The sequence below is a fragment of the Streptosporangium sp. NPDC001559 genome, assembly GCF_042893955.1.
In the GTDB taxonomy this organism is placed as follows: Bacteria; Actinomycetota; Actinomycetes; order Streptosporangiales; family Streptosporangiaceae; genus Streptosporangium.
Genome location: NZ_JBIAVG010000017.1, coordinates 167,560 through 219,484 on the forward strand (window position 1 = coordinate 167,560; position 51,925 = coordinate 219,484).

Consider the following 51,925-nt stretch of genomic DNA (forward strand, 5'->3'; position numbering starts at 1 on the left):
GCCGAGGCCAGGGCGGCCGCGGCCAGGCTGACCACGGCGCTGCGGCAGGCGGGGGTCGCCGCCGAGGACCTGCGCACGAACGAGTTGTCCCTGGGGCCCGAGTACGAGACCTACCCCAAGGTCTCCGCCTACCGGGCGGCCCAGGGCGTCGAGGCCGTGGTGCGTGACCTGGAGAGCGCGGACAGGGTCATCGAGGCCGCGGTGGCCGTGGGCGAGGAGGTGCGCCTGAACGGCCTTTCCTTCGAGGTCTCCGACAGCCGTGGCGCGCTCGGGGCGGCACGCGACCTGGCCTTCGCCGACGCCAGGGCCCGGGCCGAGCAGTACGCGAGGCTGGCCGGCCGAGAGCTGGGCCGGGTCGTGACGATCTCCGAGGAGAACGTCACCCCGCCCAGGCCGGTGTCCTACGGGGCGGGGTTCGCCGCGGAGAAGGCCTCCGTCAGCCCCGGCCAGCAGACCGTCTCCGTCAGCGTCAGGGTGGTCTACGGGCTCGGCTGAGCCCCGCCGGGGCCCCTGGCGGGGGCCCCGGCGAAAGAGGGTCAGGGCAGGGCGAGCATGCGGTCCAGGGCGACCTTGGCCCAGCGGGTGGTCTCCGGGTCCACGGTGATCTGGTTGACCGTCTGGCCGGCCGCCAGTGACTCCAGCGCCCACACCAGGTGCGGCAGGTCGATCCGGTTCATCGTCGAGCAGTAGCAGACGGTCTTGTCGAGGAACGTCACGTTCTTGTCGGGGAACATCTGTCCCAGCCGCTTGACCAGGTTCAGCTCGGTGCCGATCGCCCAGGACGACCCGGCGGGGGCCTCCTTCAGCCTGTTGATGATGTACTCGGTCGATCCGACGTAGTCGGCCTTGGTGACGACCTCGTGCCTGCACTCGGGGTGGACCAGCACGTTGACGCCGGGGATGCGCTCACGCACCTCGTCGACGCACTCGGCGGTGAAACGGCCGTGGACCGAGCAGTGACCCTTCCACAGGATCATCTTGGCGTTCCGGAGCTGCTCGGCGGTCAGGCCGCCGTTGGGCCGGTGCGGGTTGTAGACGACGCAGTCGTCGAGGGACAGGCCCATCTCCAGCACCGCGGTGTTGCGCCCCAGGTGCTGGTCGGGCAGGAACAGCACCTTCTCCCCGCGGGAGAAGGCCCATTCGAGGGCGCGTCTGGCGTTGGAGGAGGTGCACACGGCGCCGCCGTTGCGCCCGCAGAAGGCCTTGATGTCGGCGCTTGAGTTCATGTAGGTGACCGGGACGGTCGTCTCGGCGATCCCGGCGTCCTGCAACGCCTCCCAGCACTCCTCGACCTGGTCGAAGGTGGCCATGTCCGCCATCGAGCACCCGGCGGCCATGTCGGGCAGCACGACCTTCTGGTCGTCGTTGGTGAGGATGTCGGCGGACTCGGCCATGAAGTGCACGCCGCAGAAGACGATGTACTCGGCCTGCGGCCTGGCCGCGGCGTCGCGGGCCAGCTTGAAGGAGTCGCCGGTCACGTCGGCGAACTGGATGACCTCGTCACGCTGGTAGTGGTGGCCGAGGACGAAGACCCGCTCCCCGAGCGCCGCCTTGGCCCGCCTGGCGCGCTCGACGAGCGCCGGGTCCGAGGCGGTCGGCAGCTCCCCGGGACAGTCGACACCGCGCTCGCTGTGCGGGTCTGTCCCCCTGCCGAGGACGAAAAGCGGAAGGCCGGTCTCGGTGGTCGTCACGACCACACCCCCTTATCGTCGAACTGACGACTAATGATGACACACGCCCCCGGGGGTTTTATTCCGGGGTGGGGAAGGGCCGAGGCCCCAGGAATGTGTAGCGGTCTGCACGTGTTGGTAGCGTCTAAGAAGGACGTCACACACAGACAGCCGACCCGTCCGGGCGGCTGACGCAGACGCGGGAGTCACCACATGTCGGTTGAGAGCAGCGAGACCAAGACGCAGGGCCTGGTCCTCAGTGACGCGGCCGCGGCCAAGGTCAAGAGCCTGCTGGAGCAGCAGGGCGAGGAAGGCCTCAAGCTGCGCGTGGCCGTGCAGCCCGGTGGCTGCTCGGGCCTGCGCTACCAGCTCTTCTTCGACGACCGTTCGATGGACGGCGACGTCGTCTCGGACTTCGACGGTGTCGGCGTTGTCACCGATCGGATGAGCGCGCCGTACCTCGGTGGCGCGACCATCGACTTCGTCGACACGATCGAGAAGCAGGGCTTCACGATCGACAACCCGAACGCCACCGGTTCCTGTGCCTGCGGCGACTCGTTCAACTAACGAACGCGCGCGGACAGTCCGCGGCAAGTGACATACGGCGGCCCCGCGGGGTGAGATCTCTCACCTCGCGGGGCCGCCGTGCGTCCATGTGGTCACGTATTCTTGCGGGGCTCCAAACCCCGTCCATCCAGAAGATGCTGACAACGAGGAGAATGACCCCGTGCGCATCGCCGTCACCGGCTCCATCGCGACCGACCACCTGATGACCTTCCCGGGGCGCTTCGGCGACCAGCTCATCGCCGACCAGCTCGACCGGGTCTCCCTGTCGTTCCTCGTGGACGACCTGCAGGTCCGCCGCGGAGGCTGCGCGGCCAACATCGCCTTCGGCATGGGCAGCCTGGGGCTGCGGCCCGTCCTGGTCGGCGCGGTCGGCACGGACTTCGCCGACTACCGCTCCTGGCTCGAACGGCACGGCGTCGACTGCGACTCCGTGCACACCTCGGAGGTCCACCACACGGCCCGGTTCCTGTGCACGACCGATGACGACCACAACCAGATCGCCTCGTTCTACACCGGCGCGATGGCCGAGGCCAGGCTCATCGAGCTGGGCCCCATCGCAGAACGGCTCGGCGGTCTCGACCTCGTCCTGATCAGCCCCAACGACCCCGAGGCGATGCTCAGGCACACCGACGAGGCCCGGGAGCGGGGCATCCCGTTCGCCGCCGACCCCTCCCAGCAGCTCGCGCGCATGCCCGGTGAGGACATCAGGAGGCTCGTGGACGGCGCCGCCTACCTGTTCGGCAACGACTACGAGCGCGGCCTGATCGAGCAGAAGACCGGCTGGTCGGACGAGGAGATCCTGGAGCGGGTCGGCGTCCGCGTCACCACGCTCGGCCCCAAGGGCGTGGTGATCGACCGCAAGGGCGAGCCGTCCCTGCACGTCTCACCCGCCCCGGAGAACGGCAAGGCCGACCCGACCGGTGTCGGCGACGCCTTCCGGGCCGGGTTCCTGTCGGCCCTGGCCTGGGGCCTGCCGCTGGAGCGCTGCGGTCAGCTCGGCAACCTCACCGCGACCCACGTCCTGGAGCGTGTCGGCGGCCAGGAGTACGAACTCGGCCAGGAGGAGTTCCTCAAGCGCCTCGCCGCCGCCTACGGTGCCGAGGCCGCCGAGGAGGCGGGCCGTTTCGTACGGTGCCACCACGCCTGAGATCCCGCACCGCCCCTCCCGCGCGGCGCGTTCACGCCGGGAGGGGCCGGCCGGTCAGTAGTTGCGCCGCACGTGGATGGCCCAGCCCCCGTCGGGAAGCTCGTAGCTCGCCACGTGGTGGTGCGACTTCAGCCTGCACCAGGCCGGGATGTCGGTGAACGCGGCGGGGTCGTCGGCCAGGACCGAGACGATCGCGTTGCGCGGCACGTAGTTGATCTGCTCGGCGAGCATGATGATGGGAATCGGGCATTTCTTGCCCAGCGCGTCGATGGTCAGCGCGGGAGGCTGGCCCGCCTCCGCCTCGGCCGCCTGGATGGACGTCATGGAGCGCTCACTCCCCACATCTTGGTCATGACTTGACTCCCGCGTCCTCACGAATCCTCCTCACCGCGTCCGGCAGGACGGTGAGGAAACGGTCGACATCCGTCGCGGACGCGCCCTGGGGCAGCGATACCCGTACGTTCCCGTGCGTAAGCACGCCCATGGCCTCCAAAACATGCGACGGACGAAGCGTACTGGCCGTGCAGGAGCTGCCAGATGATACGGCGAACCCTGCCTTGTCCAATTCTGTCAGTAACGCTTCACCTTCGACGTAAAGACAGGAAAAGGTGATGATATGTGGTGCCCGGGAGACCGGGTCGCCGATCACCTCGACGTCCGGGACGAGCCGGGGGACCTCGGCCCTGATCCGGTCGACCAGCGCGGACAGACGCGCCGACTCCCTGGCGGAGTCGGCGGCCACGGCGCGCAGCGCGGCGGCGGCGGCCACGATCGCGGGCACGTTCTCGAACCCGGGGACCCTGCGCCGCTCACGCTCGTCCTCGGGCAGCGGGCTGCGCCAGCGGGTGCCCTTGCGGACAGCCAGCACACCGACCCCCGCGGGGCCGCCCCACTTGTGCGCGCTGGCCGTCAGCACCGACCAGCCGCCGGGCGGCGGCATCCGGCCCGCGGTCTGCGCGGCGTCGACCAGCAGCGGCACGCCCGCCTCCGCGCACGCCGCCGCCGCCTCGGCGACCGGCTGGAGCGTTCCGACCTCGTGATTGGCGCTCTGCAGGCAGGCCAGCGCCGTGCCCGGCGCCAGCACGGCCTCGCGGAAGGCGGCCGGGTCGACCGCGCCGGTGAGGCCGACGCCGACCGTCTCGACGCTTCCCCCGTCGCGTTCGTGGACCTCGGCGGCGTGCAGCACACTGGAGTGCTCGACGGCGGAGGTCACCAGGCGGCGCCCGATCCTGCGCCGCCCGTGCAGGGCGCCCAACACGCCGAGGTGTACGGCCTGGGTGCCCGAGGAGGTGAAGGAGATCTCATCGGGGCGGGTTCCCAGGGCCTCGGCGACCTCTGTACGCGCCTGTTCCAGTAACATCCTTGCCCGGCGGGCGGGGCCGTACAGCCTCGCCGGGTCGGCCCAGCCGGCGTCGAGCGCCGCGACCAGAGCCTCGCGTGCCTGAGGGTGCAGCGGCTCTGTCGAGGCCGCGTCGAAGTACGCCACGTCCCAATCGTCGCATCACACGCGGCGCAATCGGGGGCTGCGCGGGGGGGCGAGGGTGGTCCGCGCTAATGTGTCCCCCAGCGTAAAGCTGTGAACTACAAGTTGTGAACATGAACAAACGACCGCCCAGGAGCGATTTCTGGGCTTCATCTGTGGGGTAGGCGATCCGTGAGTCCGACCCGCCGTTCCGCACGGCGTCCGTTGGCCCGCCGCCGGGTGCCACGCGCTGCCGCTCTGGCGCTGCTGCTGGTTTCCGTGTCGGCGTGCAGTGCTGAGAACATCGCCGGGGAGTGGTCTCGTGGCGGTATGACCGAGGGCATCACCAAGCAGGCCGATACCGTCCAGAGCCTGTGGAACGGCTCCTGGATCGCGGCACTCGCCACCGGTTTGGTCGTGTGGGGCCTGATCCTGTGGTCCGTGGCCTTCCACCGTAAGAGGAAGAACTCCAAGGAGAGCCTGCCTCCGCAGGTGCGCTACAACCTCCCGATCGAGATCCTCTACACGGTTGTGCCGATCATCATGGTCGGTGTCTTCTTCTACTTCACCGCGCGGGACCAGAACTACATCAACGCCGTCTCCGGCAAGGCCGACGTCAAGGTCAAGGTCGAGGGCTTCCAGTGGAGCTGGCGCTTCACCACCGACTACAACGGCAAGAAGGCCGAAGTGGTCGGCATGCCGGTCGGCGACTACCGCGAGGGTCCGCGGCTGGTGCTTCCCGCGGGCAAGAAGGTGGAGTTCGACCTCGTCTCGCCCGACGTCATCCACTCCTTCTGGGTGCCCGCCTTCCACTTCAAGCGGGACGTCATCCCCGGAGTGGAGAACAAGTTCGAGGTGGAGACCCTGAACAAGTCCGGTGTGTTCGCGGGCCGCTGCGCCGAGCTGTGCGGTACCGACCACAGCCGGATGCTCTTCTCCGTGGAACTCGTCAGCCCGGCCGAGTTCGACAAGTACATCGCTAGTCAGGCGGGTGCCCAGTGACCGCACTTCAAGAGCCCATCGCTCTGACCCCGGTGACGACCCGCAAGGGCTCGGTCGTCGCGAAGTGGATGTCGTCCACCGATCACAAGATCATCGGACATCTCTACCTCATCACCTCGTTCGTGTTCTTCCTGATCGGCGGCGTGATGGCGCTGATCATGCGGGCCGAGCTGGCGCAGCCGGGGCTGCAGCTCACCAGCAACGAGCAGTTCAACCAGCTGTTCACCATGCACGGCACGGTCATGCTGCTGATGTTCGCGACGCCGCTGTTCGCGGGCTTCGCCAACGAGCTGATGCCGCTGCAGATCGGCGCCCCGGACGTGGCCTTCCCGCGTCTGAACATGGTCAGCTACTGGCTGTTCCTGTTCGGCAGCACCATCGCCCTGTCGGGCTTCCTCACCCCGGGCGGCGCGGCCAGCTTCGGCTGGTTCGCCTACGCCCCGCTGTCGGACGCGATCCACTCGCCCGGTATCGGTGGCGACCTGTGGATCGTCGGTCTGACCATCAGCGGTCTCGGCACGATCCTCGGCTCGGTGAACTTCATCACCACGATCGTGTGCATGCGCGCTCCCGGCATGACGATGTTCCGCATGCCGATGTTCACCTGGAACGTCCTGCTCACCTCGATCCTGGTGCTGATGGCCTTCCCGGTGCTGGCCGCCGCGCTGCTGGCGCTCGAGGCCGACCGCAAGCTCGGCTCGCACATCTTCGACTCGGCGACCGGTGGTGCCATGCTCTGGCAGCACCTGTTCTGGTTCTTCGGCCATCCCGAGGTGTACATCATCGCGCTGCCGTTCTTCGGCATCGTGACGGAGATCCTGCCGGTCTTCAGCCGCAAGCCGCTGTTCGGCTACATCGGCCTGGTCGGCGCGACCATCGCCATCGCCGGTCTGTCGATCACCGTGTGGGCGCACCACATGTTCCCGACCGGCCAGGTGCTGCTGCCGTTCTTCTCCTTCATGACGTTCCTCATCGCGGTCCCGACCGGAGTGAAGTTCTTCAACTGGATCGGCACGATGTGGCGGGGGCACCTGTCGTTCGAGTCGCCCATGCTGTTCTCGATCGGCTTCCTGGTGACCTTCCTCTTCGGTGGTCTGACCGGCGTCATCCTGGCCTCGCCGCCGCTGGACTTCCAGGTGTCGGACTCCTACTTCGTGGTGGCCCACTTCCACTACGTCGTCTTCGGCACCGTGGTCTTCGCGATGTTCGCGGGCTTCTACTTCTGGTGGCCCAAGTTCACCGGCAAGATGCTCAACGACACGCTGGGCAAGGTCCACTTCTGGACGCTGTTCATCGGCTTCCACACCACGTTCCTGGTGCAGCACTGGCTCGGCGCGGCCGGCTTCCCGCGCCGCTACGCCGACTACAGCCCGGCCGACGGCTTCACCAACCTGAACATGGTCTCCTCGGTCGGCGCGTTCCTGCTGGGCGCATCGACGCTGCCGTTCCTGTACAACGTGTGGCGGACCCACAAGTCCGCTCCCAAGGTCACGGTGGACGACCCGTGGGGCTACGGCAACTCGCTGGAGTGGGCGACCTCCTGCCCGCCGCCGCGGCACAACTTCACCTCGCTGCCGCGCATCAGGTCCGAGCGCCCCGCGTTCGACCTCAAGTACCCGCACATCACCTCGGCCTCGCGTGAGCTGGAGGACAACCGATGAAGGTCCAGGGCTGGCTGTTCATCCTCTGCGGCATCTTCTTCGCCGCGGTGGACGTCGTCTACTGGTTCTGGTCAAGGGAACCGGTCGGCACGACGGCGATGGCGATCTCGGTCGGCTTCGCCTTCATGATCGGCTACTACCTCATGTACACCGCCCGCCGCATCGGCGAGCAGCCTGAGGACGACAAGCAGGGTGAGATCAGCGACGGCGCGGGGGAGCTCGGCTTCTTCAGCCCGCACAGCTGGTGGCCGCTGTTCGTCTGCCTGGCCGTCTCGCTCACCGCGGTCGGCCTGGTCATCGGCTGGTGGCTGTTCCTGATCGGCGTGTTCGCGGTCATCATGAGCATGATCGGGTTCGTCTTCGAGTACTACCGGGGTCACTTCTCGCACTGAGCGCGTCGCCACCCCAGGCTCCCGGAAACGGGCCACGGAGATTCCGTGGCCCGTTTTTTGGTGTTTATTGAGGACGCACACCCACCGCCATATGTGGCGCTCCGCTTACTACGGGTAATAACAGGATCACCGGACCGGTCCTGAACAGGGGAGTACACGTGGGGCACGTGGGACAGACGATGCGTGGTTCGATTCCGGGGGCCGGGCTACTGGCCCTGCTACTGGTGGCCTCATGCTCGGACGGTTCCACCACCGCCGCGCGCGGGCCGGCGGGACCCGTGCCGCACGCGGACGCGGCGGTCAGTGTGGTCCCCCTCGACAGGGCGGGCAACGTGCCCACCCACGCGACCGTCCTGGTGGCCGCCAGCGGGGGGACGCTCAGGAGCGTCACCGTGAAGGGCCCCAGGAACTCCCTGACGGGCGTGCTGAGCGCCGACGGGACCCAGTGGCACAGTCAGGACACCGCGCTGCCGGGGACGACCTACGAGGTCACCGCGGTCGCGGTGAACCCGGGAGGAAAGGTCAGCGAGACCCACACCTCCTTCTCCACGGTCAAGGCCGAGAAGACCTTCGAGATCAAGGAGTTCCTTCCCGACAAGGAGCTGACGGGCCTGACGGTCGGGGTCGGCATGCCGGTCATGATCACCTTCGACCAGCCGATCACCGACCGCGTCGAGGTCGAGCGCAACCTGGCGATCCGCTCCTCGAAGCCGGTCCTCGGGGCCTGGCACTGGTTCGACGACAAGACCGTGCACTTCCGTCCCAAGACGTTCTGGCCCGCCAACACCACCGTCCGCGTCGACGCCAACCTCGAGGGCGTCAGGGGCGGCAGGGGTGTGTACGGCAAGCAGAACCAGAGCATCCGCTTCAGGGTCGGCCGCTCCCAGATCACCCGGGGCAGCACCCAGACCCACCACCTGACCGTCAGGCGCAACGGCAAGGTCGTCAGGCAGATCCCGATGAGCGCGGGCCAGGGCGGCGCCTGGAAGTACTACACGACCAGTGGCGTGCACCTGGCCATGTCCAGGGAGCCGGTGACCATCATGACCTCGCCCGGCATCGGCCCCGGCTCTCCCGGCTACTACCAGATGACCGTCTACAACACCGTCCGCATCTCCAACAGCGGCGAGTACGTGCACAGCGCCCCGTGGTCGGTCGGCTCCCAGGGGTACTCCAACGTCAGTCACGGCTGCGTCAACGTCAGCCCGGACAACGCCGTCTGGTTCATCAACAACACTCTCATCGGCGACCCGATCATCATCACGGGCACCCCTCGCCCGCTTGAGCCGACCAACGGCTGGGGCCACTGGCAGGAGAACTGGAAGCAGTGGCTGAAGTGGAGCAGCGTCAAGTACTTCACCACCAACTCCCTGTGACGCCAGAAAGCCGCTGAGGGGCCCTTTACGGCTTCTGGTCTGGGGGGGAGTTGCGGCCGGGCCGTTTCCGGGGCTCTGCGAGCCGTACAGGGCCGTTCCCGGGTCTGTGGGGGCTCGTCACCGGTTCTGGGTGGAGACAGACAACGGGGCCCGGACACCTGATCGGTGTCCGGGCCCCGTCGTGTGGCGAAGCTTGGTGACGGCTTCTAGTGGGTCAGGGACCTGTCGTCCCCACCCGAGGTGACCTGCGCGTGCTCGCCGTGCTCGTCGCCGTGACCGTGGCCGTCGTCCAGCGGGATCTTCTCGCCGCCGTAGGCCTTGCTCATCTTGGCGCGGAGCCTGCCGAGCGGGCCGCGCATCCCCTTGGGCGGGATGCCGTCCTTGTCGGTGTCGGTCCCGGCGATGGCCGGAACCGGGGCCTTGCCCCGCAGGTGCGCCTCGATGGAGGCCTCCGGCGGAACGTGGACCTCGATGTACTCACCGTGGGGCAGGCGCTTGATGACGCCCGACTCCACGCCGTGGCCGATGATCGCCGCGTCGCTGCGCTGCAGGCCGAGGCAGATCCGGTAGGTGACGATGTAGGCCACCAGCGGGCCGAGGAAGACCAGGACCCGGCCGATGTAGGTCGTCCAGTTGAGCGAGACGTGGAAGACCGAGGAGATCTCGTCGTTCGCGCCCAGCAGCCACAGCACACCGTAGAACGTGATGGCCGAGATGCCGATCGAGGTGCGGTGCGGGTTGTTGCGGGGACGGTCGGCGACGTGGTGCTCGCTGCGGTCCCCGGTGACCCACTGCTCCAGGAAGGGATACAGGGCCAGGCCGGTCATGATGATGCCCATCGGGACCAGCGCCGGGATCAGCACGCTCATCGGCAGTGTGAAGCCCAGGAAGTTGATCTCCCACGAGGGCATCAGACGGAGCGAGCCCTCAAGGAAGCCCATGTAGAAGTCGGGCTGGGAACCCGCCGAGATGTCGGCGGGCGTGTAGGGACCGAACAGCCAGATCGGGTTGATCTGGGCGAAGGTGCCCAGCAACGCGATCACGCCGAACGTGAACATGAAGTACGCGCCCGCCTTGGCCATGAAGGCCGGGTAGAACGGCGCACCGACCACGTTCTCGTTGGTCCGTCCCTTGCCCGGCATCTGGGTGTGCTTCTGCACCCACATGAGGACCATGTGGGCGGAGATGAGCGCGAGCAGGATGCCGGGGATGAGCAGGATGTGCAGCGAGTAGAACCGGGAGATCACGTCCTCGCCGGGATACTCGCCGCCGAAGAGGAAGAAGGTGATCCAGGTGCCGACCAGCGGCAGCGAGATCGCCACACCCTCGGTGATGCGCAGACCCGCGCCGGAGAGCAGGTCGTCGGGCAGCGAGTAGCCGGTCAGGCCCTCGGCCAGCGCCAGCGTCAGCAGCAGCACGCCGATGAGCCAGTTCAGCTCGCGCGGCTTGCGGTACGCACCGGTGAAGAACACACGGAGCGCGTGCACCATCATGCCGGCGACGAACAGCAGGGCGGCCCAGTGGTGCATCTGCCGCATCAGCAGGCCACCGCGCACGTCGAAGCTGATCTGCAGAGCCGAGGCGTACGCCTCGGACATCGTGACGTCCTTGAGCGGCTCGTAGGAGCCCTCGTAGACGACGTGCGCCATGGAGGGCTTGAAGAAGAACGTCAGGAAGGTGCCGGTCAGCAGCAGGATGATGAACGAGTAGAGCGCGATCTCACCCAGCAGGAACGACCAGTGGTCGGGGAACACCTTGCGCAGGTTGCGCTTGAGGAAGTTTCCCGCGCCGAGCCGGTCGTCGAGGAAACCGCTCGCGCCCGCGATGGGCTTCGGAACCGTTCCGGTGCTCATGCGTGGCCTCCCTTCTCACGGACCTCGGCCTCGGCGTCGCCGCGCTCCCAGAAGCTGGGCCCCGGCGGGACGGCGAAGTCGGCCGTGGCGACCAGGTAGCCCTCGCCGTCCACGGCGATGGGCAGCTGGGGCAGCGGCCTGGCGGCCGGACCGAAGATCACCTTGGCGCCGTCCGCGGCGTCGAAGGTGGACTGGTGGCACGGGCACAGGATGTGGTGGGTGGTCTGCTCGTACAGGGCCGCGGGGCAGCCGACGTGCGTGCAGATCTTGGAGTACGCCACGATTCCGTCGTGCGTCCAGTTCTTGTTCGTCCCGGACTTGATCTCCTCCGGGCGGAACTTGATCAGGATCAGCGTGGCCTTGGCCAGGGCGTCGAGGTCGTGCTCGTAACCCTCGGGCACGACCGACAGGATGCCGCCGGGGGAGTTGAAGTCGGCCGCGCGGATCGGCGCGCCGGTTCCCTCGACGACGAGCCTGCGGTTCTTGCCGTCCTTGGTCTTCTCGCCCCAGACGGTGTGCCGCAGCTTCTCGGGGAAGTTCTTGTAGCGCGGGCCGAGGTCGCGCAGCAGCACTATCGGCAGCACGCCCAGCGGGGCGGCGGCCAGCAGGAGCGTACGGCGCAGCAGCGGCCGCTTGGTGATGCCGCTCTCGGCGGCGCCCTGCAGGAAGGTCTCGCCGACCTGCTCCCTGACCTCGGAGGAGGAGGCCATCGTGTGACGCTCCTGGACCAGGCTGTACTTCGGCATGACCATGCGGACCCAGAACACGATGCCCGCCGCGAGCGACAGCAGCGCCAGGGTCAGCGAGCCGCCCAGCGCCAGGGTCGAGGTCTTGGTCGTCTCGACGTCGCCCACCTGGAAGATCACGTAGGAGACGACGAAGGCGACCGCGGCCAGGAAGGTGATGAGGAAGCACAGGGCCGCGGCCCGCTCACCCTTCTTGGCGGTCTGCTCGTCCTGCAGGTTCACACCGGGGACCTCGGCTGCGGCTCCGGTGCGCTCCTCCTCGCCCAGCAGGGAGGTGGCCGTCGCGGGCGCCGGGGTGCCGATGACGCGGTGTGGCACGCGCCCCTCGGGCTGTTCGATGTCGTGGTTGTTGTCTGTCATTGGTGGGCCTGTCGCTTCTTGGCGGTGATCCAGATAGCGGCCAGGGCGAGCAGGCTGATGCCCGCGATCCAGGCCACGAGACCCTCGGTCACCGGACCGATGCGGCCGAGGCCGGCGCCGCCCGGGTTGGGCTCGTCACGCACGCCCACGATGTAGGCGATCATGTCCCGCTTCTGGTCGGGGGTGATGATGCTGTCGTTGAACACCGGCATCGCCTGCGGGCCGGTGATCATGGCCTCGTAGATCTGCTTCGGGGTGGCCTCGTTCAGCGGCGGGGCGTACTTGCCCTGGGTCAGGGCACCCCCGGCGCCGACGAAGTTGTGGCACTGGATGCAGTTCGCGCGGAACAGCTCGCCACCCTTCGACTTGTCACCCTTGGCCGGGTCGACCTGCTCGTCGGCGGGGACGGTGGGACCGCCGCCCAGCGACTGGATGTAAGCGGAGAGCTGCCGGACGGTGTCCTCGTTGACCCAGGGCGCCGTCGGCTTGCGCGGGGCCTGGGCGCCGGGGTTGGCCAGGGGCATACGGCCACTGCTGACCTGGAAGTCCACGGCGGCGGCGCCGACGCCGACGAGCGTCGGGCCGTTCTTGGTGCCCTCGGCGCTGAGGCCGTGGCAGCTGGAGCAGCTCTGCTCGAAGAGTTTCTTGCCCTCGGCGACGTCGTCGGCCCTGCCGGACGCGATAGCCGCGTCAGCCCGCTCACTCGTCGGGGCCGCGAGGGTGTAGAACCCCCCGAGCAGCCCAAGGGCAAGAAGCAGGACGGCGTATCTCGCGAGGGGATGCCGCCGCCCAGCGGTGATCCTATTCACAGAGATCCCCGATTCCTTAATGAATGCCGTAGATGGTCACGAAAAGGCCGATCCAGACCACGTCGACGAAGTGCCAGTAGTAGGACACGACGATGGCGCTGGTCGCCTGCTCACGGGTGAAGCGCTTCGCGGCGTACGTGCGTCCCAGCATGAACAGGAACGCGATCAGTCCACCGGTCACGTGAAGGCCGTGGAAGCCCGTGGTCAGGTAGAACACCGAGTCGTACGCGGAGTGCGACAGGGTGTGCCCCTCCTCGACCAGCTGGCTGTACTCGTACAGCTGACCGGCGACGAACACGGCACCCATCAGGAAGCTGACGATGTACCAGAAGCGCAGCTTGGCGACCTGGCCCTTCTCAGCCGCCCACACGCCCAGCTGACAGGTCACGCTCGACAGGACCAGGATGATCGTGTTGACCAGCGAGAACTGGACGTTCAAGTGAGCCTCCGGCCAGGGGAGACCCTGACCGAGACTGACCGACCGGATGGTGAAGTACATCGCGAACAGCGCCGCGAAGAACATGAGCTCAGAGGACAGCCAGACGATCGTCCCAACGCTGACCAGGTCTGGCCTGCGGGACGAATGCGCTGTCGTCGTCGTTGATATTGCGGATGCTGTCGCCACGGGCAGCATTATTGCGGTTCTCCTGGTCGGGTCGCCGCACGACCCCCCACTAGGAGGTCCCCGCGCTCCCTAAAACCGGGCTTATGGCGCATTTATCTCATGGATGCGTCCGGCCTGGGTCTACGGGCGAGCCGCCCGGTACCATCCCAGGTGACCATACATCGACAAGGGATAGTGAGCGCCACCGTGAGCACCGACGACAAGATGAGGGTCCTCGTCTACAGCGACGACGCGAGCACTCGCGAGAAGGTGCGGCAGGCGATCGGCAGGCGTCCCGCCGCCGACGTGCCCCTCGTGGAGATCGTGGAGTGCGCCACCCACGCGAAGGTCGTCCAGCACTTCGACTCGGGTGAGATCGACGTCGCCGTGCTCGACGCCGAGACCCAGCCCGCGGGCGGCATGGGGGTCGCCAGGCAGGCCAAGGACGAGGTGTACGACTGCCCGCCGATCTGCCTGCTGATCGCCCGCCGCGACGACCGGTGGCTGGCCGAGTGGTCCCGCGCGGAGGCCGTCGTGCCGCAGCCGATCGACCCGGTCGTGCTGGCCGACACCGTCGCCGACCTGATGCGCCGCCGCCTGTCGACCCGCCTGACCGCCCGGTAGACCGAACCCCTCTGGAGACCCCACATGGACGCGCGCACCACCTGGCCCGCGTTGTTGTCCGCCCTGCTCGCGGGTGAGCACCTCACCGCGGACGAGAGCTCCTGGGCGATGAACGAGATCATGTCCGGTTCGGCGACCTCCGTGCAGATCGCGGGCTTCGCCGTGGCGCTGCGGGCCAAGGGGGTGACGGTCGCCGAGCTGACCGGGCTGACGCGCACCATGCTGGAACGGGCGACCCCGCTGACGGTCGAGGGGCCCGTCGTCGACGTCGTCGGCACCGGTGGCGACCGCGCCCACACCGTCAACGTCTCCACGATGGCCGCCATCGTGGCCGCCGCGGCCGGCGCCCGCGTCGTCAAGCACGGAAACAGGGCCGCCTCCTCCCTCTGCGGGGCCGCCGACGTGCTGGAGCACCTGGGAGTCGTGCTCGACCTGACCCCGGAGAACACCGCCAGGGTCGCCGTCGAGGCGGGCATCTCCTTCTGCTTCGCGCCCGTCTACCACCCGGCGCTGCGCTTCGTCGGGCCGGCGCGCAAGGAACTCGGCATCCCGACCGTCTTCAACTTCCTCGGGCCGCTGACCAACCCCGCCAGGCCGCAGGCCCAGGCCATCGGCATCTTCGACCCGGTCATGCTCCCCGTGGTCGCCGGCGTGTTCGCCGAGCGCGGCGTCTCCGCCCTGGTCTTCAGGGGCGACGACGGGCTCGACGAGCTCACCACCGCGACGACCTCGACCGTCTGGATCGTGCGTGACGGCACCGCGAGGAAGACCGTCTTCGACCCGGCCGCGCTCGGCATTCCCAGGTCGGACCAGGACGCGCTGCGCGGCGGGGACGTGGCCTTCAACGCGCAGGCCGTACGCGACCTGCTGGGCGGCAAGACCGGGCCGGTCCGCGACGCGGTGCTGCTCAACGCCGCCGCGGCCCTGGTCGCCTACGACGCCGCCGGCGACGACCTGGACGCCGCGATGGCCGGTGCCTACGCTAGGGCGGGACAGGCCGTCGACTCCGGTGAGGCGGGGGCGCTCCTCGACCGCTGGGTCGAGGTCAGCCAGGCTCTGAAAACGCCCTGAGACGTCCTGACCCGCGAGTCCTCCCCTCCCGGGCGGACGCAAGATCCTCCCGTGAGGGGATGCCGCGCCTGTCGTGGCAGCCCTAGATTGCGCCCATGTGGCGTGTTGACCTTCCTGCCTGGCGAGTGGCGCTCGGCCTGCTTGTCCTCGCGGTCGTCTGCCTCTCGCTGGCCGCCGCGAGGCTGGCGCGTGAGCGACGCCTGCTGCTGCTGAGCCTGGCCGCGGAGCGCACCAGGCTGGCCGGGCAGCGGGAGGCGCTGAGCCGTGCCGCGGCGATGAGGGAGCGCGCCCGCATCGCCGGAGAACTGCACGACGTGGTCGCCCACGGGGTCAGCATGATGACGCTCGGTGTCGGCGCGGGCCGGATGATCATGGAGAAGGACCCCGCGAGGGCCCGCGAGACACTACGCGTCGCCGAGGAGTCGGGCCGTCAGGCGCTCGTCGAGTTACAGCGGATCCTGAGCCTGCTGAGCGTCGAGGGCGCCCCCGCGGCGACCAGGCACCCCCAGCCAAGGCTGTCCGACCTGTCCGACCTGCTCACCCAGGTCCGTACGGCGGGCCTGCGGGTCCAGGTGGTCGAGGACGGATCACCGGTGGAGGTCGGCCTGACCCTGGAACTGGCGGCCTACCGGATCGTCCAGGAGGCGCTGGGCAACACGCTCAAGCACGCGGGAGCAAGTACGGCCCATGTCACGTTGCGCTGGCGTCCCGGCTTTCTCGACGTGCTCGTCCGCGACGACGGCCAGATGGTCCCTCCGCCCGCCGGGACCGGCGCCGGGACGGGGCTGCTCGGCATGCGCGAGCGCGCCACGATGTTCGGCGGGACCCTGGAGGCCAGGCCGATGCCCGAAGGGGGGTTCGAGGTGCGGGCCCGCCTGCCGACAACGGGCGAACTGCGCCCGGGGGCCCGCCTGCCCACCTGAGGGCCCGGTCAGTCGGACTCGCCCAGGCCGATCGAGAAGGCGGCCTCGAGGTCGTGCCGGGAGTAGGTGCGGAAGGCGATGTGCGTCTCGGTGCGCAGCACCCCGGCCACCTTGTTCAGCCTGCCGGGGATGACCTCGGCGACCTGCTCGTAGGCGGGGACGCGGACGATCGCCAGCAGGTCGTACTCCCCGGTTATGGAGTAGACCTCGCTCACCCCGTCGATCTCGGCGATCGTCTGGGCGACCTCGGGGATTCGGTCCACCTCGGCGTTGATGTGCACGATCGCGGTGACCACTGACTCTCCTCCTGGTCGGGAACTCTCCCACGACGCTATCAGCGTCCCCTGCGGCCCTCGCCGTCCCCGTACTGCTCACGGGAGCGGTAGGCCAGGTCGATGCGGGACCTGAACCGTCCGGCACCGCCGATCGGCAGGCTCCAGCCGCCCTCGACCTGCACCAGCCGTACCCCGGGGGTCTCCAGCCAGCGCAGCACGCACTCGGTCTCCTCGGCCCCGGCGGCCGGGACCGGGCCGGGACCGGGCACGACGGTCTCCGCCGTCGCCACCAGCGCGTCCACGAACGGGGTCGGGTGGGCGCCCCTCGGCATCACCCCGGCCGAGACCAGCCTGCCGTGCCTGACGACGTGGATCTCCCAGTCGCCGCCGGTCAGCGGGGCGGCGGCGACCAGCTGCGGCAGTGAGGTCAGCCCGCGCAGCCGCTGCATGCGCGCCGAGACACGCACGTAGGAGGCCAGCCGGTCGCGGTCGGCCGCGGCCTCCTCGTAGCGCTCCTCGCGGGACAGGCGTTCCATCCTGGCCTCGATCGCGGAGAAGACCTCCGAGGCGTCCAGCTCCATCGCCCTGCGGGCGGCCGCGGCGTGCAGGCCGTACTCCTCTACGCTCTGGCGGCCCTCACAGGGGGCGCCGCACCGGCCGATCCCGGCCAGCGCGCACGCGGGGCGGCCCGCGCGAGGGGTGATCCGCTCCGTGCACCGGCGCAGCGGGATCGCCTCGTGCAGCGCGGAGCGGGCGTCCTCGGCGGCACGGACGCTGCCGAACGGGCCGAGGTATCCGGCCCCGTCGTCCTTGACCTCGCGCACGACGGACAGGCGGGGGAAGGGCTCCTCGGTGAGTTTGAGCCAGACCATCCGCTCGGGGAAACGCGACCTGCGGTTGTAGCGCGGCTTCGCCGAGCCGATCAGCCTGAGCTCCCTGACCTCGGCCTCAAGGGGGGTGGCGCAGACGATGGTCCTGATCCGCTCGGCGACGGCGACCATCTCGCGGATCCTCGGCCGGGTCTCGGCGGCGGTGAAGTAGCTGCGGACACGGTTGCGCAGGTTGGTGCTCTTGCCGACGTAGAGGGGCTCACCCCGATCGTCCTCGAACACGTAGACCCCCGGCTCGCCGGGCACCCCGTTGGCCAGGTGGCGTTTGCGGCGCTGCTCGGGCGTCGGAGCCCGCACGAAACCCTTCAGCTCCTCCAGCGTGTGCACCCCGAACGAGCCCGCCCGCTCGATCAGGGCGTGCAGCACGTCCACGGTCGCCCGGGCGTCGGCGAGCGCGCGGTGGCACGGCTCGCTCCTGCTGAAGACCTTGGCCAGGGTGGAGAGCTTGTAGTTGGGGACCTCGTCGCGGGTCAGCAGCCTGCGGGCCAGCACGACGGTGTCGACCACGGGGTTGCCGGGCGGAGGGTAGCCCAGGGCCGCGCAGGCCGCCCTGACGAACGACAGGTCGAAGCCCGCGTTGTGGGCGACGAACGTGGCGCCCCTGGCGAACTCCAGGAAGGAGGGCAGCACCGAGTCGATCCTCGGCGCGGCGGTCACCATGGCGTCGGTGATGCCGGTGAGCACCGAGATGAAAGGCGGGATCGGTGAGCCCGGATCGACCAGCGTGCCGAACTCGCCGAGCACCTCACCGCCGCGAACCTTGACCGCGCCTATCTCCGTGATGGCGTGCTCGTCGGCGGAGACCCCCGTGGTCTCCAGGTCGAACACGACGAACGTGATCTGCTCAAGCGGCGTGCCCAGTTCGTCAAGCGTCCCCTGCACGGCGTACTCCACGGCTCACGACCATAGGAGCATCGACCGACATTTACCGCTCCGGGGTCCGCCTGGCGTCGTTCCCCCTTGGCGTTCCGGCAACCCTCACGTAACCCTCATCTCACCGCGCGGGCACCATGGGGCCCAAAGGGGCTCAGAGCGGCTCAGGGGGCTCACTCGTCCCGTACGGCCGCGCCCGCCGCCCACAGTGCCGGCCCGAGCACCCCGAGCACGATGCAGGCGAAGATCTCGTAGCCCTCCAGCAGTCCCACGCGGTGCACCAGGAACCACTCGCGGCCGAGGCTCCCCGGTCCCCCGAGCTCGCTGATCACGCCGCCGACGGCCTGGACGACGCAGACGCTCCCGAGGATCCGCAGGGTCGCTCTCATGCCCTCGATGGTGACGTGGGGACCGGATGGGACGCGTCGGCCGAAAGTCGGCGGAACATCAACTTTGGTCGGTACCGGACGTTCCGGATGGGTCCTACCCTCGGACAACGTGACGGAGTATCGGTGGCTGCTGCCCGCGGTCCTGCACGGCGACCTCGTGGGCGAGCGGTCCCCGACGCGGCGGTCGGCCCGCGACTGGGGTGTCGACATCGTCGTCTTCGTCGTGGCCGCGCTGCTGGGGCTCGCCACCGCGCTGGCCATGCGTCCCGGTGGTTCGACCCCGTACGCCGTCGTCCTCGCCGACCAGATCGTCGGGGCCGCCGCGTGCGCGCTGCTGTGGCTGCGGCGCCGCTGGCCGGTCGGCCTGGCCCTCGTCATGGTGCCCGCCGCGCTCGCCTCGGGCATCGCCTCGGGAGCCGTCGCCGTGGCGCTCTTCACGGTCGCGGTGCACCGCCCCTTCAAGACGGTCGCCGCGATCACCGGGTTGCACGTCCTCGCGCTCGCTCCCCAGCTGTGGTGGCGGCCCGACCCGGAGGTCTCCTACTGGGGGGCGATGGCGTTCTCGGTGCTGTCCTACCTGCTGCTGATCATGTGGGGCATGTTCGTCAGGGCGAGGCGCCAGCTGGTGCTCTCGCTGCGCGACCGCGCGGAGCGGGCGGAGGTCGAGGCCGAGCTGCGGGTCGAGCGGGCCAGGCACATGGAGCGCGAGCGCATCGCCAGGGAGATGCACGACGCCCTCGCGCACCGCCTGTCGCTGCTCAGCGTGCACGCGGGCGCCCTGGAGTACCGCCCCGACATCCCCCGCGACGACCTGGTCAGGACGGCCGGGGTGCTCAGGACGGGGGCGCACCAGGCGCTCCAGGACCTGCGGGAGGTCATCGGCGTGCTGCGGCTCGGCGGCGAGGAGACCGCCCCCGACCGGCCCCAGCCGACCCTCGCCGACCTGGAGGGCCTCATCGAGGAGTCCAGGCTCGCGGGCATGGAGGTGACGCTCGACATGCGGGTGGCCGAGCCGGGCAGGGCGCCCGCCGGGCTCGGCAGGAACGTCTACCGGATCACCCAGGAGGGGCTGACCAACGCGCGCAAGCACGCGACCGCGGCCCGGGTCGACGTCACCGTCAGGGGAGGGCCGGGAGACGGGCTCACCGTCGAGATCGGCAACCCCACGACCTCCGGGCGGGCCATCCCGGGCAGCGGGACGGGCCTGATCGGGCTCACCGAGCGGGCCGGGCTCGTGGGCGGCCGCCTCGTCTACGGCGTGGGTGACGACGGCAGGTTCCGGCTCAGCGCGTGGTTGCCGTGGGCCACGTGAGACGTACGACGGGGCGATGACGGCCGAGGTGGCGGGGTGTGGTTAACGTGACGGACATGAGTTCCTCGTCCGCGGGTCCGGTGATCCGTGTGCTGATCGTGGACGACGACGCCCTCGTCAGGGCCGGGCTGTCGATGATCCTGGGCGGCGCCCCCGACCTGCTCGTCGTCGGCGAGGCGGGGGACGGGCTCGAGGTGCCGGAGCTGGTGGCCGCGCACCGGCCGGACGTGGTGCTGATGGACATCCGCATGCCCAGGGTCGACGGGCTGACCGCGACCGAGCGGCTGCGCGCCGCCCCGGCCCCTCCCGAGGTGGTCGTGCTGACCACCTTCCACGCCGACGCCCAGGTGCTCCGGGCCCTGCGGGCCGGGGCGGCGGGGTTCCTGCTGAAGGACACCCCTCCGGCCGACCTGGTCGCCGCGATCCGCAGGGTCGGCGCGGGCGAGCCGATCCTGTCGCCCGCCGTCACCAGGCAGCTCATCGCGCACGTCTCCGACGGCGGCGCGGGCGCCCGCAGGGAGCAGGCGCGGGCGTTGCTCGCGGTGCTCAGCGACCGTGAGCGTGACGTCGTGCTCGCCGTCGGCAGGGGAAGGTCGAACGCGGAGATCGCCGCCGAGCTCTACATGAGCGTGGCGACGGTCAAGGCGCACGTCTCCCGGGTGCTGACGAAGCTGGAACTGAACAACCGGGTCCAGATCGCGCTGACCGTTCACGACGCGGGTTATTTGGTCTGACCCGTTCTGATCTGAATTGGCCAGGTATGGACACGACTGTGCCCGGTACGGCCGGGGCACCTGGCCGGACACCTGTCGCCGATGTCACGTTCGCCTGGGAAGGGGGGCGGCGGCCGTCGGCCAGGTCGGTGCCCGGGTGAGGTAGCCGTACCCTTGACGTGAAGACCGATCCGAGTAGGGGCCGTGATGAGTTCAGCCGGAGAGGGCCTGTCTCGTCCACTGCCCGAGCAGGTCCGCTTACACGTCGTGGAGCTGGCGTCCCAGGTCCTGGGGTCGATGCCGCAGACCGTGATGCCCGCGCCGCTGCGGGGGATCGCCAAGTTCGACCCGAGAAAACGGGCCAGGCTGGGTGGCGCGCCGATCGCCGCCCAGCTGGAGACCGACAAGAAGTTCCGCGAGCTGGTCGCGGAGACGCTGGCCGCGAGCTGGCCCGAGCTGGTCGAAAGCCTCGCCGAGGGTGTCGCGCCGCCCGCGGCCGAGCCGGTGCTGGTGGCGGCCGCGGCCTATCTGACCAGGCCGCCCGGCTGGGTGGAGATGGTCGAGACCGCCCGCGCCGACCTTGAGCGCTCCGCCGCCGTCGCCGAGGGGTCGGCGCAGGAGCAGACGCTCACCCGGCTGCGCGAGCAGCTGGCCGCGCAGAAGGCATCGGCCAAGGAGGAGGCCGACCGGCTGCGTGAGCAGCTCAAGGGGTCCAGGTCCGAGATCTCCGACCTGCGCCGCAGACTGCACGACGCCAGGGAGCGGGCCAGGGCCGCCGAGGCGCGTGCCGCCGAGATGGAGGAGGCCGCGCAGGAGGCCAAGGCCGCCGCGACCGCCGCGGGGAGCGCGGGGGAGAGCGAGCTGCGGCGCCTGCGGGAACGGGTGGCCGATGCCGAACGGCAGCTTGAGGCCACGCGAAGGGCCGCCCGTGAGGGCCGCAGCGTGGAGGACACCAAGGTCCGCATGCTGCTCGACGCCCTGCAGGACGCCGCGGCCGGGCTGCGCAGGGAGCTGGCGCTGCCGTCGAGCATCCACCGGCCCGCCGACTCCGTCTCCTCTGTCGCGCCGGGCAGGCACGGGGTCCAGGCGGTGCCCGCGCGGGCCCTGGCCGACGACGATCCCGCCCTGCTCGACCAGCTGCTCGCGCTGCCGCAGATCCATCTGATCGTGGACGGCTACAACGTGACCAAGACCGGGTACGGCGCGCTGACCCTGGCCGACCAGCGCAACCGGCTGCTGACCGGGCTCGGCGCGCTGTACGCCCAGACCCGCACCGAGCTGACCTGCGTCTTCGACGGCGCCGAGCTGAACGGCCCGGTGCCGGTCTCCGCGCCGCGCGGCGTCCGGGTGATGTTCAGCTCCCCCGGGCAGATCGCCGACGACCTGATCCGCCAGCTCGTGCGGGCCGAGCCCGTCGGGCGGGCCGTCGCGGTCGTCTCCTCCGACCGCGAGGTGGCCGAGTCGGTCCGCCGGATGGGCGCCAGGCCCGTTCCCGCGGTGCTGCTCCTGCGCAGGCTCGGACGCGCCTGATCCACCCTTCCCGGGCCGGGTCGCCGCCTGCTGACATCTACAGGTAAAGAACAAAACCGCCAAAAAGGTGAGCTGACCCTTACCGGTTCTGTACTATTTCGCCCCAGGTCTTTACGTGGTCTTTGCATGGGGAGGCGGCGTCGTGGCCGTGGCGGGTGTGCCGATCGGGTTCGTGCGTGTGCCGATGGCTGCGGGACTGGCCCTGGCCCTGCTGGTGACTCCGATCGGGAGTGCGGCGGCCAAGCCGAAGCCGACGGTCGCGCAGACCAAGCAGAAGCTGGCCAAGCTCAACGAGCAGGCCGACCAGCTCGTCGAGAAGTACAACCAGGCGGGCGAGAAGTGGAAGAGGGCCCGCAAGAAGTACGCGGACCTGAACGCCGACCTGTCGAAGCAGGCCGCGAAGGTCGCCGGGCTCCGCGACGACCTCGTCACCATGGCCGTCACCACCTACCAGGGCGGCGCCATCGGCTGGCCGAACCTCGTCGGGGAGGTCAACCCCAACCTGGTGCTGAGCGGCCTGGCCACGGCCGACCAGATCTCCGCCTCCCGTGCCGAGAGCCTGCATGCCTTCGACGAGGCCAACAAGACGCTGCGTGACAACCGCGACAAGGCCAAGCAGGCCTTGGCCGACGCGGACCAGACGCGCGACGAACTGGCCGACGAGAAGGAAAAGGTCGAGAAGATGATCAAAATCCAGACGAAGGTGCTGCGCGACCTCGGCACCTTCAGGCCGGGCGATCCCAACAGCACCGGCATGCAGTACAACGGCTCCGCCTCGGGCAACGCCAGGGCCGCCCTGACCTTCGCCTTCGCCCAGCTCGGCAAGCCCTACCGGTACGGCGGCACCGGCCCGGACAGCTGGGACTGCTCCGGGTTCGTGCAGGCCTCCTGGCGCAGCGGAGGCGTGAGCCTGCCCCGCACCACCTGGGAGCAGTGGAGCTGGGGCGCCAAGCGCAAGGTCTCGCTGAGCGACCTCCAGCCGGGGGACCTCCTCTTCAGCCAGGGTCTGGGGCACGTCGGCCTCTACGCGGGCAACGGCAAGATCATCCATGCTCCTCAGACCGGAGACGTCGTCAAGGTCGTCCCTCTCTCCTCCTACGGCGGCCGTCTGGTCGGGGCCGTCCGTCCCTGACCCTCTTGGCCCCGTCCACGTCCACGGGGCCTCTGGGGGCCGTCTGAGCGCCTTCGCGACCGCGGGTCGTCCGTTCCACGGGCGGCCCGTTTGCATGTCCGGGATCGCCTGAGTGGTCCTGTTCGGCGCCCTTATAGACGAAGGTGCGCTTTGGGAAGTCACTGATAAATGTGATTTATGTGACACTTGTTGCGCTTCTCTGGAAGATCGTTTCGAGTGTGACAAGGGTCATATTTATAAGATCGTGATGCCGCACTATCAGGCCTTTCGTAAACATGAAAACCTTTTTGTGGATCTTCGTATTTGATGGGGTCTTTGCCGGGGCTTGGTGATCGGGGTACCTTCTGGCGGTCGCAGTGAGCAAGCCATGCCACCGCGTCGAACGCCGGTCCTGTGGCCGGTGTCCGTATAGATATCCAGTAGGCCGCCGTCCCCCGAAGGGATCGGTTCCCATCACGGCGGCCCGCCGAGTTCGTGCAGCCAGGAGGCACGGAGCCGGGGAACCATCGGCCCTTGACATGTGGCCAGGGGTGAATCGACATGTTTGCCGTCGTAGGGCGTCTTCCCAGCCCGAACCCGTCAGCTAACCCGGTAGGCATCAGTGGAAGTCCCAAGGAGAAATCCTGTCTACCACCCTGCAAAACCCCCGTTTGTCGCGCTTTTTCCGCCTTTACCTGGGCGGGTTCGTCCTCACGCTGACCGCCTCAACCGGAGCGGTGGCACTGGGGCCGGCAACAGCACAGGCGACAACGGATACCGCGGTCGCGGTTCAGGCCAGGAGCATGGCGAAGGACACGTCGAAGAGCGCATCGAAGGGCACGTCGAAGGGCGCTGCCGCGAACACGGCGAAGGCCCGTGTCAAGCGCACGGCGAAGGTCACGAAGAACCGGGCCGCACGGCAGCGGTCCAGGGCCAGGACGGCCGTGGCGACGGCCAGGAAACAGATCGGCGATCCGTACCGGTGGGGTGCCTCCGGTCCTGGAGCGTTCGACTGCTCGGGCCTGGTCCAGTACGCGTGGCGCAAGGCGGGCGTCTCCCTTCCCCGGGTGACGGGCAGCCAGTACCGCGCGGTCAGGAAGAAGGTCTCGTGGAGCAAGTTGCACCTCGGTGACCTGCTGTTCTTCTACGGCAAGGGCCACGTCGGCATGTACGTCGGCCACGGCAAGATGATCCACTCGCCGAGCAGCGGCAAGTCGGTCAGGATCGTGACGTTGAAGGGGTACTACAGGTCCGCCTTCGCCGGAGCGGTCCGTCCCGGCACCTGACAGCGGCGGACGGCCCCGCCCATCCCCCTCCGGATGGGCGGGGCCGTCGCCTGCCGGGGAACGTTCCGGCCGGGGCGTCGGCTAGCATCGGCTGCCATGTCCGTCCCGAAGGGGCGCCGCGCCGTGCTCGCCGGGATGCTCGCGCTGGCGGGCGCCGGGCTCGGCGGGGCGAGGCCCGCGCCGGAGACGGCCCGCGACCTGTGGCCCGGCGCCGCCGAGGTGGTCCGGGGTGAGCGCTCTCTCGTCGTCGGCCACCGTGTCCCGCCCGCCGAACTGCGTGATCTCGCAGCCAGGGCCGACCGTGCCTGCCGTACGATCGCGCGGGTCTGGGGGCCGGTCAGGGCGGTGGTGGTGGTCCCCGCGACCGACGACGAGGCCGCGGAGCTCGCGGGGACGGCGCGGACCGGCGGGCTGGCCGCGCTGGCGACCGCGGACCGGGTGATCGTGGTGCCGTCGGGATACGCCAGGCTCAGCGCGACCGGCAGGGACGTGGTGATCACCCACGAGCTGACCCATCTGGCGACCGGTGCCACCAGGGGCGGGCGGGTCCCGATGTGGCTGTCGGAGGGGTTCGCCGACTACGTGGGCTACCGGGACGCGGGGATCGCCGTCAGGACGGTGGCGGCCGAACTCGCGGCCGAGGTGCGCGCGGACGTCCTGCCCTCGGAGCTTCCCGGCCGGGACGGCTTCGCCCCCGGAGCCCCCAGGCTCGCGCAGGCCTACGAGGAGGCCTGGCTCGCGTGCCGGTACGTCGCGGAGCGCTTCGGTGAGAAGGCGCTGGTGAGGCTTTACGGTAGCGATGTTGACAGCACGCTGGGCCTGTCGCGGGCGGAGTTCACCGCCGCGTGGCGCGACCATCTCCGGAGGGAACTCTCATGACGCGGAGCGTGGAGGAGACACCGGCGCGGGAGCGGGGCGGGGCCAGAGGGGCGGGGATCGCGCTCGCCGTCCTGGGGGCGATCACGCTGGCGGTCGTGGCGTTCACCACGCCGTGGCGGGCGCTGCCCGAGGCGGCGCCGTACGTCGCGCCGGACCCGGCCCGTGACTTCACCCCGGCGCAGATCGCCAGGGCGGAGGCGTTCGACGCCGCGGTGAGCCTGCCGTCCTACCTGTCCCTGGGACTGACGCTGGTCGTGGCCGGGGCGCTGGTCGCCACCCCGCTCGGCGCGCGGCTGCTGGGCCGCCTGCGGGGGCCGTGGTGGCTGCGGGCGCTGCTCGGCGTGCTGGCGATCTCCGCGGCCGTCGCGGTGCTGCGCTGGCCGTTCGGCATGTGGGCGGAGACCTATCTGCGCGAGTACGGCCTGTCCACCCAGACCTGGGCGTCGTGGTCGGCCGACCGGATCAAGAACACCGCGGTCGGCGCCGTGCTGACGGCGATCATGGTGGTCGCCGTGGTCGGGCTGGCCCGCCGCTACCGGCGGTGGTGGCTGCCCGCGGCGATCGGGGCCTTCGCGCTGACCATGCTCGCCTCCTTCGCCTACCCCGTGGTCGTCGAGCCCCTGTTCAACGACTTCAAGCCCATGGCCGCCGGTGAGCTGCGCTCCGGCCTGCTCGACATGGCGGCCAAGGACGGAGTCCCGGTCGAGGACGTGCTCGTGGCCGACGCCTCCCGGCGCACGACCGCGCTCAACGCCTACGTCTCGGGGTTCGGCGCGACCCGCAGGATCGTGGTCTACGACACGCTGCTGCGGGCCCCGGCCGACGAGGTCGAACTGGTGGTGGCGCACGAGCTCGGCCACGCCAAGGCGGGCGACGTGCTGTACGGCACGCTCGTCGGCGCGCTCGGCGCCGCCTGCGGGGCCTGCCTGCTCTACCTGATCACCTCGGCCGGTCCGGTACGGCGCCGCACCGGCGTCCCCTCGGCCGCGGACCCCAGGGCGGTCGGGCTCCTGATGGGGCTGCTGAGCCTGGCGACCGTGCTGTCGGGCCCGGCGCAGAACGTGATCAGCAGACACATCGAGGCCCGCGCCGACGCGCACGCGCTCGACCTGACGCGGCGGCCCGAGACGTTCGTGGCCATGCAGAAGCGGCTTGCGATCACCAACATTTCTGATTTGTCGCCAGATGTCATTGAATATCTGCTCTATGTGTCTCATCCCACGACGCCGCAGCGCATCGCCATGGCCCGCTCCTGGGCCCTGCTGAACGGCGCCGGGAAACCGTGACCCGCACGCTGATCGTCACCAACGACTTCCCGCCGAGGGCCGGGGGCATCCAGTCGTTCGTGCACGGCCTGGCCGCCGGCCGCCCGCCGGAGACGGTGGTGGTCTACGCCCCGCGCTGGCCGGGGGCCACGACCTTCGACGCGGGGCAGCCGTACCCGGTCGTGCGTCACCCCACCTCCCTGATGCTGCCCACCCGGCAGGTCGCCCGCAGGGCCGCCCGGCTGGTGGCCGAGTTCAAGTGCGAGACGGTGGTCTTCGGGGCGGCGGCGCCGCTCGGCCTGCTCGCGCCCGGGATGCGCGCGGCCGGGGCGCGGCGGATCGTCATGCTCACCCACGGCCACGAGGCCGCCTGGGCCGGCGTCCCGGTCGTCGGAAGGCTGCTGGCCAGGATCGGCGCGCACGCGGACACGGTGACCTACCTGGGGGAGTACACCCGGCGGCGCCTGGCCAGGGTGATCCCCCAGGACCGCCTGGTACGGCTCGCCCCCGGCGTCGACACCGGCCTGTTCCGCCCCGGCGCCGGGGGCGAGGCGGTCCGCGCCGAACTCGGCCTCCGGGGGCGTCCCGTCGTGGTCTGCCTGTCCAGGCTCGTGCCGCGCAAGGGCCAGGACGTCCTGTTGCGGGCCTGGCCCCGGGTGCTCGGCGCGGTTCCCGAGGCGGTCCTGCTGATCGTCGGCGGCGGCCCCTACCGGGGCGCGCTGGAACGCCTGGCCCGGCCCCTGGGCGGCTCGGTCGTGATGACCGGCCCGGTCCCGTGGGCGTCGCTGCCCGGCTACCTCGACGCGGGAGACGTCTTCGCCATGCCGTGCCGTACGAGGCTGGGAGGCCTCGACGTGGAGGGGCTCGGCATCGTCTACCTGGAGGCCTCGGCCACCGGGCTGCCCGTGGTCGCGGGCTCCTCAGGCGGTGCCCCGGACGCGGTGCTGGACGGCGAGACAGGCCTGGTCGTCGACGGCGCCCGCCCGGAGGAGGTCGCCGGGGCACTGGTCCGCCTGCTCGACGACCCGGCGCGGGCCAGGCAGATGGGGGAGCGCGGGCGCGCCTGGACCGAGCAGGAGTGGGACTGGAGCCACGTCACCGGCCGCTTCGCCCACCTGCTCGACGCCGGACCCTGAGCGGCCGGTTCAGGCCGGATAGGCGTGGGTCTCGGTCGCCTTGACCGAGGCCCAGATCGACTGCCCGGGGGCCAGGCCCAGCTCGGCGACCGCGGCGGTGGTGACGTCGGCCGCGACGGGCAGCGGCCCCTCCAGGTGCACGCGGACGCTGTCGCCGTGGCGTTCCACGCCCTCGATCACGGCCCGCCACAGGTTGCGCGGACTCCCGTCGGGGCGTGTCCGGTACAGGGCGACCGCGGCGGGGGCGAACGCGACGAACGCCGGGCCCTCGACGGGTTCGGCCACGCTGAAGCGCACTCCGTCACCGGTGCCGACCGTGACGTGCGAGCCGGTCGCGACGCCGCGGTGGAGGTTGAGGCCGACCAGGCGGGCGACGTAGTCGGTGCGCGGGCGGCGGGCCACCTCAGCCGGGGTGCCCTCCTGCACGACCGTGCCGTCCTCGACGACGACCAGCAGGTCGGCGAGGACCATGGCGTCCAGCGGGTCGTGGGTGACCAGGACGGTCGCGCCGTCGAAGTCGGCCAGGTGGCGGCGCAGCCGGGAGCGGATCTCCAGCCGGGTGTGGGCGTCCAGCGCGGCCAGCGGCTCGTCCAGCAGCAGCAGGCGCGGCTCGGCGGCAAGGGCGCGGGCCAGGGCGACCCGCTGGGCCTGCCCGCCCGAGAGGCGTCCCGGCCTGGTCGCCGCGTACTCCTCAAGGCCGACCCGCCTCAGCCATTCGGCGGCCGTACGGCGCGCCCGCGCCCGGCCCGCGCCCTGGCAGCGCGGTCCGAAGGCGACGTTCTCCAGGGCGGAGAGGTGGGGAAAGAGCAGATAGTCCTGGAAGACCATGCCGACCGGGCGGTGCTCGACCGGCAGCGTGTGCAGGGGACGCCCGTCCAGGGTGATGTGGCCGTCGTCCATGGGGGTGAGCCCGGCCAGGGCACGCAGCGCGGTCGTCTTGCCCGCGCCGTTCGGGCCGAGCAGCGCGACGACCTGGCCGGGGGCGACGGTCAGGCCGATGTCGAGGCGGAAGGAGGGCCTGGTGACGACGACGCGGGCCCGCAGGGTCATGGGACCCCTCGGCCACCGCTCGCGCGGGCTCACGGCGTGCCCGTCCAGCGGTCACGCAGACAGGCCAGGATGACCACGGAGACGGCCAGGAGGACGAGGCTGAGCACGACGGCCGCCTCGGGCTCGGTCTCCAGCGCCAGATAGACCGCCAGCGGCATGGTCTGGGTCCTCCCGGGGAAGTTCCCGGCGAAGGTGATGGTCGCGCCGAACTCGCCGAGAGCGCGGGCCCAGCACAGTACGGCCCCGGCCAGCACGCCGGGGGCGACCAGCGGCAGGGTCACTCGGCGGAAGACGGTCAGCCGGGAGGCGCCCAGCGTGGCCGCGGCCTCCTCAAGGCGCGTGTCGGCGGCGCGCAGCGCCCCCTCGACGCTGATGACCAGGAACGGCATGGCGACGAAGGCCTCGGCGACCACGACCCCGGCGGTGGTGAAGGGCAGGCCGACGCCGAGGGTCTCGTCGAGCCACCGGCCGACCAGGCCGCGCCGCCCCAGCACCAGCAGCAGCGCGACCCCGCCGACCACGGGGGGCAGCACCAGGGGGACGGTGATCAGGGCGCGCAGCAGGCGTCGCCCGGGGAAGGAGACCCGGGCCAGCAGCCAGGCCAGCGGCACGCCGAGCAGCAGGCAGGCGAGCGTGGCCAGGGTCGCGGTCACCAGCGACAGGCGCAGCGCCTGCAGTACCTGGGGCTCGGCCAGCCGCGCGGCCATGGTCGGCCAGGGCGCGCGCACCAGCAGCCCGGCCAGTGGCAGGACCAGGAAGGCGACACCCAGGAGGGCGGGCAGCAGCAGGAGCCAGGGCGGGCGGCCCTGGCTTCCGTATGTCCGGCTCCGGGAGCGTGTCACGGGATCAGGGGGCCTCGAAGCCCGCCTTGGTCAGCACGTCCCTGCCCCGGGGTGACAGCACCAGGTCGACGAACCTCCTGGCGAGGCCGGGGGAGGGCGCCTTGGTCAGCGTCGCGACGGGGTAGTCGTTGATCGCCTTGTCCGCCTCGGGGAAGCCGATGCCCCTGACCTCGCCCCCGGAGGCGATCACGTCGGTCCTGTAGACCAGGGCGGCGTCCACCTCGCCGAGCTCGACCTTGGTCAGGGTCGCCTTCACGTCCTGTTCCAGGGTGACCGGGGTGACCTTGAGGCCCGCGGCGTCGAGTGCCCTGGCGGCCGCGGCGCCGCACGGCACCTGAACGGCGCACAGGGCGACCTTGACCTTGGGGTCGGTGAGATCCTTCAGGTCGTCCACCTTGGCGGGGTTGTCCACGGGCACGGCGATCTGCAGCGTGTTGCGCACGAACGTGACCGGGGCCGCGGCCAGGGAGGCGTCGGTGACGGTCTTCATCGTGGCGGGACTGGCGGCGGCGAAGACGTCGGCGGGGGCGCCCTGGACGATCTGCTGGGCCAGCGTGGCGCTCGAGCCGAAGTTGAACCGCACCGTGGTGCCCGGGGCCTCGGCCTCGAAGACCTTGCCCAGCTCGGTGAACGTTCCGGTCAGCGAGGCCGCGGCGAACACGGTCAGCGTCGTCGCCCCGCCGCCGGAGGAGGCGTCCCGGGAGCCGCAGCCGGACAGGGCCGCCGTGAGCACGAGGGCGAGGGCGGGGCGGAACGTGGTCGGCCGCATGGGCAACGAGGTCTCCTTACTGACCCACCGCGCGAGCGGGGTCGGCGATCTCCACGACGACGTTGGTGGACTTGATCACGGCGACCGCCACCACCCCCGCCGCCAGGCCGAGCTCGTCGGCGGCCTGGCGGCTCATCAGCGAAACCACCCGGTACGGCCCGGCGGCGATCTCCACCTGGGCCATCACCGAGTCCTTGATCACCTCGGTCACGATCCCGCGCAGGCGGTTGCGCGCCGAGGAGCGCCCGGAGCCGCCGCCCGTCTCGACCTGCGAGCGGGCGAAGGCGGCCAGGTCGGCCCCCTCGACCGTCCGGTGGCCGTTGTCGTCCCGGCGGGCGGCGAGCCTGCCTGCGTCGATCCACCTGCGGACGGTGTCGGGGCTGACCCCGAGCAGCGTGGCGGCCTCGCTGATCCGAAACGTCGTCACGAACAATCACCATACCTTCGCATATTCCAGGTGCAAGAGCCGGGCTCCCTTGCAGACGCGTGGCCAATGGGCCTTCCGGTGCCGTATTCGCGATGCCCGAGGTGTGGGAACGCGAAAGCCGCGGTGACCTGGCCGGTCACCGCGGCGGAGAGAGGAGTGGTCAGGGGGTGTGCACGGCGCCGCCGTACAGGGCGTCGATCCGGTCGGCGAAGTCACGGGTGACCACGGCGCGCTTGATCTTCATCGAGGGGGTGACGTGCCCGCTCTCCTCGGTGAGGTCGATGTCGAGCACGGTGAACTTCTTGATCTGCTCGGCCTTCGAGACCGCCCGGTTGGCCTCGTCGACGGCCTTCTGCACCTCGGCGTGGATCGCCGGGTCGTGACTGAGGTCGGCGACGCTCGCCCCCGCCCTGCCGTTGGCCGTCTTCCACCGGTCGAGCGCCTCCGGGTCGAGCGTCACCAGCGCCGCGACGAACGGCCTGCCGTCGCCGACCACCATCGCCTGGCTGACCAGGGGGTGGGCGCGGATGCGGTCCTCCATCGGCCCGGGGGAGACGTTCTTGCCCGCGGCGGTGACGATGATCTCCTTCTTGCGCCCGGTGATGCGCAGGTAACCGTCCTGGTCGAGCTCGCCGACATCACCGGTGTGGAACCAGCCGTCGGCGTCGACGACCTCCGCGGTCGCCTTCTCGTCGTTCCAGTAGCCGTGGAAGACGTGGCGGCCCTTGACCAGCACCTCACCGTCGTCGGCGATGCCGATCGTGACGCCGGGGAACGGCTTGCCGACGGTTCCGATCTTGTTGGCGCCCGGCTGGTTGACGGCGGAGGGCGCCGAGGTCTCGGTCAGGCCCCAGCCCTCGTAGACCTCGATGCCGACGCCCCTGAAGAAGTGCGAGAGCCGTTCACCCAGCGCCGAACCGCCGGAGACGGCCGCGGAGAGCCTGCCGCCGGTGGCCGCGCGGAGCTTGCCGTACACCAGCCTGTCGAACAGGGCGCGTCTGAGGTTGAGCCCGAACCCGGCGCCGCCCGCCGACTCGGCGCGGCTCCAGGCGATGGCCGTCGTGGCGGCGGCGTGGAAGATCTTCCCCTTGCCCTCCACGGTGGCCTTCAGCTCGGCGGCGTTGTAGACCTTCTCGAACACCCTGGGCACGCCCAGCAGGAACGTCGGCCTGAAGCCCCGCAGGTCGGGGGCGACGTTCTTCATGTTGGGGGAGTGAGCCAGGACCGTGCCCGTCTCCAGCAGCACGAGCTGGATCATGCGGGCGAAGACGTGCGCGAGCGGCAGGAAGAGCAGCGCCGCGCTGTCGGCGGTGAACAGCGGTTCGAGCGGGCCCGCCGCGACGTTCCTCGCGGTGAACAGCAGGTTGTCGTGGGTCAGCGCGCAGCCCTTCGGGCGGCCCGTCGTGCCCGAGGTGTAGACGATGGTCGCCAGGTCGCTCCCGCCGCGCCCGCTCCTGCGCTCCTCGACCGTCCGCTCGTCCACCTCGGCGCCGCCCTCGGCCAGCTTGGCCAGGGCGCCGCCCTCGATGTTCCACACGTGGTCGAGCCCGGGAAGATCGGCCGTGGCCTCGCGCACCGTCTCCTCGTGCGCGTCCAGCTCGACGAAGACCGCCCGCGCGCCGCTGTCGGAGAGGATCCACCTGACCTGGTCGGCCGAGGAGCTCTCGTAGATCGGCACGCCGACGGCTCCCGCCGTCCAGATCGCGTAGTCGATCACGGTCCACTCGTAGCGGGTCCGCGACATCAGGGCCACCCGGTCACCGGCCTCGACCCCGGCCGCCACCAGCCCCCTGGCCACCGCGAGGACCTGCTCGCGGAACTCGCCCGCGGTCACGGCGACCCAGTCGTCGCCGGACTTGCGGCGCAGCGAGACCCTGCCGGGCTCCCGTTCGCCGCGCAGGAAGACCGTGTCGGTCAGGTTGGCGGAGGAGGGGACATCCACGAGCACGGGGACGCTGTACTCACGCACGGGTGACTCCAGAGGACGCGCGGTCGGCGGACGCCTGGAGGTCGTCACGGCGGATTCCTCACCAGGCGTTCCCGGGGGCGGTCTCACGGTATCAGCCCCGCCGGGCGTGACCTCCTGATCGATGTCCGGCCGTCCGTGTCGCGGCACCCGGGACGGCATCCGAGACGGCGGGGCGCGGGCGACCTAGGATGGCGGCATGCGGGTCCATGTCGTCAGCGATGTGCACGGAAGAGCGGACGCCCTGGCCCGCGCGGCGGACGGCGCCGACGCGCTGGTCTGCCTGGGAGACCTGATCCTGTTCGTCGACTACGCCGACCACTCCCAGGGCATCTTCCCCGAGCTGTTCGGCGCCGAGGCGGCGACGAGGCTCGTCGGGCTGCGGACGGCCCGCCGCTTCGACGAGGCCAGGCGGATGACGGCCGAGCTGTGGGCCTCGCTCGACGGTGACCCGGCCGACCACATCGAGCGCCTGGTGCGCGGGCAGTACGCCGAGATCTTCGCCGCGATGCCGACACCCGCCTACATCACCCACGGCAACGTGGACGTGCCGCGTTACTGGTCGGACTACGTCCGGCACGGGCACCACGTGCTCGACGGGCAGAGCGTCGAGATCGGCGGCCTGCGCTTCGGCTTCGTCGGCGGGGGGCTGCGCACGCGGTACCGGACGCCGAACGAGATCGACGACGAGGAGTTCGCGCGCAAGGTCGAGGCGGTCGGCGAGGTGGACGTGCTGTGCTGCCACATCCCCCCGGCCATCCCCGAACTGCTCTACGACGTGGTCGCCCGGCGGTTCGAGCGGGGCAGCGAGGCCACCCTTGAGGCGATCAGGCGCACCCAGCCGCGCTACGCGCTCTTCGGCCACGTCCACCAGCCGCTGGCGGCCCGCACCCGCGTCGGCAGGACCGAGTGCCTCAACGTCGGGCACTTCCGCGGCAGAGGGGTGCCCTTCGCGCTCGAGTGGTGAGCCGGAGATCGTCGCGGAACGGTCGAAAGAGTACGGTGAACCCATGGCTGACCGCACCACCTCGAACATCGTCATCGCCGCAGACCGGCCCACTGTCATGAAGGTGATCGCCGACTTCCCGGCGTATCCCGACTGGGCGGGACAGGTGAGAACGGCGCGCGTCCTGTCCACCGGGTCCGACGGCCTGCCGGAGACCGTCAGGTTCTCCCTGGACGCCGGGGTGATCAGCGACGAGTACACCCTCGGTTACGTCTGGCACGGGGACGAATCCGTCGATTGGAGTGTCACCGAGACGGGCAGGATGATCTCTGGGCTCACCGGGAGTTACCGCCTGACCGAGACGCGTGGCGGCACCGAGGTGACCTACGAGCTGGCGGTCGATCTCAAGGTTCCGATGATCGGCATGGTCAGGCGTAAGGCGGAGAAGGTCATCATCGACACCGCCCTGAGAGGGTTGAAGAAGCGCGTCGAGGGTTCCTGACCCAGGGGGAGGGTTCGTGACCAGAATCCTGCTGTTCACCGGCAAGGGTGGTGTCGGCAAGACGACCGCGGCGGCGGCGACCGCCGTACGGGCGGCAGGGGAGGGTCTGAAGACGATCGTGGTCTCGACCGACACCGCCCACTCGCTCGCCGACGCGCTCGGCGTCGACGCGAAGGGCGAGCCGGCCGAGGTCGTCCCCGGGCTCTACCTGCACCAGGTGGACACCCAGCGGGCGCTCGAACGCCAGTGGGGCGAGCTGCGCGACTACGCCAGGGGACTGTTCGCCGAACTCGGCCTCGACGAGATCACCGCCGAGGAGATCACGGTGCTGCCCGGCGCCGAGGAGGTCCTCGCCCTGCTGCAGCTGCGTGAGCACGCCCGCGCCGGGGCGTGGGACGTGGTCGTCGTCGACTGCGCGCCGACCGCCGAGACGCTCAGGCTGCTCGCCCTGCCGGAGGCCCTCGACTGGCACGTCAACCGGCTGCTGCCCGCGGGCAGGCGGCTGCTGCGCGCGGTCGCGCCGCTGGTGCGCAGGGTGGCCCAGGTCAGCGTCCCCGACGACCAGGTGATCGGGGCGGGGGAACGGTTCCACCGCGGCCTGCTGGAGGTCCGCGAGCTGCTCACCGGCCCCTCGGCCAGCGTCCGGCTCGTGCTCACCCCCGAGGCGGTCGTGCTCGCCGAGGCCCGCCGTACGCTCACCTCCCTCAGCCTGTACGGCTACCGCGTGGACGCGGTGATCGCCAACCGGGTCTTCCCCGGTGAGGGCGCCGACCCGTGGCGCAGCGGGTGGGTGCGGGCCCAGGCGGCGCGGCTGGCCGAGGTCGCCGAGTCCTTCGCCCCGCTGCCCGTGCACACGGTCCCCTACCTTGAGGCCGAGCCCGTCGGCCCCGCGGCGCTGGCCCGGGTCGCCGAGGCCATGTACGGCCAGGCCGACCCGTTCGCCCCGCCGCAGGGGGATCCGCCGCTGCGGATCACCCCGGAGGGAGAGCTGATCCTGGCGCTGCCGCTGGCCGACAGGAGCCAGGTGAACGTGGCGCGCAAGGGCGACGAACTGATCGTCGACGCGGGCTTCCACCGCAGGGTTCTGGCGCTGCCCGCGGCCCTGGCGCGCAGAGCCGTACGGGAGGCGGTGCTCCGCGACGGCCTTCTCCGGGTACGGTTCGAGACGGGAGGGCCTGATGACTGAGAAGACCGAGAACACGACGACGGGAACCGGCGCCACGGGCGACGGCAGGGACCCGCTGGGCAGCGCGGCCGAGGAGGCGTTCAAACTCTTCGAGACGATCCAGCAGAAGGCGGCCAAAGAGCTGCGGAAGGGCCTGGTCAAGGGCACGATCGGCGGGATCGGCGGCGCCTTCACCGGTGGTTTCACCGGTGGCGGGAGAAGCCGGGACGTGTGGGAGGAGGCGGTCTCCGAGCACGACGAGTACATCTGCCGGGCCTGCCCCGTCTGCCGGGCGATGGCCGCGCAGCGCGAGGCGGGAGGCGCGGTCGTCGATCACCTGACGCAGGCGGGCAGTGAGCTCTTCGCCGCGTTCAGGTCGGCCGTCGACGGGCTTAACCGGCCCTCGCCGGGGCAGCGGGCGCGTGAGCGGGAGACCCCTGTGGAGCACATCGACCTGGGATGAGTCCGGGGAGAGAGGACGGGTAATGGCGCTGACCATCGGCGTTGACATCGGCGGCACCAAGATCGCGGCGGGCGTCGTGGACGAGGACGGCCACATCGTCGAGCATCTCCTGCGGCCGACCCCGGCCACCGACCCCGAACGGGTCGCGGAGAGCATCGCCGAGGTGGTCGGGGAGCTGGCCGAGGGCCGGGAGGTCGAGGCCGTCGGGCTCGGCGCCGCGGGTTTCGTCGACGAGACGCGCTCCCTGGTGCGTTTCGCGCCCAACCTGGCCTGGCGCGAGGAGCCGCTGCAGAAGAAGGTCTCCGCACTGGTCGGCCTGCCCGTCGTGGTGGAGAACGACGCCAACGCCATGGCGTGGGGCGAGGCGAGGTTCGGCGCGGGACGTGGCGAGAGCCACCTGGTGTGCGTCACGGTCGGCACCGGCATCGGAGGCGGCATCGTCTTCGACGGCGCGCTCTTCCGCGGCCGATGGGGCATGGGAGCCGAGCTGGGGCACATGCAGGTCGTCCCCGAGGGCCGTCTGTGCGGCTGCGGCAACCTCGGCTGCTGGGAGCAGTACGCCAGCGGCAACGCCCTGGTCGCCGAGGCCAGGCTGATCGCCGGCGCCGATCCTGGCCGCGCCGCCACGCTGCTCGAGCTCGCGGGCGGGACGCCGGAGCTGATCGAGGGCAGGACCGTGACCGAGGCGGCCAGGAAGGGCGACGACGCCGCGCTCGCCGCCTTCTCCTCGATGGCCGACTGGCTGGCCCAGGGGCTGTGCGACCTGACCGCGATCCTCGACCCCGGCTGCTTCATCCTGGGCGGGGGCGTCTCGACCGCCGCCGACCTGTGGATCGACCGGGTCAGGGAGGCGTTCGCCGCCAATGTGACCGGCCGGGGGCACCGCCCGATCGCCGAGATCCGCCTGGCGGAGCTCGGCGCCTCCGCCGGGCTGGTCGGAGCCGCGGACCTGGCCAGGATCCGCTGAGGGAACCGTCGACGGCGCCGCTCAGGATCGCCACCTACAACGTCCGTTCGATGAAGGACGACCAGGCCGCGCTCGGGCGGGTGATCACCGCCCTGCGCGCCGACGTGCTGTGCGTGCAGGAGGCGCCGAGGTTCTGGCGCTGGCGCCGCAGACGCGGGCGGCTGGCCGCCTCGGGAGGCATGTCCGTGGTCGCGGGCCGCCGCCTGGGCGGGGTGGCGGTGCTGACGGGCCCCGCCGTACGGCCGCTGCACGGTCGGGGGCGGCTGCTGCGGTTCTTTCCCGGCCTCGAACAGCGCGCGATCGCGATGGCCGTCGTGGAGTACGGCGGGCACCGGGTCGCGGTCGGTTCGGTCCACCTCGACCTGGACCCGGCGGCGAGGGCCCACCACGCGGGCCAGGCGCTCTCCCTGCTCGGAGAGGTCGCCGAGCGCTTCGACGCGCTGCCCGTGCTGGCCGGGGACGTCAACGAGGGGGCGGGGGAGCCTGCCTGGCGGCTCATCACGGAGCGGCTGACCGACTGTTACCCCCTCGCGCCGCACGGCGACGGCCTCACCTTCCCCGCCCGGGCGCCGCGTGTGCGCATCGACGCGGTCTTCGCGGCGCCCGGGGCGCGGGTGCTCTCCTGCGGCGTGGCCGGGGCCGATCCCGGTGACATGCGGCTGGCGACCGACCATCTGCCGGTGCTCGCGGAGCTGTCGTTTCCCGGTGAGGGGCCCGGCTGAGAGGCGCGACGGGGGTGTCAGGGCCGGGAAAGGGCGGGGTCGGCGCCTTTCCCCGAGATCCCCATCGGGAGGGCAACTGCAGCGGGCACGCACACGGGCCGTGCCGGGCGCCGTACCATTTGGGGCATGACCCGTCGCCTTCCGCGGCGTGCGCTGGCGCTGTGCGCGGGAGGACTGCTCCTGACGGCCTTTCTGTCGCCGCCCGCCCACGCCGACCCCCGTCCCGCCTCCGTCGCGGAGGCGTGGCAGGCGCCGACGAGCGCGCGGCTGAGCAGCGACGGATCGCTGTCCGACGTCACGGGCGTCTCGGCCTCCGACATCTGGGCGGTCGGCCAGGAGAGCGTGTGGGACATCTGGCAGAGCCGTGGCACGATCACCCACTGGAACGGCAGCACCTGGACCGAGGTCGGCATCCGCAACGATCCGACGGGCGCGGGACTGCTGCGTTCGGTGGCGGCCGCCACGCCCGGCCAGGTGTGGGCGGTCGGCGAGGGGCACGACGGCCTGCCGTACCTCGCCTCGGGCAACGGGACCACCTTCGACCGGGTGGTCGTCGACAAGCTGCACGTCGGCGACTGGCTCGCCGGGGTCGCCGCGCTCCCCGGCCGGATGGCCGCGGTCGGCCGCAGGGGTGAGCAGCCGCTGGTCCTCACCCAGACCGGCACGAAGTGGAAGCTCACCCAGATCAAGGGCAAGGGCACCCTGTACGGCGTCGCGCTGTCCGGCAAGGGCGACGGGCTGGCGGTCGGCGACACCGGCACGGGGCCGCTGGTCGTGCGGCTGTCGGGGAACCGCTGGAAGCAGGTCTCCGTTCCGGCGGTGCCCGGCGGCTACCTGCGGGATGTCTACTTCGACTCGCCGAAGCGGGCGCTGGCCGTCGGCGGTGTCTACCTGAGGTCGGGCGGGGTCGGCCCGCTGATCCTGTCGTGGAACGGCAAACGCTGGTCGAGGGTGAAGGCCCCCGGCGACGACGTGCGCCTGTACGGCGTGACCGGCGACAGGAAGGGCCGTTTCTGGATCTCCGGAGTGGACATGGAGCGCCCGGGAGAGGCGTTCCTGCTCACCTACGACGGCCACAGGGTCAAGGCGGTGCGCGGCGCGGACGGCGCGGCCCCCAGGACGATCAGGCTGCAGTCGGTGACCTATCTGACGGCCACCGGGACGGTGTGGACCGTCGGCCACGTGGTCGACGCCTCGGGCCGCTACACCGACGTGGTCGAGCGGTTCGGCGCGGCCGGGCGGCCGACCGAGCCCTGAGGCCCGCCCCGGCTCCCGGGGCGCCCGGGGCCGGAGCCGGGCCGTTGCGTCGGCCCGTGCTCAGACGACGGCGCCGTCGTCCCAGCCGTCGGTCGGCGGGCCGTCGCCCATCCGCACGACCAGCGCCACGAAGCCGCCGATGAAGGCCGCGACCGCGGTGAACAGCATCCACCCCTGCAGCCGCCAGCTCAGCGCCGCGCTCAGCAGCAGGTAGGCGGGGCCGCCGAACAGGGCCAGCCAGGCCAGCTTGGTCGCGGTGTCGGTCTTGGGCAGCGGGGGCGGCGGCGGGGGGACGTAGTGCCCCTCGTCGTCGGTCTCCGCCTCGCCGCCCCGGCCGAGGCCCGCGAACTCCTCGGGCAGCGGCTGGCGCGCCTCCTCCGGCGGTTTGACGACCCTCCTGGGAGGGCCGGCGGGGAGGTTCTCGCTGTCCGGCCACGGCTGATCGGCCGAGTCCAGCTCGGAGGTGTCGTTGAAGGAGGCGACGATCTGGCGCCAGACCTCGTCCTCATCGCTCTGGGGTGTCACTTAGCTGGCCCGTCCCTCCCGGAGACCACGCATGCCCCGCCTGCCTTCACTCTCCCTGCAAGGGTACAGAGGCGTTCGCGTTGATGAACTCCAGGCTCCCCGCAAAGATCCGGTCCGCGTCGTTGTCGAGGGTGGCGACGTGGTAACTGTCGTTGAGTTCCACAACATCAAGGTTCCCCCCGGTTAGCTTTTCACGCAAAATGCGCAAACTGGTTGGTTTCACCACATGGTCCTGCGGGCTGTGAAAAGCCAGTACCGGTTGGGTGACCTTGTGCAGTTCCGACTGGGTCAGCGCCCACAGCCGGGGGAGGGTGGCGGCGGCCTTGACCGGGGTACGGCTGTAGCCCAGTTCCCTCACCCCCTCCTTCTTGATGTCCCCGGCCACGCCCCGCACCGAGGAGACGAACAACCCGAGCAGTGGCGCCAGGGCGAGCACGGGAACGTCGTTGGCGATCGACGGGTTGACGACCACGACCCCCCTGATGCCCGTCCCGTGCACCTCGGCCAGCCGCAGCGCCATGCAGCCGCCCAGGGAGAGCCCGGCGGTGAAGACCTCGTCACAGTGGCCGCGCAGGCCCGCCAGCGCCCTGTCCAGTTCGGCGTACCAGTCTTCCCAGCGGGTGTGGCTCATCTCCTGCCAGGTGGTGCCGTGGCCGGGCAGCCGGGGTAGCTCGACGCTCAGGCCCGCGGCGGCCAGGTGCTCCGCCCAGGGGCGCAGCGACTGCGGCGACCCGGTGAATCCGTGACAGAGCAGAACCCCGACCCGTCCCCCTCTGTGGTGGTACGGCTCCGCGCCGGGCATGACTGGCATCGCAGCTCCTTGTAAGGTTCGCCCGATCGTCGCACGACTGGGGCGTGTTTTGCGAGAGGTCGATATGTGTGGTTTGGCGATGTAGGTGGTCCGTCCGGGAGGTGGGAGGATTGCTCCAGGTCCCACATGCCGACCGAAGGAGCCTCGCGTGTTCTACTGGGTGGTGAAGGCCATCCTCTGGCCCTTCCTCCATTTCATCTTCCGCCCGTGGGCGGAAGGGGTGGACAACGTGCCGAGAGAGGGCCCGGTGATCCTGGCCGGCAACCACCTGTCGTTCGCCGACCACTTCTTCGGGGCGCTGTTCCTGCCCAGAAAGGTCATCTCCCTCGGCAAGTCCGACTACTTCACCGGACGTGGGATCAAGGGCGTGCTCAGCCGGGCCTTCTTCAGCGGCGTCGGCACCGTCCCGATCGACCGCTCCGGCGGGAAGGCCAGTGAGGCGGCGCTGCGCACCGGCAAGCGCATCCTGACCGAGGGGCAGGTCCTGGCCATCTACCCCGAGGGGACCCGCTCGCACGACGGGCGCCTCTACAAGGGCAAGACCGGAGTGGCCAGGCTGGCGCTTGAGTCGCGTGTCCCGGTCATCCCGTGGGCGATGGTCAACACCTTCGAGATGATGCCGCCGGGGCGCCCCCTGCCCAGGCTCGGCATCCGCCCCGGCGTGAAGTTCGGCAAGCCGCTCGACTTCTCCCGCTACTACGGGATGGAGGAGGACCGCCTGGTCCTGCGCGCCGTCACCGACGAGATCATGTACGCCCTGATGGAGCTGTCCGGCCAGGAGTACGTCGACAAGTACGCCGCGAGCGCCAAGGTCGAGGCCGCCCGTGCCGCCAGGGAGGCGGCCAAGGGAGGCCGGGGCTGAGCGCCGCTCAGTCAGGCAGACGCTCACGGATCCGGCGGATGTGCTCGGGCGTCGTACGGCAGCAGCCCCCCACGAAGGAGGCACCGGCCGCGTGCCACTCCGCGGCGGCGGCGCCGTACTCGACGGGGTCGGCCAGACCCTCCCAGCGGTGCTCCGCGGAGTTCCAGGTCTCACCGGAGTTGGGGTAGACCACCACGGGCACGTCCGTGACCTCCTTGATGAGGGAGGGGACGTGGCTCGGCGCGACACAGTTGACGCCGGCCGCGACCACCCTCGGATGACCGGCGAACAGCGCGGCGGCCTGGCGCAGCGGGGTGCCGTCGCTGATGTGGCCGCCGTCGCGGCAGGAGAAGCTCACCCACACCCGGGTCTGCGGCGTCTCATCGAGCAGCCGCCGCAGCGCTCGCGCCTCGGCCAGGGAGGGGATGGTCTCGCAGGCCAGCAGGTCCGCCCCGGAGCCCGCCAGGATGTGCCAGCGGTCCCGGTGCCAGTCGAACAGGCCGTCCTCGTCGAGGTCGTAGTCGCCGGTGTACTCGGAGCCGTTGGCCAGGGCCGCGCCGTAGGGGCCGACGCTGGCGGCGACCGCGCCCCGGCCGGTCGCGTCCCTGGCCTCGGTCGCGAGCCGTACGGAGAGCAGGATCAGCCGCTCGGCCTGGACGGCGCTCAGCCCGCGCCGGACGAAGGCCGGGACGCTCGCCTGGTAACTGGCCGTGGTGGCGACGTCGGCCCCGGCGGCGAAGTAGTCGAGGTGCGCCTGACGGATCACCGAGGGGTTCTCGATCAGGAGCTTCGCCGACCAGAGCTCGTCGCGCAGGTCCGCGCCGAGTGCTTCGAGATGTGTGGCCAGCCCGCCGTCGAGAACCGTCATTCCATCACCATATGCGGATGCCGTGACTGGATGGTCTGGCTGTTTCATGCCCTTTTCGAGCCCGGAATTTCCTCGCATGCGTGGGAAGGACGCGGTCGGAGTGGTGAGCGAGGGGTCAATGAGCGCGAGGGATGAGAAAACGGGTATGAGGCGCGTCGAGCCACGCCCTGTCGATCTTTCTGCCCGTCACCCGGCCCGCGAGCGCGAAAGCTGAGTTGACGCTCTCCTCAACCACGGGATTGTCCTCGTCCAGTTGGAACTTCAGACCTTCCATCAGGGGGTCCAGCGCAGTTGGGTCGGCGCCTGACCTCAGCTCGGGGCAGGTGACCGACAGTCGTGTGACGACGTCGCCGTTGACCGCGTAACCGATCTCCTCGTTCCCGTCGATGTCCCATCCGAGACTCAGCGCGCGGCTTCCGTCACGGGAAAGCCGGATGAGGGCGTCGTCCAGCACGCAGTCGAAGCCCACCACCTGGACCACCAGCGTCCATGTTCCGGCGAGCCCTGCCAGGATCACGCCGTAGCCTTCCGCGATCTCTATATCATCCGTGGCGCTCACGAGGTCATGTTCCTCGGCCGACTCCAGATCCGCTCCCAGACGCTTGGCCGTCTCCTCGACCCCGATGCCTTCACACCAGACAGCCGCGAACTCCTGGAATGGAGTCTGCTCATCGTCATACAACCGCACATAGGAGAAGAGCAGGTCGTACAGTTCGGTCCTGGATTCCATCTGACACCTCTTGGCGTTGTGCGCCGCAGCTTGTGACCCTCGAACAGAAGAACAGTATTCGCTCAGGGGAACTCTGGAAAGTCGTCATGTGCGGGAAAACGTGTGGGGCGGCTGCCTACCGCCCCACACGTTCACTAATTCGTCTCGGATGCTGTGTGATTGGGACGGAATTACTCCCGGCTGCCCGTGCTCGTCATCAGGTCAGCACGCCTTCGACTATTTTGACCCAGAACTGGTCTTTATCGATGATTCGGTATCTCGCGTAGAACGCCTTCAGATAGTTTCCGTGGTTCCTGTTCTGCGTCGTCGGGATGTAGCGGAGAGAGAAATTCCAGTCCCCTTTTCCGGCTCCTTCGTAGGTGGAGGCGTAGGGGTACTCGTCACACTGTTTGCCGGTCGTACTTATCGGGTTTCCCGACGCTGCCGCATCTCTGACCATACGCGCGCATTCCCGGTCTTTCCAAGTCTTGTTGAGTCCTTTCATACTTCTGCCGTCCGAGGTCTTCGTCGAGGGGCTCAGGAAAGTGAGAGGAGTCGCCTGCATGTCGATAGAGGGAGCGTTGATGTTTCCTGGAATCTTCTTGTGCAGAAGCTGGCCTGCGCTGTTTCTTTTCGGATTCGTCGACCCCCAGTAGTAGAGGGCCGTTTTGTTGTGGTCGACGGCCTCCGTCATCGTGGTGTCCCCGGTGTACAGGGTGAGGACGGGATTGGCGCTCACGAAGATGCAGCCGCCCGTGTAGAACGTCCCCGGCGCGCCCCGCTTCTCGCTGTCGCAGCGAATCACGGGTGCGAGGTCGTCGGTGAACGGCCTGCCCTCGGGCCGGTTCCACAGGGCGACCGTGCTGGTGCCGTACCACCAGGCGTTCTCGTAGGTGAGCCACGGTCGCAGTGTGCACGTGTCAGTCGCGCTTCCCTCGGATCGGAAGAGGAAGAAGTCATCGCCGTCCTGCTTCCACTTGGCGATGGTGTCCCTGCGATTCTTTCCTTCGACCATCTTACAACTGGGCGACTCACCACCCGAAGGTTCAAAGTCCAATCGGAAGATCTGCTGGTCGTACAGGTTCGTGGGCTTCCAGTTGTACACACCCACGTAATCCTGCAGTCTGGTCCAGACAGCTATCTCACGAGGCTTGCGGGAGGAGTCGCTTTCCCCGGTGGGGGTTTTCACCGCCGAGCCGCTGGTATTCCCGGCGTAAGTGTGCACGACCACGGTCGCCTCGACTCGTCGCGCGTTCTTCACCACGGGGATCGGTACAAGCACCGGGCGGCCAGCGATCCTGACCCATTTGAACTTGTACTCACCCCAGCCGATGAACTTGCTCCAGCATCCAGTGTACGGAGTGACCACGGAGAGCCCCTCCTTGTTGTAGGCGTAGTCCCAGTTGCGCTTCCTGAGGTTGTTACACTCGACGAGATCGAGCCGCTCGTACGGGAAGAAACCGGTCGACTCCTCCGCGAGCATCCGCGCCTGCGGCTTCGACGCCGTACGGCTCTTCTCCGCCTGCTTGGGGACGACGCTGAACGTCGTGTCCGGGACATCGATCTTCAGGGTCTGCCATCCCGACCAGGGGCCAGCGACGTCGCCGGTGAGCGCCCGGGCCCGCCAGCGCACCTTCCAGCCGTCCTCAAGTTCACCAGCGGGAATCTCGATCCTCGCAGAGCAGGTCGAGCAGACGCCGGTAGCCGTCCCCGTCCATATGGGGCCCGCGCCCTGGGACGCGGGGGCTTCAGGGGCGTGTTCGACCTGGAAATCCACGGAGAAGGTGCGCTCCGACTCGTCATTGACGTGCACCGCCAAGTCGGGTGTGACCGAGGAGGAGACCGTCTCGCCGGAGACCTGGGTCGAAGGGATGGTCTGGAACGACTCGACGGTCAGGTCGGGCGTCCGGAACGACTGCCACTGCGACCACAGGCCCGTCGAGCGGTTCGTGACCGCCCGCGCGCGCCAGCGGACCTGCCAGGCGTTGCCGAGTTTCCCGTTGGGAACCTCCACGGAGGCCCAGCAGCCGCCGCAGGCGATGGAGTCGTTGCCCGACCAGATGGAGCCGCTTCCCTGCTCCAGAGGCGCCGCCGGGTCATGCTCGACCTGGAACTCCACGGTGAAGTCCTCGTCGGTGAACGCTTTGACGTTGGCGTCGAGCAGCGGCGTCAGACTGGGGGCGACGGCCTGACCGTCGACCTCCTGGGCCGAACGCACTCCCAGGGAGCCGACGGTCAGGTCGACGGTCCTGAGTTTCTGCCATTCCGACCACTTGCCCATGGTGCCGTCACCGGCCACCGCGCGAGCGCGCCAGCGGACCTTCCAGCCGTACGACAGCAGGTCACTCGGAATCTGGACCTCGCTCTCGCACCGGGAGCAGACGTTCGTCTGGTTGCCGGACCAGATCAGTCCGGTCCCCTGCGACGCGGGGGCGTCCGGATCGTGCTCCAACTGGTACTCCACCGTGGAGGCGCGCTCTTCGGGGTCGGTGGCGGTGACCCGGAGGTAGGGGGTCATCACGGGAGAGAGGCCGTTCTCTCTCTGGGGAGTGGAGTAGGCGCTGCTCACCCGGGGTTTGGGGGCCTCGATCGACAACGGCTGCCACGCGATCCAGGGACCCGTCCAGTCCGTCATCGTCACACGGACGCGCCAGCGGACCTTCCAGCCGTCTTGCAGGAGTCCCTCCGGCATGGAGACCCAGTTAGTGCCCTCGGTGTTGGTGACCGACCAGATGAGGCCGGATCCCTGACCCACAGGTGCCTGCGGATCGTGTTCGACCTGTACCTCGTAGTGAGCCTCGAGGGAGGACTCCCACCTGTAGACACCGACCTGGAACATGGGGGTGAGCGAGCCGGTGGTCGCCGTCTCGTCGTCCCAGGCCGAGGGCCGGACAGCTGTGCTCTCGAGGACCGGACGGGTCACCCGGACCTTCTCCGCGCTCCACGGGGACCAGGCCGACGGGCCGGCCGCCCCGACAGACCGTGCCCGCCAGCGGATCTGCCAGCCGTCCGTGAGCGTGCCTGCGGGCACGTCGGCCTGCGCCCAGCCGTTCTCGTTGTTGTCCCCGTAGATCTCGGCGTTCACCGAGGTGGACCAGATCAGGCCGGCGCCCTGACCGGACGGAGCCGCCGGGTCGTGCTCGATCTGGAACTCGACGCCGGTCGAGGCCCCGGAGAGGTCGAGGAAGGTCGCCTCGAGGGTCGGCGTGGTGGACAGCAGAACCCTCCGCTCGCCGTTGGTGTCGCGCCCTTGTGGGAGCGCCCAGATGTCACAGCAGACGGGGCTACCGACGTTGACCTCGACCGGGATCCAATCCGTCCACGGAGAGGAACCGCTCGCAGTGACGGCGCGGGTGCGCCACTGGATTCTCCATCCGTCGCTGAGAGTGCCTGCGGGCACGCTGGCCTGCGCCCAGCCGTTCTCGTTGTCGTCCCCGTAGATCTCGGCGTTCTTCGACGTGGACCAGATCGAGCCGGTTCCCTGGCCGGGCGGAGCGGCGGGATCGTGCCGGATCTCATACTCCATCTGGATGCTGCCCGTGCTGGCCGGGTCGAGGGCCTCCACGTATAGGTCGGGGGTCAGGGAGGTGACGACCTTCCTGTCGGCCAGCGGCTGGGAGGGTGTCTCGTCGAGGTCTTTGATGATCAGGTCATGGGCGTTGACCGTGATGGACAGCCAGTCCGTCCATGTCAGTGCTCCTTCGTCGGTGACGAGCCTGGCGCGCCAGCGGACTTTCCAGCCGTCCGTCAGCGTGTTCGCGGGCACAGTTGCCGAGATGTAGTTGGTGTTCTCACTGACGGGCAGGGTGGTCGACCAAATCGATCCGGTTCCCTGACCGGTGGCGGTCGGGTCATGTTCGAGCTGGTACTCGACATGCTGGGCTTCATCGACGAACTCGGTGTCGACGAAGGTCTCGAACTCCGGAGTGCGGGACGTCGAGGTGAATGTTCCGTCCTTGTGGGTGGAGGGTGTCACACGCAACGACCAGATGCCGGGGGCCTCGCCGAGGTCGGATTCCGAGGCGGGCAGGTCGATCTCCAGTTTCTGCCACGCCGACCAAGGCGAGACCGAGTCGTCGACGACGACGCGTGCGCGCCACACAGTCTGCCTGTCACGGGTCACCCGGCTGGGCGGGACCACGATGGTAGCCCTGTCCCCGGTCTGGACCCCCTCGGTAGCGCCCGACCACATGTCCTTCAGGGATTCCTGGCCATAGACGTCGGGATCGTCACCAAACTGGTACTCCACGCGCATCGCGCGCCCGAGCGCGTCAACCGGCCAGACGTTCAGCAGTGGGGTGTCCGACGAGGTGACCAACACGCCGTCGACGAGCGAGGCAGGGGTCACGTCGAAGGCGGAGATGAACGGCTTGGGCACCTCGACCTTGACGGCCTGCCAGTCGGACCAGGGGGAGGTGAGGGTTCCGGCGATGGCGCGGGCGCGCCAGCGGACCTTCCAGCTGTTGGTCAGCTTGCCGGTGGGGATTTGGATCTTGGCGGTGCTGTTGGAGGCCACGTCGTTCACGGCTCCGGTCCAGATGGAGCCGGTGCCCTGTCCGGAGGGAGCGGCCGGGTCGTGTTCGACCTCGTACTCGACCCGAAGTGTGCCCGTCAGGGGGTTGTGGGCCAGTGCCCAGAGTTCGGGGGTGAGGGAGGAGACGGTTTTGACGCCGTCAGTGACGGTGGAGGGGGAGACGTCGAGTGCCGACAGGTCGGGTTTGGGCAGGTCCACGGTGAGGGCCTGCCAGTCGGACCAGGGGGAGGTGAGGGTTCCGGCGATGGCGCGGGCGCGCCAGCGGACCTTCCAGCTGTTGGTCAGCTTGCCGGTGGGGATTTGGATCTTGGCGGTGCTGTTGGAGGCCACGTCGTTCACGGCTCCGGTCCAGATGGAGCCGGTGCCCTGTCCGGAGGGAGCGGCCGGGTCGTGTTCGACCTCGTACTCGACCCGAAGTGTGCCCGTCAGGGGGTTGTGGGCCAGTGCCCAGAGTTCGGGGGTGAGGGAGGAGACGGTTTTGACGCCGTCAGTGACGGTGGAGGGGGAGACGTCGAGTGCCGACAGGTCGGGTTTGGGCAGGTCCACGGTGAGGGCCTGCCAGTCGGACCAGGGGGAGGTGAGGGTTCCGGCGATGGCGCGGGCGCGCCAGCGGACCTTCCAGCCGTCGCTCAGCGCGCCGGTGGGAATCTGGACCTCGGCCCGTTCGCCACCAGCCACGTCGTTCACGGCTCCGGTCCAGATGGAGCCGGTGCCCTGTCCGGAGGGAGCGGCCGGGTCGTGCTCGACCTCGTACTCCACGCGGAATGTTCCGTCCATGGGGTTCTGTCCCCAGACCTGGAGCTCGGGAGTGAGAGACGAGGTCAGCTGGCCGCCGTCGATGTCGACTGCCGGGGCCACGTCAAGGGCGGTGATCTTCGGCTTGGGTGGGTCCACGGTGAATGACTGCCACGGTGACCACTGCCCCACCGTGCTGTCCGCGGTCGCCCGGGCGCGCCAGCGTACCCGGTATCCGTTGGCGAGTTGCCCAGACGGAACCTGCACCGACGCCACGGAACCAGCCGCGACGCCTGTCGCCGAACCCGACCAGATCAGGCCGCTTCCCTGCGACGGAGCTGCGGGGTCATGCTCCACCTCGAAGGCGACGGTCGAAGCACGCTCGTTGGCGTCGTCCACTTTCGCCTGCAGGGATGGTACAAGCGATGAGGCCACCGTTTCTGTGCCCGACGTCTCGGAGGGAAGCACCGACAGCTGTGAGACCGTCGGCACGGAGGGAAGCGGTCCCGCGTTGAACGACCACGAGTACGGCGCCGCCATGACGTTGTAGTAGCCGTCGCTCGCATCGCTCACGGTGGCGGTGTATCTGGTCTCGGTGAGTAACGGCTGCCCCGGCGTGAACGTCAGGACTTTGCGCGCGGTGTCCATCGCGGAGGTCCCGGGGACCTCCGTACCGACCGGGTCCTTGAGGGAGAGTTTCGCGTCCCAGACGGGCTCGCTGAAGGTCGCCGTGACCGTGGTGTTCAGAGCCACGTCCGCGACCTCGGCGGCAGGGCTCGTGTCGGCCACTACCGGAGGCAGAGCGTCGTCGTCGTTCTCCGGGCCCGGAGCATCCCAGTCCTCGCCGGGCAGAGGCTGCAGCTTCTTGGCGTTGACCTCGTACGGTGCGCCCACCCGGCTCTGGATCGCCGGGATTTGGCTGAGCTTGGTGCCCGGCAGCACGGGTACTGAGGTCTCGCTGTCGATCTGCATGGACACGGCTTCGTCGTAGGTCGGCCAGTCCGACCTGGACTGGTCGTAAGCGAAGGGCAGGACGACCGAGGGGGAGGGCTCGTAGTCGACGAAGAGTATCGGACCGCGTCCGCTCGAAGTGCTCTCGGACGAACGGTACTGCCGCCAGTTCGTCGCCTCTGACTCGTTGACCGCGCGGAGCTGGAGCCCGTAGTCGGGGATTCCCTCCGCCCAGCCTTGCACGATGTCCTCTATCGAGTAGTACAGCTCTCCCTCGCCCCATGAACAGGAGTCGCTGTAGGCGGCCTTGTTGCCGTACTGGCCGCTCGTCGTGACCGACGGCTGGTTGCTCCAGGTGAGGGTGGACGGTGACCAGTCAGTGGTGATCTGCCGTGCGACGATCCCGGATCCGACCTCGCTGCCGCAGGTGTTCGAACGGTAGTTCCACAAGCGGAGGTCAGCGTTCAGGATCTTCGCGCCCGCGATGTCGGTGTCGTTGACGATGAACCGGAGATAGGTGCGCCACGTCTCCGTACCCGTCCCGGACTTGCCGGCCCGTAGCCATGTGGCGGTCGTCTGGGAGTAGGGGTATCCAATGTTGGAGATGAACGTGTCGGTCTGCAGCGCCGCCCCAGTCCAGTCGCTCTGCACCGTCATCGTGACGGGATACTGCACCGCCTGGTTGGAGAGGAAGCCCGGGTCGGGTTCAACCACGAGAGTCGGTCCGTCAGCGCCCTGCTCCACCTTGGCGGAGGCCGGAGCGGAGTGGCCTCCCTCTGCGGAGAGCTCGGCGGCGGCGTCGACCATCTGCACGGCGACCGGTGTAGCGGCGGGCTCGCCTTTCTCGGACAGTAGCTGCGGCCTGCCGTCGGGGCTCAGACCGTACCGCATGCCCTTGGGCAGGGTGAGCGGCAGCCGGACGCTGATCGGCTTAGCAGGCCGTCTGCGCAGGACGATGTTCTGGACGAAGCCGTCCGGGAGCGCGGTGACCGTCAGGTCGGCGCCTGGCATGATCGCGTCGGTGTAGACGGCGGTGTCCTTCTCCAGGATCGGGGCCGGTAGCTTGGCGCCCCAGCCGATCCCGGAGACACCCTTTCCGTGCCGGGCAGTGACCAGCTGTTTCGTTCCTCCCGTCGAGAGCTGCAGAGGTAGTTTGGTGACGCGGGGCGAGATCGAGCCGTCGGCCTTGGTCAGAGTGGTGTCGACAGGTGACCACCGGTCGCTCTTGTCCTTCACCTGGATGGTGGTCGAGCTGATCTCCGCGTGCAGGGTCCTGCCGTCGGGGTTGGCCCACACCTTCGACGTCTCGGTGGAGAGGGAGGGGATGCCCACCCGCTTTCCGGCGGTCAGGGCCTGCTGTTTCGCCCCCTCCAGGAGGTCGTCCCTGACGAGCTTCCCGCCGTTGCTCAGCGCCTTGGACAACGCGGCTTCGGGGGTCGGCGCCGGAGCGGGGGCCGCAACGGGGACCGCCTCCTGTGCCTGCGACGGCACGTCGGCCAGCGTGGAGAGCATCAGCGCAGCGACCGTAACGACCGCAGCCCTGGTCGGTCCCCGACCGCGCCGGGCCGGGCGCAAAGGAGAAGGGCCTTTCATGGGAACCATTCCTGTTTTCACCTGTTTCATCTAAGGGAATACCGGGGAGGTTTTCGTCGTTTGTTTTCCGGCAGCCTGAACAGGTTCCCCGGCCTTTTATTAGGGCTGGGGAGCCTGAGTCGTCGATTGAATAAGCGCATGCAGGAACCACGGGCGGCTCGGCCGTCCGTGACGGAATTTCAGGCATGGTGAAAGGTCGACAGAATGCGCGTCGAACCTGTCTTTCGATGGAGACCGTGGAGCACTTCAGGGGCGTTCCGGTCTTATCGGATCACAGGGAAGGGGATTGCCGGGCGTAGGGAGGAAGCACTTTTTCTGGGCAAGATGATATTTCGGTGGGTGACCGTAGTCTGCATGATCATATGTCGCATCAAATGGTGTGTAAAGAGGGTATAAGTTCCCCTCGGGGTCCGCTGTGATACCCGAATCGTGCCCATCTGATTGCTCTGCGTTAATGACTTTCCCGGCTTCTGTGGATAGGTATTCCGGGAGGTCGGCGGGGGTGTTTCGTCGGGCTCGGCTTAGAACTCCTAACGCAATGAGCTGAGGCGGCGCCAGCAGATCAAGGCGCAGCCGAGGCTGAGGAATGCCTCGTGGAGGTCGTCGCGGACCTCCCAGCGGATGCGCAGGCGGCGGAAGTGGTGCAGCAGGGCGAAGGCCCGTTCGACGACCCAGCGGTGTTTGCCCAGGCCAGATCCGTTCTCGGTGCCGCGTCGCGCGATCAGCGGGCGGATGCCCAAGGCGCGGACCTGCTTGCGGTACTTGTCGTGGTCGTAGCCGCGATCGGCTAGCACGGCGCCGGGACGCCTGCGGGGCCGGCCGCGCTTGCCGCGCACCGGCGGGATCGCCTGCAGCAACGGCATCAGCTGAGTGACATCGTTGCGATTGCCGCCGGTGAGGATCACCGCCAAGGGATGCCGCCTGCGTCGACGATCAGGTGGTGCTTGCTGCCGGATCGTCCCCGGTCGACCGGGCTCGGGCCGGTCTGCGCCCCCCTTTTAGAGCTCTGACGTGGGAGGAGTCCACCGAAGCCCGGGAGAAGTCGATCGCGCCCGCGGCCCGGAGCCTGGCCAGGAGCACCTCGTGCAGGCGCTGCCAGACCCCGGCCTTGTGCCACTCGTTCAACCGCCGCCGGCACGTCATGCCCGAGCCGTACCCCAGTTCCTGGGGCAGGTGCTCCCACGCGATACCGGTGTGCAGCACGAACAGGATGCCCTGCAGGGCCAGGCGGTCATCCAGCCGCTTTCGCCCTGGCCAGCGGGCCCGCCGCTGATGTTTGGGCAACAACGGCTCGATGACCGCCCACAGCTCGTCGCCGACCTCCCACGGCTTCAG

At 69.7% G+C, this 51,925-nt stretch carries 46 protein-coding genes, 1 pseudogene and 1 riboswitch (1 of these 48 cut by a window edge); of the genes and pseudogenes, 26 read left to right on the forward strand and 21 right to left on the reverse strand.

Features of this window, described 5'->3' with window-relative positions:
• Nucleotides 1-495, forward strand: partial view of an SIMPL domain-containing protein gene (locus ACFYY8_RS32750; protein WP_390047706.1) — the 3' portion only. The gene continues 249 nt to the left of window position 1, outside the view; 495 of the gene's 744 nt are visible here — the last part of the coding sequence; its start codon lies off the left edge, out of view; it ends in the stop codon at nucleotides 493-495.
• Nucleotides 496-536: 41 nt separating this feature from the next.
• Here the strand turns inward: ACFYY8_RS32750 and nadA are convergent, their stop codons facing one another.
• Nucleotides 537-1,691, reverse strand: coding sequence for a quinolinate synthase NadA (nadA, locus tag ACFYY8_RS32755; protein WP_390047708.1), 1,155 nt, complete (start codon nucleotides 1,689-1,691; stop codon nucleotides 537-539).
• A 192-nt stretch (nucleotides 1,692-1,883) separates the two neighbouring features.
• On the opposite strand from nadA, the gene ACFYY8_RS32760 reads away from it, so the two are divergent.
• Together ACFYY8_RS32760 and ACFYY8_RS32765 are read left to right on the forward strand one after the other, a co-directional pair.
• Entirely contained in the window at nucleotides 1,884-2,237 is a 354-nt protein-coding gene (locus ACFYY8_RS32760; RefSeq protein WP_390047710.1) for a HesB/IscA family protein, read from the forward strand.
• A gap of 160 nt (nucleotides 2,238-2,397) precedes the next feature.
• Nucleotides 2,398-3,384, forward strand: a complete 987-nt coding sequence (locus ACFYY8_RS32765; protein WP_390047712.1) for a carbohydrate kinase family protein — start codon at nucleotides 2,398-2,400, stop codon at nucleotides 3,382-3,384.
• A gap of 54 nt (nucleotides 3,385-3,438) precedes the next feature.
• Here ACFYY8_RS32765 and ACFYY8_RS32770 read toward each other — a convergent pair whose 3' ends face one another.
• Together ACFYY8_RS32770 and ACFYY8_RS32775 are read right to left on the reverse strand one after the other, a co-directional pair.
• Nucleotides 3,439-3,708, reverse strand: coding sequence for a sulfurtransferase TusA family protein (locus ACFYY8_RS32770; protein WP_352008836.1), 270 nt, complete (start codon nucleotides 3,706-3,708; stop codon nucleotides 3,439-3,441).
• A 25-nt stretch (nucleotides 3,709-3,733) separates the two neighbouring features.
• Nucleotides 3,734-4,870 carry a cysteine desulfurase family protein gene (locus tag ACFYY8_RS32775; RefSeq protein ID WP_390047714.1) on the reverse strand — a complete coding sequence of 379 codons (1,137 nt, stop codon included), beginning with the start codon at nucleotides 4,868-4,870 and terminating at the stop codon, nucleotides 3,734-3,736.
• A 306-nt stretch (nucleotides 4,871-5,176) separates the two neighbouring features.
• Here ACFYY8_RS32775 and coxB point away from each other — a divergent pair, with 306 nt between their 5' ends.
• From coxB to ACFYY8_RS32795, 4 genes are all read left to right on the forward strand, one after another.
• The gene (gene coxB, locus ACFYY8_RS32780; RefSeq protein ID WP_390047716.1) at nucleotides 5,177-5,848 is read left to right on the forward strand and encodes a cytochrome c oxidase subunit II; all 672 of its coding nucleotides are present in this window, start codon (nucleotides 5,177-5,179) and stop codon (nucleotides 5,846-5,848) included.
• A gap of 68 nt (nucleotides 5,849-5,916) precedes the next feature.
• Nucleotides 5,917-7,509, forward strand: a complete 1,593-nt coding sequence (gene ctaD, locus ACFYY8_RS32785) for a cytochrome c oxidase subunit I (protein ID WP_390047800.1) — start codon at nucleotides 5,917-5,919, stop codon at nucleotides 7,507-7,509.
• Nucleotides 7,506-7,901, forward strand: a complete 396-nt coding sequence (locus tag ACFYY8_RS32790; protein WP_352008839.1) for a cytochrome c oxidase subunit 4 — start codon at nucleotides 7,506-7,508, stop codon at nucleotides 7,899-7,901. The genes ctaD and ACFYY8_RS32790 overlap by 4 nt, the downstream gene beginning before the upstream one ends.
• Before the next feature lie 179 nt (nucleotides 7,902-8,080).
• Nucleotides 8,081-9,277 carry an Ig-like domain-containing protein gene (locus ACFYY8_RS32795; RefSeq protein WP_390047718.1) on the forward strand — a complete coding sequence of 399 codons (1,197 nt, stop codon included), beginning with the start codon at nucleotides 8,081-8,083 and terminating at the stop codon, nucleotides 9,275-9,277.
• A 206-nt stretch (nucleotides 9,278-9,483) separates the two neighbouring features.
• Here the strand turns inward: ACFYY8_RS32795 and ACFYY8_RS32800 are convergent, their stop codons facing one another.
• The 4 genes from ACFYY8_RS32800 to ACFYY8_RS32815 are packed head-to-tail and all read right to left on the reverse strand — an operon-like array spanning nucleotide 9,484 to nucleotide 13,679.
• Nucleotides 9,484-11,130 (reverse strand): cytochrome bc complex cytochrome b subunit, encoded by a 1,647-nt coding sequence (locus ACFYY8_RS32800; RefSeq protein ID WP_390047720.1) that lies wholly within the window; start codon nucleotides 11,128-11,130, stop codon nucleotides 9,484-9,486.
• Nucleotides 11,127-12,236 carry a Rieske 2Fe-2S domain-containing protein gene (locus ACFYY8_RS32805; RefSeq protein WP_390047722.1) on the reverse strand — a complete coding sequence of 370 codons (1,110 nt, stop codon included), beginning with the start codon at nucleotides 12,234-12,236 and terminating at the stop codon, nucleotides 11,127-11,129. Before ACFYY8_RS32805 ends, ACFYY8_RS32800 begins: the two co-directional genes overlap by 4 nt.
• A complete protein-coding gene (locus ACFYY8_RS32810; protein WP_390047724.1) occupies nucleotides 12,233-13,045 on the reverse strand; it encodes a c-type cytochrome in 813 nt (270 codons plus the stop codon). The genes ACFYY8_RS32805 and ACFYY8_RS32810 overlap by 4 nt, the downstream gene beginning before the upstream one ends.
• 16 nt (nucleotides 13,046-13,061) lie before the next feature.
• Entirely contained in the window at nucleotides 13,062-13,679 is a 618-nt protein-coding gene (locus tag ACFYY8_RS32815) for a heme-copper oxidase subunit III (RefSeq protein WP_352008844.1), read from the reverse strand.
• Between the two features lie 195 nt (nucleotides 13,680-13,874).
• Here ACFYY8_RS32815 and ACFYY8_RS32820 point away from each other — a divergent pair, with 195 nt between their 5' ends.
• The 3 genes from ACFYY8_RS32820 (at nucleotide 13,875) to ACFYY8_RS32830 (ending at nucleotide 16,267) form a co-directional block, all read left to right on the forward strand.
• Entirely contained in the window at nucleotides 13,875-14,273 is a 399-nt protein-coding gene (locus ACFYY8_RS32820; protein WP_352009452.1) for a hypothetical protein, read from the forward strand.
• A 24-nt stretch (nucleotides 14,274-14,297) separates the two neighbouring features.
• Nucleotides 14,298-15,344 carry an anthranilate phosphoribosyltransferase gene (trpD, locus tag ACFYY8_RS32825; RefSeq protein ID WP_390047726.1) on the forward strand — a complete coding sequence of 349 codons (1,047 nt, stop codon included), beginning with the start codon at nucleotides 14,298-14,300 and terminating at the stop codon, nucleotides 15,342-15,344.
• A gap of 95 nt (nucleotides 15,345-15,439) precedes the next feature.
• Nucleotides 15,440-16,267, forward strand: coding sequence for a sensor histidine kinase (locus tag ACFYY8_RS32830; RefSeq protein ID WP_390047728.1), 828 nt, complete (start codon nucleotides 15,440-15,442; stop codon nucleotides 16,265-16,267).
• Between the two features lie 8 nt (nucleotides 16,268-16,275).
• On the opposite strand, the gene ACFYY8_RS32835 is transcribed toward ACFYY8_RS32830, so the two are convergent.
• The 3 genes from ACFYY8_RS32835 to ACFYY8_RS32845 form a co-directional block, all read right to left on the reverse strand.
• Entirely contained in the window at nucleotides 16,276-16,563 is a 288-nt protein-coding gene (locus tag ACFYY8_RS32835; protein ID WP_390047730.1) for an Lrp/AsnC family transcriptional regulator, read from the reverse strand.
• A gap of 38 nt (nucleotides 16,564-16,601) precedes the next feature.
• Nucleotides 16,602-18,326 carry a DEDD exonuclease domain-containing protein gene (locus ACFYY8_RS32840; RefSeq protein ID WP_390047732.1) on the reverse strand — a complete coding sequence of 575 codons (1,725 nt, stop codon included), beginning with the start codon at nucleotides 18,324-18,326 and terminating at the stop codon, nucleotides 16,602-16,604.
• Nucleotides 18,327-18,478: 152 nt separating this feature from the next.
• Nucleotides 18,479-18,694: a hypothetical protein gene (locus ACFYY8_RS32845; protein ID WP_390047734.1), complete on the reverse strand. Its 216-nt coding sequence runs from the start codon at nucleotides 18,692-18,694 to the stop codon at nucleotides 18,479-18,481.
• A gap of 109 nt (nucleotides 18,695-18,803) precedes the next feature.
• Between ACFYY8_RS32845 and ACFYY8_RS32850 the strand changes: the two genes are divergently transcribed.
• The 8 genes from ACFYY8_RS32850 (at nucleotide 18,804) to ACFYY8_RS32885 (ending at nucleotide 27,926) form a co-directional block, all read left to right on the forward strand.
• Nucleotides 18,804-20,006 carry a sensor histidine kinase gene (locus tag ACFYY8_RS32850; RefSeq protein ID WP_390047736.1) on the forward strand — a complete coding sequence of 401 codons (1,203 nt, stop codon included), beginning with the start codon at nucleotides 18,804-18,806 and terminating at the stop codon, nucleotides 20,004-20,006.
• Between the two features lie 56 nt (nucleotides 20,007-20,062).
• Nucleotides 20,063-20,740, forward strand: a complete 678-nt coding sequence (locus ACFYY8_RS32855) for a response regulator (protein WP_390047739.1) — start codon at nucleotides 20,063-20,065, stop codon at nucleotides 20,738-20,740.
• Between the two features lie 186 nt (nucleotides 20,741-20,926).
• The gene (locus ACFYY8_RS32860) at nucleotides 20,927-22,249 is read left to right on the forward strand and encodes an NYN domain-containing protein (RefSeq protein WP_390047742.1); all 1,323 of its coding nucleotides are present in this window, start codon (nucleotides 20,927-20,929) and stop codon (nucleotides 22,247-22,249) included.
• A gap of 115 nt (nucleotides 22,250-22,364) precedes the next feature.
• Nucleotides 22,365-23,381 carry an NlpC/P60 family protein gene (locus ACFYY8_RS32865; RefSeq protein ID WP_390047744.1) on the forward strand — a complete coding sequence of 339 codons (1,017 nt, stop codon included), beginning with the start codon at nucleotides 22,365-22,367 and terminating at the stop codon, nucleotides 23,379-23,381.
• 454 nt (nucleotides 23,382-23,835) lie between these two features.
• A riboswitch (cyclic di-AMP (ydaO/yuaA leader) is annotated at nucleotides 23,836-23,994 on the forward strand.
• 169 nt (nucleotides 23,995-24,163) lie between these two features.
• A complete protein-coding gene (locus tag ACFYY8_RS32870) occupies nucleotides 24,164-24,646 on the forward strand; it encodes a C40 family peptidase (protein WP_390047746.1) in 483 nt (160 codons plus the stop codon).
• 96 nt (nucleotides 24,647-24,742) lie between these two features.
• Nucleotides 24,743-25,525, forward strand: a complete 783-nt coding sequence (locus ACFYY8_RS32875) for a hypothetical protein (RefSeq protein WP_390047748.1) — start codon at nucleotides 24,743-24,745, stop codon at nucleotides 25,523-25,525.
• Nucleotides 25,522-26,811, forward strand: a complete 1,290-nt coding sequence (locus ACFYY8_RS32880) for a M48 family metallopeptidase (RefSeq protein WP_390047750.1) — start codon at nucleotides 25,522-25,524, stop codon at nucleotides 26,809-26,811. Before ACFYY8_RS32875 ends, ACFYY8_RS32880 begins: the two co-directional genes overlap by 4 nt.
• Nucleotides 26,808-27,926: a glycosyltransferase family 4 protein gene (locus ACFYY8_RS32885; RefSeq protein ID WP_390047752.1), complete on the forward strand. Its 1,119-nt coding sequence runs from the start codon at nucleotides 26,808-26,810 to the stop codon at nucleotides 27,924-27,926. Before ACFYY8_RS32880 ends, ACFYY8_RS32885 begins: the two co-directional genes overlap by 4 nt.
• Nucleotides 27,927-27,935: 9 nt before the next feature.
• Here the strand turns inward: ACFYY8_RS32885 and ACFYY8_RS32890 are convergent, their stop codons facing one another.
• The 5 genes from ACFYY8_RS32890 to ACFYY8_RS32910 all read right to left on the reverse strand — a co-directional run bounded on the left by ACFYY8_RS32890 (nucleotide 27,936) and on the right by ACFYY8_RS32910 (nucleotide 32,983).
• The gene (locus ACFYY8_RS32890) at nucleotides 27,936-28,976 is read right to left on the reverse strand and encodes an ABC transporter ATP-binding protein (protein WP_390047754.1); all 1,041 of its coding nucleotides are present in this window, start codon (nucleotides 28,974-28,976) and stop codon (nucleotides 27,936-27,938) included.
• 29 nt (nucleotides 28,977-29,005) lie between these two features.
• Nucleotides 29,006-29,818 carry an ABC transporter permease gene (locus ACFYY8_RS32895; protein ID WP_390047756.1) on the reverse strand — a complete coding sequence of 271 codons (813 nt, stop codon included), beginning with the start codon at nucleotides 29,816-29,818 and terminating at the stop codon, nucleotides 29,006-29,008.
• A gap of 4 nt (nucleotides 29,819-29,822) precedes the next feature.
• Complete coding sequence (modA, locus tag ACFYY8_RS32900) at nucleotides 29,823-30,587, reverse strand: molybdate ABC transporter substrate-binding protein (RefSeq protein ID WP_390047758.1); 765 nt, start codon at nucleotides 30,585-30,587, stop codon at nucleotides 29,823-29,825.
• A gap of 16 nt (nucleotides 30,588-30,603) precedes the next feature.
• The gene (locus ACFYY8_RS32905; RefSeq protein WP_390047760.1) at nucleotides 30,604-31,014 is read right to left on the reverse strand and encodes a TOBE domain-containing protein; all 411 of its coding nucleotides are present in this window, start codon (nucleotides 31,012-31,014) and stop codon (nucleotides 30,604-30,606) included.
• A gap of 160 nt (nucleotides 31,015-31,174) precedes the next feature.
• On the reverse strand, nucleotides 31,175-32,983 hold the full coding sequence (locus tag ACFYY8_RS32910; RefSeq protein ID WP_390047762.1) for an AMP-dependent synthetase/ligase: 1,809 nt from the start codon (nucleotides 32,981-32,983) through the stop codon (nucleotides 31,175-31,177).
• A gap of 196 nt (nucleotides 32,984-33,179) precedes the next feature.
• On the opposite strand from ACFYY8_RS32910, the gene ACFYY8_RS32915 reads away from it, so the two are divergent.
• From ACFYY8_RS32915 to ACFYY8_RS32945, 7 genes are all read left to right on the forward strand, one after another.
• Complete coding sequence (locus tag ACFYY8_RS32915; protein ID WP_390047764.1) at nucleotides 33,180-33,947, forward strand: metallophosphoesterase; 768 nt, start codon at nucleotides 33,180-33,182, stop codon at nucleotides 33,945-33,947.
• Between the two features lie 43 nt (nucleotides 33,948-33,990).
• Entirely contained in the window at nucleotides 33,991-34,428 is a 438-nt protein-coding gene (locus ACFYY8_RS32920) for an SRPBCC family protein (RefSeq protein WP_390047766.1), read from the forward strand.
• Nucleotides 34,429-34,444: 16 nt separating this feature from the next.
• Nucleotides 34,445-35,614: a TRC40/GET3/ArsA family transport-energizing ATPase gene (locus ACFYY8_RS32925; protein ID WP_390047769.1), complete on the forward strand. Its 1,170-nt coding sequence runs from the start codon at nucleotides 34,445-34,447 to the stop codon at nucleotides 35,612-35,614.
• Nucleotides 35,607-36,056, forward strand: a complete 450-nt coding sequence (locus tag ACFYY8_RS32930) for a hypothetical protein (protein ID WP_390047771.1) — start codon at nucleotides 35,607-35,609, stop codon at nucleotides 36,054-36,056. The genes ACFYY8_RS32925 and ACFYY8_RS32930 overlap by 8 nt, the downstream gene beginning before the upstream one ends.
• Before the next feature lie 22 nt (nucleotides 36,057-36,078).
• Complete coding sequence (locus ACFYY8_RS32935) at nucleotides 36,079-37,023, forward strand: ROK family glucokinase (RefSeq protein ID WP_390047773.1); 945 nt, start codon at nucleotides 36,079-36,081, stop codon at nucleotides 37,021-37,023.
• A gap of 50 nt (nucleotides 37,024-37,073) precedes the next feature.
• Nucleotides 37,074-37,745, forward strand: a complete 672-nt coding sequence (locus tag ACFYY8_RS32940) for an endonuclease/exonuclease/phosphatase family protein (protein WP_390047775.1) — start codon at nucleotides 37,074-37,076, stop codon at nucleotides 37,743-37,745.
• 126 nt (nucleotides 37,746-37,871) lie between these two features.
• Complete coding sequence (locus ACFYY8_RS32945) at nucleotides 37,872-39,002, forward strand: hypothetical protein (protein WP_390047777.1); 1,131 nt, start codon at nucleotides 37,872-37,874, stop codon at nucleotides 39,000-39,002.
• Between the two features lie 60 nt (nucleotides 39,003-39,062).
• Here the strand turns inward: ACFYY8_RS32945 and ACFYY8_RS32950 are convergent, their stop codons facing one another.
• Together ACFYY8_RS32950 and ACFYY8_RS32955 are read right to left on the reverse strand one after the other, a co-directional pair.
• The gene (locus ACFYY8_RS32950; protein WP_390047779.1) at nucleotides 39,063-39,527 is read right to left on the reverse strand and encodes a hypothetical protein; all 465 of its coding nucleotides are present in this window, start codon (nucleotides 39,525-39,527) and stop codon (nucleotides 39,063-39,065) included.
• Between the two features lie 46 nt (nucleotides 39,528-39,573).
• On the reverse strand, nucleotides 39,574-40,338 hold the full coding sequence (locus tag ACFYY8_RS32955) for an alpha/beta hydrolase (protein ID WP_390047781.1): 765 nt from the start codon (nucleotides 40,336-40,338) through the stop codon (nucleotides 39,574-39,576).
• Between the two features lie 148 nt (nucleotides 40,339-40,486).
• On the opposite strand from ACFYY8_RS32955, the gene ACFYY8_RS32960 reads away from it, so the two are divergent.
• Nucleotides 40,487-41,200, forward strand: a complete 714-nt coding sequence (locus ACFYY8_RS32960) for a lysophospholipid acyltransferase family protein (RefSeq protein ID WP_352008869.1) — start codon at nucleotides 40,487-40,489, stop codon at nucleotides 41,198-41,200.
• Between the two features lie 7 nt (nucleotides 41,201-41,207).
• On the opposite strand, the gene mmuM is transcribed toward ACFYY8_RS32960, so the two are convergent.
• The 4 genes and pseudogenes from mmuM to ACFYY8_RS32980 all read right to left on the reverse strand — a co-directional run bounded on the left by mmuM (nucleotide 41,208) and on the right by ACFYY8_RS32980 (nucleotide 51,925).
• A complete protein-coding gene (gene mmuM / locus ACFYY8_RS32965) occupies nucleotides 41,208-42,068 on the reverse strand; it encodes a homocysteine S-methyltransferase (RefSeq protein WP_390047784.1) in 861 nt (286 codons plus the stop codon).
• Between the two features lie 115 nt (nucleotides 42,069-42,183).
• The gene (locus ACFYY8_RS32970; protein WP_390047786.1) at nucleotides 42,184-42,798 is read right to left on the reverse strand and encodes a DUF6461 domain-containing protein; all 615 of its coding nucleotides are present in this window, start codon (nucleotides 42,796-42,798) and stop codon (nucleotides 42,184-42,186) included.
• Nucleotides 42,799-42,994: 196 nt separating this feature from the next.
• Entirely contained in the window at nucleotides 42,995-50,509 is a 7,515-nt protein-coding gene (locus ACFYY8_RS32975) for a DNRLRE domain-containing protein (RefSeq protein WP_390047788.1), read from the reverse strand.
• Nucleotides 50,510-51,120: 611 nt separating this feature from the next.
• Nucleotides 51,121-51,925, reverse strand: a pseudogene (locus tag ACFYY8_RS32980) (IS5 family transposase).

Bases quoted from the DNA above. Each gene is read 5' to 3' on its own strand.
- coxB (WP_390047716.1), top strand. From the start codon at position 5,177: ATGACCGAGGGCATCACCAAGCAGGCCGATACCGTCCAGAGCCTGTGG.
- ACFYY8_RS32770 (WP_352008836.1), bottom strand. From the start codon at position 3,708: ATGACGTCCATCCAGGCGGCCGAGGCGGAGGCGGGCCAGCCTCCCGCG.
- ACFYY8_RS32820 (WP_352009452.1), top strand. From the start codon at position 13,875: ATGAGGGTCCTCGTCTACAGCGACGACGCGAGCACTCGCGAGAAGGTG.
- ACFYY8_RS32860 (WP_390047742.1), top strand. From the start codon at position 20,927: ATGAGTTCAGCCGGAGAGGGCCTGTCTCGTCCACTGCCCGAGCAGGTC.
- ACFYY8_RS32915 (WP_390047764.1), top strand. From the start codon at position 33,180: ATGCGGGTCCATGTCGTCAGCGATGTGCACGGAAGAGCGGACGCCCTG.
- ACFYY8_RS32920 (WP_390047766.1), top strand. From the start codon at position 33,991: ATGGCTGACCGCACCACCTCGAACATCGTCATCGCCGCAGACCGGCCC.
- modA (WP_390047758.1), bottom strand. From the start codon at position 30,587: ATGCGGCCGACCACGTTCCGCCCCGCCCTCGCCCTCGTGCTCACGGCG.
- ACFYY8_RS32805 (WP_390047722.1), bottom strand. From the start codon at position 12,236: ATGACAGACAACAACCACGACATCGAACAGCCCGAGGGGCGCGTGCCA.
- ctaD (WP_390047800.1), top strand. From the start codon at position 5,917: ATGTCGTCCACCGATCACAAGATCATCGGACATCTCTACCTCATCACC.
- ACFYY8_RS32945 (WP_390047777.1), top strand. From the start codon at position 37,872: ATGACCCGTCGCCTTCCGCGGCGTGCGCTGGCGCTGTGCGCGGGAGGA.
- ACFYY8_RS32800 (WP_390047720.1), bottom strand. From the start codon at position 11,130: ATGAGCACCGGAACGGTTCCGAAGCCCATCGCGGGCGCGAGCGGTTTC.
- ACFYY8_RS32935 (WP_390047773.1), top strand. From the start codon at position 36,079: ATGGCGCTGACCATCGGCGTTGACATCGGCGGCACCAAGATCGCGGCG.
- ACFYY8_RS32970 (WP_390047786.1), bottom strand. From the start codon at position 42,798: ATGGAATCCAGGACCGAACTGTACGACCTGCTCTTCTCCTATGTGCGG.
- ACFYY8_RS32930 (WP_390047771.1), top strand. From the start codon at position 35,607: ATGACTGAGAAGACCGAGAACACGACGACGGGAACCGGCGCCACGGGC.
- ACFYY8_RS32845 (WP_390047734.1), bottom strand. From the start codon at position 18,694: ATGAGAGCGACCCTGCGGATCCTCGGGAGCGTCTGCGTCGTCCAGGCC.
- ACFYY8_RS32890 (WP_390047754.1), bottom strand. From the start codon at position 28,976: ATGACCCTGCGGGCCCGCGTCGTCGTCACCAGGCCCTCCTTCCGCCTC.
- ACFYY8_RS32855 (WP_390047739.1), top strand. From the start codon at position 20,063: ATGAGTTCCTCGTCCGCGGGTCCGGTGATCCGTGTGCTGATCGTGGAC.
- ACFYY8_RS32795 (WP_390047718.1), top strand. From the start codon at position 8,081: ATGCGTGGTTCGATTCCGGGGGCCGGGCTACTGGCCCTGCTACTGGTG.
- ACFYY8_RS32940 (WP_390047775.1), top strand. From the start codon at position 37,074: ATGAAGGACGACCAGGCCGCGCTCGGGCGGGTGATCACCGCCCTGCGC.
- ACFYY8_RS32815 (WP_352008844.1), bottom strand. From the start codon at position 13,679: ATGCTGCCCGTGGCGACAGCATCCGCAATATCAACGACGACGACAGCG.
- ACFYY8_RS32875 (WP_390047748.1), top strand. From the start codon at position 24,743: ATGTCCGTCCCGAAGGGGCGCCGCGCCGTGCTCGCCGGGATGCTCGCG.
- mmuM (WP_390047784.1), bottom strand. From the start codon at position 42,068: ATGACGGTTCTCGACGGCGGGCTGGCCACACATCTCGAAGCACTCGGC.
- ACFYY8_RS32975 (WP_390047788.1), bottom strand. From the start codon at position 50,509: ATGCTCTCCACGCTGGCCGACGTGCCGTCGCAGGCACAGGAGGCGGTC.
- ACFYY8_RS32870 (WP_390047746.1), top strand. From the start codon at position 24,164: ATGGCGAAGGACACGTCGAAGAGCGCATCGAAGGGCACGTCGAAGGGC.
- ACFYY8_RS32880 (WP_390047750.1), top strand. From the start codon at position 25,522: ATGACGCGGAGCGTGGAGGAGACACCGGCGCGGGAGCGGGGCGGGGCC.
- ACFYY8_RS32790 (WP_352008839.1), top strand. From the start codon at position 7,506: ATGAAGGTCCAGGGCTGGCTGTTCATCCTCTGCGGCATCTTCTTCGCC.
- trpD (WP_390047726.1), top strand. From the start codon at position 14,298: ATGGACGCGCGCACCACCTGGCCCGCGTTGTTGTCCGCCCTGCTCGCG.
- ACFYY8_RS32760 (WP_390047710.1), top strand. From the start codon at position 1,884: ATGTCGGTTGAGAGCAGCGAGACCAAGACGCAGGGCCTGGTCCTCAGT.
- ACFYY8_RS32955 (WP_390047781.1), bottom strand. From the start codon at position 40,338: ATGCCAGTCATGCCCGGCGCGGAGCCGTACCACCACAGAGGGGGACGG.
- ACFYY8_RS32830 (WP_390047728.1), top strand. From the start codon at position 15,440: ATGTGGCGTGTTGACCTTCCTGCCTGGCGAGTGGCGCTCGGCCTGCTT.